This is a genomic window from Pseudomonas sp. S1(2024), from assembly GCF_046557535.1.
In genome coordinates this window covers 1-55250 of the sequence record NZ_JBKGFP010000002.1, presented here as the reverse complement: position 1 = coordinate 55250, position 55250 = coordinate 1, and the positions used below count along the sequence as shown (strand labels likewise).

The 55250-nt window shown below is 63.0% G+C and carries 55 protein-coding genes and 1 pseudogene (1 of these 56 running past the window's edge); 40 read left to right on the top strand and 16 right to left on the bottom strand.

The window, feature by feature from the left end; all coding sequences use genetic code 11:
• The 14 genes from ACLCGK_RS03475 to ispD all read left to right on the top strand — a co-directional run.
• A protein-coding gene (locus ACLCGK_RS03475; protein WP_015269197.1) for an OmpH family outer membrane protein crosses the window boundary here: on the top strand, positions 1 to 136 show its 3' end. Its footprint begins 368 nt before the window's first position; only the last 136 of its 504 coding nucleotides appear in the window; its start codon lies beyond the left edge, outside the window; its stop codon occupies positions 134 to 136.
• A gap of 1 nt (position 137) precedes the next feature.
• Entirely contained in the window at positions 138 to 1193 is a 1056-nt protein-coding gene (lpxD, locus tag ACLCGK_RS03470; protein ID WP_013971258.1) for a UDP-3-O-(3-hydroxymyristoyl)glucosamine N-acyltransferase, read from the top strand.
• Between the two features lie 114 nt (positions 1194 to 1307).
• The gene (gene fabZ, locus ACLCGK_RS03465) at positions 1308 to 1748 is read left to right on the top strand and encodes a 3-hydroxyacyl-ACP dehydratase FabZ (protein ID WP_004375427.1); all 441 of its coding nucleotides are present in this window, start codon (positions 1308 to 1310) and stop codon (positions 1746 to 1748) included.
• On the top strand, positions 1745 to 2521 hold the full coding sequence (lpxA, locus tag ACLCGK_RS03460) for an acyl-ACP--UDP-N-acetylglucosamine O-acyltransferase (protein ID WP_023661474.1): 777 nt from the start codon (positions 1745 to 1747) through the stop codon (positions 2519 to 2521). Before fabZ ends, lpxA begins: the two co-directional genes overlap by 4 nt.
• A gap of 1 nt (position 2522) precedes the next feature.
• On the top strand, positions 2523 to 3650 hold the full coding sequence (gene lpxB / locus ACLCGK_RS03455) for a lipid-A-disaccharide synthase (protein ID WP_410951286.1): 1128 nt from the start codon (positions 2523 to 2525) through the stop codon (positions 3648 to 3650).
• 1 nt (position 3651) lies between these two features.
• Complete coding sequence (gene rnhB / locus ACLCGK_RS03450) at positions 3652 to 4275, top strand: ribonuclease HII (RefSeq protein WP_061551306.1); 624 nt, start codon at positions 3652 to 3654, stop codon at positions 4273 to 4275.
• Positions 4276 to 4463: 188 nt separating this feature from the next.
• Positions 4464 to 7988 carry a DNA polymerase III subunit alpha gene (gene dnaE, locus ACLCGK_RS03445; protein ID WP_013971262.1) on the top strand — a complete coding sequence of 1175 codons (3525 nt, stop codon included), beginning with the start codon at positions 4464 to 4466 and terminating at the stop codon, positions 7986 to 7988.
• Between the two features lie 106 nt (positions 7989 to 8094).
• A complete protein-coding gene (gene accA / locus ACLCGK_RS03440) occupies positions 8095 to 9042 on the top strand; it encodes an acetyl-CoA carboxylase carboxyl transferase subunit alpha (protein ID WP_015269200.1) in 948 nt (315 codons plus the stop codon).
• Positions 9043 to 9182: 140 nt separating this feature from the next.
• Complete coding sequence (tilS, locus tag ACLCGK_RS03435; RefSeq protein ID WP_410951285.1) at positions 9183 to 10466, top strand: tRNA lysidine(34) synthetase TilS; 1284 nt, start codon at positions 9183 to 9185, stop codon at positions 10464 to 10466.
• 269 nt (positions 10467 to 10735) lie between these two features.
• Positions 10736 to 12364, top strand: coding sequence for a CTP synthase (locus tag ACLCGK_RS03430; RefSeq protein WP_004375437.1), 1629 nt, complete (start codon positions 10736 to 10738; stop codon positions 12362 to 12364).
• A gap of 3 nt (positions 12365 to 12367) precedes the next feature.
• Complete coding sequence (kdsA, locus tag ACLCGK_RS03425; protein ID WP_013971265.1) at positions 12368 to 13213, top strand: 3-deoxy-8-phosphooctulonate synthase; 846 nt, start codon at positions 12368 to 12370, stop codon at positions 13211 to 13213.
• A 153-nt stretch (positions 13214 to 13366) separates the two neighbouring features.
• Positions 13367 to 14656 (top strand): phosphopyruvate hydratase, encoded by a 1290-nt coding sequence (gene eno / locus ACLCGK_RS03420; protein ID WP_013971266.1) that lies wholly within the window; start codon positions 13367 to 13369, stop codon positions 14654 to 14656.
• 167 nt (positions 14657 to 14823) lie between these two features.
• Entirely contained in the window at positions 14824 to 15105 is a 282-nt protein-coding gene (gene ftsB, locus ACLCGK_RS03415) for a cell division protein FtsB (protein WP_004375443.1), read from the top strand.
• The gene (gene ispD, locus ACLCGK_RS03410; RefSeq protein ID WP_024086399.1) at positions 15102 to 15809 is read left to right on the top strand and encodes a 2-C-methyl-D-erythritol 4-phosphate cytidylyltransferase; all 708 of its coding nucleotides are present in this window, start codon (positions 15102 to 15104) and stop codon (positions 15807 to 15809) included. The genes ftsB and ispD overlap by 4 nt, the downstream gene beginning before the upstream one ends.
• Positions 15810 to 15939: 130 nt before the next feature.
• On the opposite strand, the gene ACLCGK_RS03405 is transcribed toward ispD, so the two are convergent.
• Positions 15940 to 16836: a LysR substrate-binding domain-containing protein gene (locus tag ACLCGK_RS03405; RefSeq protein WP_410951284.1), complete on the bottom strand. Its 897-nt coding sequence runs from the start codon at positions 16834 to 16836 to the stop codon at positions 15940 to 15942.
• 107 nt (positions 16837 to 16943) lie between these two features.
• Here ACLCGK_RS03405 and ACLCGK_RS03400 point away from each other — a divergent pair, with 107 nt between their 5' ends.
• The 8 genes from ACLCGK_RS03400 to rpoS all read left to right on the top strand — a co-directional run bounded on the left by ACLCGK_RS03400 (position 16944) and on the right by rpoS (position 24260).
• Positions 16944 to 18056, top strand: coding sequence for an S-(hydroxymethyl)glutathione dehydrogenase/class III alcohol dehydrogenase (locus ACLCGK_RS03400; protein WP_013971270.1), 1113 nt, complete (start codon positions 16944 to 16946; stop codon positions 18054 to 18056).
• Positions 18057 to 18064: 8 nt separating this feature from the next.
• On the top strand, positions 18065 to 18919 hold the full coding sequence (gene fghA, locus ACLCGK_RS03395; RefSeq protein ID WP_013971271.1) for an S-formylglutathione hydrolase: 855 nt from the start codon (positions 18065 to 18067) through the stop codon (positions 18917 to 18919).
• Positions 18920 to 19129: 210 nt separating this feature from the next.
• A complete protein-coding gene (gene ispF, locus ACLCGK_RS03390) occupies positions 19130 to 19603 on the top strand; it encodes a 2-C-methyl-D-erythritol 2,4-cyclodiphosphate synthase (protein ID WP_013971272.1) in 474 nt (157 codons plus the stop codon).
• Positions 19600 to 20658, top strand: a complete 1059-nt coding sequence (gene truD, locus ACLCGK_RS03385; RefSeq protein WP_410951283.1) for a tRNA pseudouridine(13) synthase TruD — start codon at positions 19600 to 19602, stop codon at positions 20656 to 20658. Before ispF ends, truD begins: the two co-directional genes overlap by 4 nt.
• Positions 20646 to 21395 carry a 5'/3'-nucleotidase SurE gene (surE, locus tag ACLCGK_RS03380; protein WP_013971274.1) on the top strand — a complete coding sequence of 250 codons (750 nt, stop codon included), beginning with the start codon at positions 20646 to 20648 and terminating at the stop codon, positions 21393 to 21395. Before truD ends, surE begins: the two co-directional genes overlap by 13 nt.
• Positions 21396 to 21430: 35 nt before the next feature.
• Complete coding sequence (locus ACLCGK_RS03375; protein WP_015269209.1) at positions 21431 to 22069, top strand: protein-L-isoaspartate(D-aspartate) O-methyltransferase; 639 nt, start codon at positions 21431 to 21433, stop codon at positions 22067 to 22069.
• A gap of 217 nt (positions 22070 to 22286) precedes the next feature.
• Positions 22287 to 23144, top strand: coding sequence for a peptidoglycan DD-metalloendopeptidase family protein (locus ACLCGK_RS03370; RefSeq protein WP_410951282.1), 858 nt, complete (start codon positions 22287 to 22289; stop codon positions 23142 to 23144).
• Between the two features lie 108 nt (positions 23145 to 23252).
• Complete coding sequence (gene rpoS, locus ACLCGK_RS03365) at positions 23253 to 24260, top strand: RNA polymerase sigma factor RpoS (RefSeq protein WP_013971277.1); 1008 nt, start codon at positions 23253 to 23255, stop codon at positions 24258 to 24260.
• Between the two features lie 512 nt (positions 24261 to 24772).
• Here the strand turns inward: rpoS and fdxA are convergent.
• The gene (fdxA, locus tag ACLCGK_RS03360) at positions 24773 to 25096 is read right to left on the bottom strand and encodes a ferredoxin FdxA (RefSeq protein WP_004375459.1); all 324 of its coding nucleotides are present in this window, start codon (positions 25094 to 25096) and stop codon (positions 24773 to 24775) included.
• A gap of 140 nt (positions 25097 to 25236) precedes the next feature.
• Positions 25237 to 27810 carry a DNA mismatch repair protein MutS gene (mutS, locus tag ACLCGK_RS03355; RefSeq protein WP_024086401.1) on the bottom strand — a complete coding sequence of 858 codons (2574 nt, stop codon included), beginning with the start codon at positions 27808 to 27810 and terminating at the stop codon, positions 25237 to 25239.
• 271 nt (positions 27811 to 28081) lie between these two features.
• Here mutS and ACLCGK_RS03350 point away from each other — a divergent pair, with 271 nt between their 5' ends.
• The 3 genes from ACLCGK_RS03350 (at position 28082) to recX (ending at position 30227) form a co-directional block, all read left to right on the top strand.
• On the top strand, positions 28082 to 28564 hold the full coding sequence (locus ACLCGK_RS03350) for a CinA family protein (RefSeq protein WP_013971338.1): 483 nt from the start codon (positions 28082 to 28084) through the stop codon (positions 28562 to 28564).
• Between the two features lie 103 nt (positions 28565 to 28667).
• Entirely contained in the window at positions 28668 to 29735 is a 1068-nt protein-coding gene (gene recA / locus ACLCGK_RS03345) for a recombinase RecA (protein WP_013971339.1), read from the top strand.
• A 21-nt stretch (positions 29736 to 29756) separates the two neighbouring features.
• Positions 29757 to 30227, top strand: coding sequence for a recombination regulator RecX (recX, locus tag ACLCGK_RS03340; RefSeq protein ID WP_015269215.1), 471 nt, complete (start codon positions 29757 to 29759; stop codon positions 30225 to 30227).
• 49 nt (positions 30228 to 30276) lie between these two features.
• Here the strand turns inward: recX and ACLCGK_RS03335 are convergent, their stop codons facing one another.
• Positions 30277 to 31395, bottom strand: a complete 1119-nt coding sequence (locus tag ACLCGK_RS03335; RefSeq protein WP_015269216.1) for an LOG family protein — start codon at positions 31393 to 31395, stop codon at positions 30277 to 30279.
• Positions 31396 to 31557: 162 nt separating this feature from the next.
• Between ACLCGK_RS03335 and ACLCGK_RS03330 the strand changes: the two genes are divergently transcribed.
• The gene (locus tag ACLCGK_RS03330; protein WP_004375471.1) at positions 31558 to 31767 is read left to right on the top strand and encodes a hypothetical protein; all 210 of its coding nucleotides are present in this window, start codon (positions 31558 to 31560) and stop codon (positions 31765 to 31767) included.
• Between the two features lie 14 nt (positions 31768 to 31781).
• Here ACLCGK_RS03330 and ACLCGK_RS03325 read toward each other — a convergent pair whose 3' ends face one another.
• A complete protein-coding gene (locus ACLCGK_RS03325; protein WP_013971343.1) occupies positions 31782 to 32201 on the bottom strand; it encodes a quorum-sensing-regulated virulence factor family protein in 420 nt (139 codons plus the stop codon).
• A 220-nt stretch (positions 32202 to 32421) separates the two neighbouring features.
• Here ACLCGK_RS03325 and ACLCGK_RS03320 point away from each other — a divergent pair, with 220 nt between their 5' ends.
• The 3 genes from ACLCGK_RS03320 to ACLCGK_RS03310 all read left to right on the top strand — a co-directional run bounded on the left by ACLCGK_RS03320 (position 32422) and on the right by ACLCGK_RS03310 (position 34300).
• Positions 32422 to 33132, top strand: coding sequence for a tRNA-uridine aminocarboxypropyltransferase (locus ACLCGK_RS03320; RefSeq protein WP_013971344.1), 711 nt, complete (start codon positions 32422 to 32424; stop codon positions 33130 to 33132).
• 78 nt (positions 33133 to 33210) lie between these two features.
• Entirely contained in the window at positions 33211 to 33861 is a 651-nt protein-coding gene (gene erdR / locus ACLCGK_RS03315; protein WP_410951281.1) for a response regulator transcription factor ErdR, read from the top strand.
• Positions 33862 to 33934: 73 nt separating this feature from the next.
• Positions 33935 to 34300: a diacylglycerol kinase gene (locus tag ACLCGK_RS03310; protein WP_046616644.1), complete on the top strand. Its 366-nt coding sequence runs from the start codon at positions 33935 to 33937 to the stop codon at positions 34298 to 34300.
• On the opposite strand, the gene finR is transcribed toward ACLCGK_RS03310, so the two are convergent.
• On the bottom strand, positions 34297 to 35223 hold the full coding sequence (finR, locus tag ACLCGK_RS03305; protein ID WP_004375481.1) for a LysR family transcriptional regulator FinR: 927 nt from the start codon (positions 35221 to 35223) through the stop codon (positions 34297 to 34299). The two genes, ACLCGK_RS03310 and finR, sit on opposite strands and share 4 nt — an antisense overlap.
• A 121-nt stretch (positions 35224 to 35344) precedes the next feature.
• Between finR and fpr the strand changes: the two genes are divergently transcribed.
• The gene (fpr, locus tag ACLCGK_RS03300) at positions 35345 to 36124 is read left to right on the top strand and encodes a ferredoxin-NADP reductase (protein ID WP_004375483.1); all 780 of its coding nucleotides are present in this window, start codon (positions 35345 to 35347) and stop codon (positions 36122 to 36124) included.
• Between the two features lie 188 nt (positions 36125 to 36312).
• Here fpr and ACLCGK_RS03295 read toward each other — a convergent pair whose 3' ends face one another.
• Together ACLCGK_RS03295 and ACLCGK_RS03290 are read right to left on the bottom strand one after the other, a co-directional pair.
• Positions 36313 to 36807 carry a SprT family zinc-dependent metalloprotease gene (locus ACLCGK_RS03295; RefSeq protein ID WP_013971347.1) on the bottom strand — a complete coding sequence of 165 codons (495 nt, stop codon included), beginning with the start codon at positions 36805 to 36807 and terminating at the stop codon, positions 36313 to 36315.
• A 132-nt stretch (positions 36808 to 36939) separates the two neighbouring features.
• The gene (locus tag ACLCGK_RS03290) at positions 36940 to 37539 is read right to left on the bottom strand and encodes a Yip1 family protein (protein WP_003252385.1); all 600 of its coding nucleotides are present in this window, start codon (positions 37537 to 37539) and stop codon (positions 36940 to 36942) included.
• Positions 37540 to 37801: 262 nt separating this feature from the next.
• On the opposite strand from ACLCGK_RS03290, the gene ttcA reads away from it, so the two are divergent.
• Both ttcA and ACLCGK_RS03280 read left to right on the top strand, forming a co-directional pair.
• A complete protein-coding gene (ttcA, locus tag ACLCGK_RS03285; protein WP_012270926.1) occupies positions 37802 to 38626 on the top strand; it encodes a tRNA 2-thiocytidine(32) synthetase TtcA in 825 nt (274 codons plus the stop codon).
• 4 nt (positions 38627 to 38630) lie between these two features.
• Positions 38631 to 39302, top strand: coding sequence for a DNA-3-methyladenine glycosylase I (locus ACLCGK_RS03280; RefSeq protein ID WP_410951280.1), 672 nt, complete (start codon positions 38631 to 38633; stop codon positions 39300 to 39302).
• Positions 39303 to 39404: 102 nt separating this feature from the next.
• Here the strand turns inward: ACLCGK_RS03280 and ACLCGK_RS03275 are convergent, their stop codons facing one another.
• The 3 genes from ACLCGK_RS03275 to arsC are packed head-to-tail and all read right to left on the bottom strand — an operon-like array spanning position 39405 to position 40766.
• Entirely contained in the window at positions 39405 to 39818 is a 414-nt protein-coding gene (locus tag ACLCGK_RS03275; RefSeq protein WP_015269221.1) for a DUF2069 domain-containing protein, read from the bottom strand.
• The gene (gene wrbA, locus ACLCGK_RS03270; protein ID WP_015269222.1) at positions 39811 to 40416 is read right to left on the bottom strand and encodes an NAD(P)H:quinone oxidoreductase; all 606 of its coding nucleotides are present in this window, start codon (positions 40414 to 40416) and stop codon (positions 39811 to 39813) included. The genes ACLCGK_RS03275 and wrbA overlap by 8 nt, the downstream gene beginning before the upstream one ends.
• Positions 40413 to 40766 carry an arsenate reductase (glutaredoxin) gene (gene arsC, locus ACLCGK_RS03265; protein WP_047594822.1) on the bottom strand — a complete coding sequence of 118 codons (354 nt, stop codon included), beginning with the start codon at positions 40764 to 40766 and terminating at the stop codon, positions 40413 to 40415. The genes wrbA and arsC overlap by 4 nt, the downstream gene beginning before the upstream one ends.
• Before the next feature lie 85 nt (positions 40767 to 40851).
• Between arsC and ACLCGK_RS03260 the strand changes: the two genes are divergently transcribed.
• Entirely contained in the window at positions 40852 to 41316 is a 465-nt protein-coding gene (locus tag ACLCGK_RS03260; RefSeq protein WP_015269224.1) for a TlpA disulfide reductase family protein, read from the top strand.
• A 164-nt stretch (positions 41317 to 41480) separates the two neighbouring features.
• On the opposite strand, the gene ACLCGK_RS03255 is transcribed toward ACLCGK_RS03260, so the two are convergent.
• From ACLCGK_RS03255 to ACLCGK_RS03240, 4 genes and pseudogenes are all read right to left on the bottom strand, one after another.
• Positions 41481 to 41885, bottom strand: a complete 405-nt coding sequence (locus ACLCGK_RS03255; protein ID WP_004375489.1) for an META domain-containing protein — start codon at positions 41883 to 41885, stop codon at positions 41481 to 41483.
• Positions 41882 to 42319 carry a hypothetical protein gene (locus ACLCGK_RS03250; protein ID WP_004375491.1) on the bottom strand — a complete coding sequence of 146 codons (438 nt, stop codon included), beginning with the start codon at positions 42317 to 42319 and terminating at the stop codon, positions 41882 to 41884. The genes ACLCGK_RS03255 and ACLCGK_RS03250 overlap by 4 nt, the downstream gene beginning before the upstream one ends.
• 31 nt (positions 42320 to 42350) lie before the next feature.
• The gene (locus ACLCGK_RS03245) at positions 42351 to 43340 is read right to left on the bottom strand and encodes a 2-hydroxyacid dehydrogenase (RefSeq protein WP_410951279.1); all 990 of its coding nucleotides are present in this window, start codon (positions 43338 to 43340) and stop codon (positions 42351 to 42353) included.
• Positions 43341 to 43493: 153 nt separating this feature from the next.
• Positions 43494 to 46236, bottom strand: a pseudogene (locus tag ACLCGK_RS03240) (response regulator).
• A 193-nt stretch (positions 46237 to 46429) separates the two neighbouring features.
• On the opposite strand from ACLCGK_RS03240, the gene ACLCGK_RS03235 reads away from it, so the two are divergent.
• The 7 genes from ACLCGK_RS03235 to ACLCGK_RS03205 all read left to right on the top strand — a co-directional run bounded on the left by ACLCGK_RS03235 (position 46430) and on the right by ACLCGK_RS03205 (position 54823).
• Positions 46430 to 47149, top strand: a complete 720-nt coding sequence (locus ACLCGK_RS03235; protein WP_367245320.1) for a response regulator transcription factor — start codon at positions 46430 to 46432, stop codon at positions 47147 to 47149.
• Between the two features lie 3 nt (positions 47150 to 47152).
• Positions 47153 to 48544 (top strand): histidine kinase sensor domain-containing protein, encoded by a 1392-nt coding sequence (locus ACLCGK_RS03230; RefSeq protein WP_410951278.1) that lies wholly within the window; start codon positions 47153 to 47155, stop codon positions 48542 to 48544.
• A 159-nt stretch (positions 48545 to 48703) separates the two neighbouring features.
• A complete protein-coding gene (gene cysM / locus ACLCGK_RS03225) occupies positions 48704 to 49603 on the top strand; it encodes a cysteine synthase CysM (protein ID WP_023662461.1) in 900 nt (299 codons plus the stop codon).
• Positions 49604 to 50962 carry a 23S rRNA (uracil(1939)-C(5))-methyltransferase RlmD gene (gene rlmD, locus ACLCGK_RS03220; RefSeq protein WP_410951277.1) on the top strand — a complete coding sequence of 453 codons (1359 nt, stop codon included), beginning with the start codon at positions 49604 to 49606 and terminating at the stop codon, positions 50960 to 50962.
• 96 nt (positions 50963 to 51058) lie between these two features.
• Entirely contained in the window at positions 51059 to 53299 is a 2241-nt protein-coding gene (relA, locus tag ACLCGK_RS03215; protein WP_015269231.1) for a GTP diphosphokinase, read from the top strand.
• A 124-nt stretch (positions 53300 to 53423) separates the two neighbouring features.
• Positions 53424 to 54257, top strand: coding sequence for a nucleoside triphosphate pyrophosphohydrolase (gene mazG, locus ACLCGK_RS03210; protein ID WP_013971361.1), 834 nt, complete (start codon positions 53424 to 53426; stop codon positions 54255 to 54257).
• 26 nt (positions 54258 to 54283) lie between these two features.
• Entirely contained in the window at positions 54284 to 54823 is a 540-nt protein-coding gene (locus tag ACLCGK_RS03205) for a DUF2058 domain-containing protein (protein WP_013971362.1), read from the top strand.
• A gap of 45 nt (positions 54824 to 54868) precedes the next feature.
• Here the strand turns inward: ACLCGK_RS03205 and ACLCGK_RS03200 are convergent, their stop codons facing one another.
• Positions 54869 to 55051: a hypothetical protein gene (locus tag ACLCGK_RS03200; protein ID WP_003257734.1), complete on the bottom strand. Its 183-nt coding sequence runs from the start codon at positions 55049 to 55051 to the stop codon at positions 54869 to 54871.
• Positions 55052 to 55250 lie beyond the last annotated feature (199 nt).

Genomic DNA, 55250 nt, shown 5'->3' with positions numbered 1-55250 from the left:
GTTGGATGGCGCTGTCGAGGAAGTGATCAAGAAAGGTGGTTACGACCTGGTCCTCGAGCGTGGCGCGGTCATCGATGTCAAGCCTCAGTACGACATCACCCGCCAGGTCATCGAGCGCATGAACCAAGCCCGTTGATATGACCGTGACCATGACGCTAGGCCAGTTGGCCGAGGCCCTCGGCGCCACTCTCAAGGGGCCCGAGGCGCTGCAGATTACCGGGCTGGCCACCTTGCAGGAGGCTGGCCCAGGTCAGTTGAGCTTCCTCGCCAACCCGCAGTACCGCAAGTTCCTGGATAGCAGCCAGGCGGCTGCGGTGCTGCTGAAGGCGGCGGATGCCGAAGGCTTTGCCGGCAATGCGCTGATCGTCGCCGACCCGTATCTGGCCTATGCGCGCATCTCCCACCTGTTCGACCCCAAACCCAAGGCTGTGGCGGGTATTCATCCCAGCGCCGTGGTGGCCGAGGACGCGCAGGTGGACGCCAGTGCCAGCATCGGGCCGTTCGCGGTCATCGAAAGCGGTGCGCGCATCGCGGCTAATGTCAGTGTGGGTGCACACTGTGTGGTCGGTGCCCGTTGCGTGATCGGTGAGGGCGGCTGGCTGGCCCCGAGGGTCACCCTGTACCATGATGTGACCATCGGCAAGCGTGTGGTCATCCAGTCAGGTGCCGTGATTGGCGGTGAAGGCTTCGGTTTTGCCAACGAGAAGGGCGTGTGGCGCAAAATTGCCCAGATCGGTGGCGTTACCATCGGCGACGACGTGGAAATCGGTGTCAACACTGCGGTCGATCGCGGTGCACTGTCGGATACGCGCATCGCTGATGGGGTCAAGCTCGACAACCAGATCCAGATCGCCCACAACGTGCAGATCGGTGAGCATACGGCCATGGCTGCATGCGTCGGGATTTCCGGCAGCACGCGCATCGGCAAGCATTGCACCATTGCCGGAGGTGTCGGCATGGTGGGTCATATCGATGTCTGTGATAACGTTTTCGTGTCCGGGATGACCATGGTGACCCGTTCGATCACCGAACCGGGTGCCTATTCTTCCGGCACTGCCATGCAGCCACTGGCTGAATGGCGCAAGAGCGCCGCGCGTATCCGCCACCTGGACGACATGGCCAAGCGTCTCCAGCAGCTGGAAAAACGCGTCGATACCGTGACCTCAGGTGGCCAGCCGACATCAGAAGGCTGATACCATTCCCTGAGCAAGAGTGAACAGTCGCTAGCTGGCTCCTCTTTGGACTGCAAAAGGAGCGTGTGGTCAGCACCTGCGCTCCCTATTCTTATTACAGGCTTCCCCCCCGAAATGATGGACATCAACGAGATTCGCGAATACCTGCCTCACCGTTACCCGTTCCTGTTGGTGGACCGCGTGACGGAGCTGGACTACGAGGCCCAGAGCATTCGTGCCTACAAGAATGTCAGCATCAACGAGCCGTTCTTCAACGGCCATTTCCCGGCGCACCCGATCATGCCGGGCGTCCTGATCATCGAAGCCATGGCACAGGCCGCGGGTATCCTCGGTTTCAAGATGCTCGACGCCAAACCGGCCGATGGCACCCTGTACTACTTCGTCGGCTCCGACAAGCTGCGTTTCCGTCAGCCGGTACTGCCGGGTGACCAGCTTGTGCTGGAGGCGAAGTTCCTCAGCCGCAAGAGCATGATCTGGAAATTCGAGTGCCGCGCCCTGGTCGACGGCAAGCCGGTTTGCTCGGCAGAAATCACCTGTGCGGAACGCTCCCTATGAATTCGATTGATCCTCGGGCCATTATCGACCCCTCGGCCAGGCTGGCCGATGGTGTCGAGGTCGGCCCCTGGTCGATCGTTGGCCCTGATGTGGAGATCGGGGAGGGCACCGTTATCGGCCCGCATGTTGTGCTCAAAGGGCCGACCCGCATCGGCAAGCACAACCGTATCTTTCAGTTTTCCTCGATCGGCGAAGACACCCCGGACCTCAAGTACAAGGGTGAGCCGACGCGCCTGGTGATCGGTGACCACAATGTGATCCGCGAAGGGGTGACCATCCACCGCGGTACCGTCCAGGACCGTTCGGAAACCACCGTCGGTGACCATAACCTGATCATGGCCTATGCCCACATCGGCCACGACAGCGTTATCGGCAACCACTGCATCCTGGTCAACAACACGGCCTTGGCCGGCCATGTGCACGTGGGGGATTGGGCGATCCTGTCCGGTTACACCCTGGTGCACCAGTACTGCCATATCGGTGCCCACGCGTTTTCCGGCATGGGCACGGCGATCGGCAAGGATGTCCCTGCCTTCGTCACCGTGTTCGGCAGCCCGGCCGAAGCCCGCAGCATGAACTTCGAAGGCATGCGCCGCCGGGGTTTCAGCGACGAGGTGATCCATGTGCTGCGCCGTTGCTACAAGATCGTCTATCGCCAGGGCCTGACCGTCGAAGACGCGCTCAAGGAGCTGGACGAACTGGCTGCGAAGCACCCTGAGGTCGATCTGTTCCGTCAGTCGATCGTGAACTCCGCCCGCGGCATCACCCGCTGACATGGCCCAGCTTTGCGTAGCCTTGGTCGCAGGTGAGGCCAGCGGCGATATTCTCGGTTCAGGCTTGATGCGTGCCATCAAGGCACGCCACCCCGATGTACGGTTCATCGGCGTTGGTGGTCCCTTGATGGAAGCCGAAGGCCTGCAATCCTATTTCCCCATGGAGCGCTTGGCCGTCATGGGCCTGGTCGAAGTGCTGGGGCGCCTGCGCGAGCTGCTCAAGCGGCGCAAGCTGCTGATCGAGACCCTGATCGGTGAAAAGCCCGATGTGTTCATCGGCATCGATGCCCCCGACTTCACCCTCAACATCGAACTGAAACTGCGTCAGGCCGGGATCAAGACCGTGCACTACGTCAGCCCGTCGGTATGGGCCTGGCGGCAGAAGCGTGTGCTGAAGATTCGCGAAGGCTGCGACCTGATGCTGACGCTGTTGCCATTCGAGGCGCGGTTCTATGAAGAGCAGGGCGTGTCAGTGCGCTTCGTTGGCCACCCGTTGGCCGATACCATCCCGCTAGAAGCCGACCGTCCTGCGGCGCGTGCCGCGCTGGGCTTGGGCGAAGGGCCGGTAGTGGCGTTGATGCCGGGCAGCCGGGGCGGCGAAGTAGGGCGCCTGGGGGCACTGTTCCTGGATGCTGCCGAAAGGCTGCGCCAGCAGGTACCGGGCGTGCGTTTCGTACTGCCCTGTGCCAATGCCGCGCGGCGCGCCCAGGTCGAGCAGATGCTCGAAGGGCGTAAGCTGCCGCTGACCCTGCTCGATGGCCAGTCGCACCAGGCCCTGGCGGCCTGTGACGCGGTGCTGATCGCCTCGGGTACTGCCACCCTCGAAGCGCTGCTGTACAAGCGGCCGATGGTTGTGGCCTATCGCCTGGCGCCCCTGACCTACTGGATCCTCAAACGCCTGGTAAAGAGCCCCTACGTTTCGTTGCCGAACCTGCTGGCCCAGCGTGCGCTGGTACCCGAGCTGCTGCAGGATGACGCCACCAGCGAAGCACTGGCCAATACCCTGGCGCCGCTGGTAGCCGATGGCAGCCGGCAGACCGAAAGTTTCGACGAAATTCACCGCACCCTTCGCCGTGACGCCTCCAACCAGGCGGCCGAGGCGGTACTGGCCTTGCTCAAGGACCGCTGACATGCAAATTGGACTGGACTTCAACCTGGTCGAGGACCTGGTCGCGGGCGTCGACGAAGTGGGCCGTGGCCCGCTGTGCGGTGCAGTCGTGACCGCGGCGGTGATCCTCGACCCGGCGCGCCCGATCCTCGGCCTGAACGATTCGAAGAAACTCACCGAAGCCAAGCGCGAAGCGTTGTTCGACGAGATCTGCGAAAAGGCCTTGAGCTTCTGCATCGCGCGTGCCGAGGTCGAGGAAATCGACCGCCTGAACATCCTGCATGCGACCATGCTGGCCATGCAGCGCGCGGTGGAAGGCCTGCACATTACACCGAAGCTGGCCCTGATCGACGGTAACCGCTGCCCGAAACTGGCCGTACCGGCGTCGCCGGTAGTCAAGGGCGATAGTCAGGTGCCGGCCATCGCGGCGGCGTCGATCCTGGCCAAGGTGACCCGTGACCGGGAGATGAGCGCATTCGAGCTGATCTACCCGGGTTATGGCATTGGTGGGCACAAGGGGTACCCGACCCCGGTGCACCTCGAGGCGCTGGCACGCTTGGGGCCTACACCTATTCATCGGCGCTCCTTTGCCCCGGTGCGGGCCGCGTGGGACGCGCGTGCCGGTGTTCTCGATTCCCTGATCTGAACCCCCGGGGCCGCTTTGCGGCCCATCGCCGGCAAGCCAGCTCCCACACGGATCGTACAATCCCTGACAGCTACGCGGTCCCTGTGGGAGCTGGCTTGCCGGCGATGGGCTGCGAAGCAGCCCCAAAAAACATCCCCATTTAAGCTACAATCCCGCCCTTGTCGTTCAGCACTGCTACAGGATCTTCCATGTCGGTTCCCTTCGTTCACCTGCGCGTCCACTCCGAATTCTCGCTGGTCGACGGCCTGGTGCGGATCAAGCCGCTGGCCAAGGCGCTGGCCGGGATGAACATGCCGGCGGTGGCGATCACCGACCAGAGCAACATGTGCTCGCTGGTAAAGTTCTACAAGACTGCCATGGGCGCGGGCATCAAGCCGATCTGCGGCGCCGACCTGTGGCTGGCCGCTGCCGACCCGGAAGCACCGCTGTCGCGTATCTGCTTCCTGGCCATGAACCCCAAGGGGTACCGCAACCTCACCGAGCTGATCTCGCGCGGCTGGACCGAGGGCCAGCGCAACGGCCTGGTGATCCTTCAGCGTGAATGGATCGCCCCGGCCAGCGAGGGCTTGATCGCCCTGTCCGCAGGCAAGGAAGGTGACATCGGCATGGCCTTGCTGGCGGGGCGGCAAGATGAAGCCGAGGCCCTGCTGCAGGACTGGATGGCGATGTTCCCCGAGCGCTTCTATGTCGAGGTGCAGCGCACCAACCGCGCCCGCGACGAGGAATATGTGCACGCCGCCGTGGCATTGGCCGACAGGTTCGGCGCTCCGCTGGTGGCAACCAACGATGTGCGTTTCATCAAGCAATCGGACTTCGATGCTCACGAAACCCGCGTATGCATCGGTGAGGGCTGGACCCTCGACGATCCGCGCCGGCCAAGGATGTACAGCGACCAGCAGTACCTGAAGTCGGCCGAAGAAATGACCGAACTGTTCAGCGACCTGCCCGACGCCATTGCCAACACCGTCGAGATTGCCAAGCGTTGCAACATCCAGGTGCAGCTGGGCAAGTACTTCCTGCCCGACTTCCCCACGCCCAATGGCATGGGCATCGATGACTACCTGCGGCATGTGTCCCACGAAGGCCTGGAAGAGCGCCTGGCAGTGCTGTGGCCGAAAGAGACCACGCCCAACTACGAAGAGAAGCGTCAGGTTTACCTGGACCGCCTGAAGTTCGAACTGGATATCATCATCCAGATGGGCTTCCCCGGTTACTTCCTGATCGTGATGGACTTCATCAAGTGGGCCAAGAACAACGGTGTGCCGGTCGGCCCGGGCCGGGGGTCGGGTGCTGGCTCGCTGGTGGCCTATGTACTGAAGATCACCGACCTCGACCCGCTGGCCTACGACCTGCTGTTCGAGCGCTTCCTCAACCCTGAACGTATTTCCATGCCCGACTTCGACGTCGACTTCTGCATGGATGGCCGTGACCGGGTGATCGACTATGTGGCCGAAGCCTATGGCCGCAACGCGGTCAGCCAGATCATCACCTTCGGTACCATGGCGGCAAAGGCGGTGGTGCGAGACGTGGCGCGGGTACAGGGCAAGTCCTACGGCCTGGCCGACCGCCTGTCGAAGATGATCCCGTTCGAAGTGGGCATGACCCTGGAAAAGGCCTACGAGCAGGAAGAGATCCTGCGCGACTTCCTCAAGGGTGACGAAGACGCCCGCGAAATCTGGGACATGGCCCTGAAGCTCGAGGGCGTGACACGCGGTACCGGCAAACACGCCGGTGGTGTGGTCATCGCCCCGACCAAGCTCACCGACTTCTCGCCGATCGCCTGTGATGAAGAGGGCGGCGGCCTGGTAACCCAGTTCGACAAGGATGACGTCGAGGCCGCCGGCCTGGTGAAGTTCGACTTCCTCGGCCTGCGGACCCTGACCATCATCAAGTGGGCGATGGAGATCATCAACCGCGAGCAGGCCAAGAAGAACCTGCCCGATGTAAACATCGACTTCATCCCACTGGACGACCGCAAGACCTACGAGCTGTTGCAGAAGGCCGAAACCACGGCGGTGTTCCAGCTTGAATCGCGGGGCATGAAAGAGCTGATCAAGAAGCTCAAGCCCGACTGCCTGGAAGACCTTATCGCACTGGTGGCGCTGTTCCGCCCAGGCCCGCTGCAGTCGGGCATGGTGGACGACTTCATCAACCGCAAGCACGGCCGCGCCGAGCTCGCCTACCCCCATCCGGACTACCAGTACGAAGGCCTGAAGCCGGTGCTGGCACCGACCTATGGCATCATCCTGTATCAGGAACAGGTGATGCAGATCGCCCAGGTGATGGCTGGCTATACTCTCGGCGGCGCCGACATGCTGCGCCGTGCGATGGGTAAGAAGAAGCCCGAGGAGATGGCCAAGCAGCGCGGTGGTTTCATTGAAGGTTGTGCCAACAACAATATTGATGCAGACCTGGCTGGTAACATCTTCGACCTGGTGGAAAAGTTCGCCGGTTACGGCTTCAACAAGTCCCACTCCGCCGCCTATGGCCTGGTTTCGTACCAGACCGCATGGCTGAAAACCCACCACCCGGCGCCGTTCATGGCTGCGGTGTTGTCGGCGGATATGCACAACACCGACAAGGTGGTGGTGCTGGTCGAGGAAGTGCGCAGCATGAAGCTGCGCCTCGACGCGCCCGATGTGAACTTCTCCGACTTCAAGTTCACCGTCAACAATGACGGGCGCATCGTCTACGGCCTGGGCGCCATCAAGGGCGTCGGCGAGGGCCCGGTGGAGGCGATCGTCGAGGCCCGCGCCCAGGGTGGCCCATTCAAGGACCTGTTCGACTTTTGTGAGCGCATCGACCTCAAACGGGTCAACAAGCGCACCCTCGACGCGCTGATCCGCAGTGGTGCGCTGGACCGCCTGGGCCCGCACTTCCATGACGAGATCAAGGCCTACCACGCCAATATCGACATCAACCGTGCAACCCTGCTCTCGGCGCTGGGCGAGGCCATCAAGGCTGCCGAGCAGGCCGCCCACACAGCTGACAGTGGCCACGTCGACCTGTTCGGCGGCATGTTCGAAGAGGCGGATGCCGACGTCTACGCCAACCACCGCAAGGTGCGCGAACTGACCCTCAAGGAACGCCTGAAGGGCGAAAAGGACACCCTTGGCCTGTACCTCACCGGCCACCCGATCGACGAGTACGAGACCGAGATCCGCCGCTTCGCCCGCCAGCGCATCATCGACCTCAAGCCGTCACGCGATACCCAGACTATCGCCGGCATGATCATTGCCCTGCGGGTGATGAAGAACAAGAAGGGCGACAAGATGGGCTTCGTCACCCTGGATGACCGCTCCGGCCGCATCGAAGCATCGCTGTTTGCCGACGCCTTCATGGCGGCACAGTCCTTGCTGCAGACCGATGCCATGGTGGTGGTCGAAGGCGAGGTCAGTAACGACGACTTCTCCGGTGGCCTGCGCCTGCGGGTGAAGCAGGTGATGACCATGGAGGATGCGCGCACCAAGCTGGCCGAGAGCCTGCGCCTGAAGGTGGCACACGAAGCGCTCAAGGGCGACCGGCTGAAGTGGCTGGGCGAGCTGATTACCCGCCATCGCGGCGCTTGCCCGATCACCCTCGAATACACCGGCAGCGACGCCAAGGCCATGTTGCAGTTCGGCGAGCAGTGGGCTATCGACCCGGCCGATGGGCTGATTCAGGCGCTGCGTGACCAGTTCGGGCGTGAGAACGTCTTCCTGCAATATCGTTGAACCGAAAAAAATTTAATCTCGACCTGAATGCGCCTGATCCCTTAAGGTAGGGCGCCAAACGGATCAACCGGCCGGCCGCCTGGCCGTAGACCCAAGACGGATGACTATGAACCCGAATTTTCTCGATTTCGAACAGCCGATTGCCGACCTGCAAGCCAAGATCGAAGGCCTGCGCCTGGTAGGCAACGACAACTCGCTGAACATCAGCGATGAAATTGCCCGTCTGCAAGACAAGAGCAACACCCTGACCGAAAGCATCTTCGGCAACCTGACCAGCTGGCAGATCGCCCGCCTGGCTCGTCATCCGCGTCGTCCTTACACCCTGGACTACCTGGAGCACATCTTCACCGAGTTCGAAGAACTGCACGGCGACCGTCATTTCTCGGACGACGCTGCCATCGTCGGCGGTACTGCGCGCCTGGACGGCAAGCCGGTCATGGTCATCGGTCACCAGAAGGGCCGCGAAGTGCGCGAGAAGGTACGCCGCAACTTCGGCATGCCGCGCCCTGAAGGCTACCGCAAGGCCTGCCGCCTGATGGAAATGGCCGAGCGCTTCAAGATGCCGATCCTGACCTTCATCGACACCCCGGGCGCCTACCCGGGCATCGACGCCGAAGAGCGCAACCAGAGCGAGGCCATCGCCTGGAACCTGCGCGTGATGGCGCGCCTGAAAACCCCGATCATCGCCACCGTGATCGGTGAGGGTGGTTCCGGCGGTGCGCTGGCCATCGGTGTGTGCGACCAGTTGAACATGCTGCAGTACTCCACCTACTCGGTGATCTCGCCGGAAGGCTGCGCCTCGATCCTGTGGAAGACTGCCGACAAGGCAGCCGACGCAGCCGAAGCCATGGGCATCACCGCCGAGCGCCTGAAGAGCCTGAACATCGTCGACAAGGTCATCCAGGAGCCGCTGGGCGGCGCCCACCGTGACCCGGCGAAGATGTCGGAAAGCATCCGTGCCGACCTGGTACAGCAGCTGGACATGCTCGGCAAGCTCGACCATGACGCGCTGCTGGCCCGCCGTTACGATCGCCTGATGAGCTACGGCCTCTGATAGCGAGATGAATGGCACCGGCTTCGCCGGTGTTCGCGGGCACGCCCGCTCCCACAGGTAATGCTTTGCCCTCGGGGCTAGCGCCATACTTGTGGGAGCGGGCGTGCCCGCGAATGCGTTCTTGAACCGAGCGAGGCTAGATGATCAACCTCACCCCCTGGCTCAACGCCCCCACCTGGTACATCGCCTTCTCCGGCGGCCTCGATTCCACCGTCCTCCTGCATCTGCTGGGCGACTACGCCCGCAATCACGCATCCCCTCCATTGCGCGCCATCCACGTCCACCACGGGCTGCAACCCGCCGCCGATGCCTGGCCCGCCCACTGCCAAGCCGTCTGCGACAATCTCGGCATCGAACTCCAGGTCATCCATGTCCAGGTCACCCCCGGCGCCAGCCTCGAACAGGCCGCCCGCGACGCCCGCTATGCTGCCTTCAGGCAAGCGCTCGGCCCAGGCGACATCCTGTTCACCGGCCAGCACCGCGACGACCAGGCCGAAACCCTGCTGTTCCGCCTGCTGCGCGGCGCAGGCCTGCGTGGCATGGCTGCAATGCCGGGGCAGCGGGCGCTAGGGCAGGGCAGCCTGGTCAGGCCATTGCTGGGCTGTTCCCGCCAGCAACTGCAGGACCACGCCCAGGCCAATGGGCTGGCCTGGATCGAAGATCCGTCAAATGTTGACACACAATTTGCCCGCAACTACCTGCGCAGCGAAGTGTTTCCGCTGCTTCAGCAACGTTGGCCGCAGGCCAGCCAGAACCTGGCCCGCGCCGCCGAGCACCTGAGCGAAGCGCAAGGCCTGCTGGACGAGCTGGCCCAGGACGACCTGGCGCTCGCCGGGGAGGGCGCGCCGGTGGCTTGGCCGGGGCTGGACTCCCTCGACCTGGCTTCCCTGGTGGCGCTGTCGCCTGCCCGTCAGCGCAATGCCCTGCAATACTGGCTGAGCCACCGTACCCGGCTGCCCGACACCCGACACTGGGCCGGCTGGGCGGACCTGCGCGATGCCGCCGCCGATGCCCGGCCCGCCTGGCAGCTTGCCGATGGGCAGTTGCTGCGCAGTCATGGCCGCATCTGGTGGTTGAGTGGTGACTGGCTGCAGCTGCCCGTCGGCGAACTGCCTTGGGCCGATCCCGCCAAGCCTTTGCTGTTGCCGGGTAACGGCAGGGTGCGTCTTGTTGGCGCAGCGCCGCTGGACGGCTTGCGCATTGCCTACCGCCAGGGCGGTGAAGTGCTGGATGTCCCCGGCCGCGGCCGACGCGACCTCAAGCGCCTGTTAAACGAACTGCAGGTGCCGCTTTTCCTGCGCCCGCGCCTGCCACTGCTGTACCGGGGCGAACGCTTGCTGGCGGTGGCCAACCTGCCCGGGCTGGTGCAGGCTGATTGCCAGCTGTCCTGGCAGTTGCCGACGAACGCGCAAGGTTTGAGCTGAAGGGTACATTCGGGTAGACTACCCTCCCTTCTTGATACAGCTTCTGTGGGTTCCGCGAAAACACAGGAGTTGCCGATTACCAAGCAGTTTTTTGCTGGGCTGATTCTGGAAATGACGAGCGAGCTCCATGCCGGGGATACCCCTGGTCTGTACAGACGCGGCAGTTTTTCGAGATGCACTGTGATTGACGCAGGTGATCGGGGGCTTCGGCCTTCCTTCGCTTTCTCCGGCGGCGCTGGCCGCCTTAACGCAGACTTCTAGGGTTTTTCATGACGCGCTACATATTCGTCACGGGCGGTGTTGTTTCTTCATTGGGGAAAGGCATTGCCTCGGCTTCCCTGGCGGCCATCCTGGAAGCGCGGGGCCTGAAGGTCACCATGCTCAAGCTGGATCCGTACATCAACGTCGATCCGGGCACCATGAGCCCGTTCCAGCACGGTGAAGTGTTCGTCACCCACGATGGCGCCGAGACCGACCTCGACCTGGGCCACTACGAGCGGTTCATCCGCACCACCATGACCCAGAACAACAACTTCACCACCGGCCGCATCTACGAGCACGTACTGCGCAAGGAACGTCGTGGTGACTATCTGGGCGCGACCATCCAGGTCATCCCGCACATCACCGATGAAATCAAGCGTCGCATCATCAAGGGCGCCGGCGATGCCGACGTGGCCCTGGTGGAAATCGGCGGTACCGTGGGTGACATCGAGTCGCAGCCGTTCCTCGAAGCCATCCGCCAGCTGCGCGTCGAAGTGGGCTCCAAGCGCGCCATGCTGATGCACCTGACCCTGGTCCCGTATATCGCCACCGCTGGCGAGACCAAGACCAAGCCGACCCAGCACTCGGTCAAGGAGCTGCGCTCCATCGGCCTGCAGCCTGACGTGCTGATCTGCCGCTCCGACCACCCGGTCGATGCCTCGTCGCGTCGCAAGATCGCGCTGTTCACCAACGTTGAAGAGCGTGCGGTGATTTCGCTGGAAGACGTCGACACCATCTACAAGATCCCGGGCGTGCTGCACGCACAGGGCCTGGACGATTTCGTCGTCGAGCGTTTCGGCCTGCAGTGCAATGGCGCCGACCTGTCCGAGTGGGACAAGGTGGTCGATGCCAAGCTCAACCCTGAGCACGAAGTGACCATCGCCATGGTCGGCAAGTACATGGAGCTGCTGGATGCGTACAAGTCGCTGATCGAAGCGATGAGCCACGCCGGCATCACCAACCGCACCAAGGTCAACCTGCGCTACATCGACTCGGAAGACATCGAGAACCAGGGCACCAGCCTGCTCGAAGGCGCCGATGCCATCCTGGTGCCGGGCGGTTTCGGCCTGCGCGGCGTGGAAGGCAAGATCACCGCGGTGCAATACGCCCGTGAGAACAAGGTGCCGTACCTGGGTATCTGCCTGGGCATGCAGGTGGCCGTGATCGAATTTGCCCGTAACGTGATGGGATGGAAGGATGCCAACTCCACCGAGTTCGACCGCAACAGCGGTCACCCGGTAGTCGGCCTGATCACCGAGTGGGCCGATGCCACCGGTGCCGTCGAAACCCGCAGCGAAGCCTCCGACCTGGGTGGCACCATGCGCCTGGGCGCACAGGACTGCCAGCTGGCGGCCGGTTCCAAGGTGCACGATTGCTACGGCAAGGACGTGATCACCGAGCGTCACCGCCATCGCTACGAAGTGAACAACAACCTGTTGCCGCAACTGATCGATGCCGGCCTGGTGGTTTCCGGCCGCTCTGAAGACGGCGCGCTGGTGGAAGTGGTCGAGTCCAAGGACCACCCATGGTTCGTCGCCTGCCAGTTCCACCCGGAATTCACCTCGACCCCGCGTGACGGCCACCCGCTGTTCAGCGGTTTCGTCAAGGCAGCCCTGGCTCAGAAGAACAAGGCCTGATCAATGACCCAGAAGATCATTCGCGTCGGTAACATCGAGATCGCCAACGACAAGCCGTTCGTCCTGTTCGGCGGCATGAACGTCCTGGAGTCCCGTGACCTGGCAATGAAGGTCTGCGAAGAGTACGTGCGGGTGACCGAGAAGCTTGGTATCCCGTACGTGTTCAAGGCCAGCTTCGACAAGGCCAACCGTTCGTCGGTAACTTCCTACCGTGGCCCGGGCATGGAAGAGGGGCTGAAGATCTTCGAAGAGATCAAGCGCACCTTCAACGTGCCGGTCATCACCGACGTACACGAGCCTTATCAGGCCGAGCCTGTAGCCAAGGTGTGCGACATCATCCAGCTGCCGGCATTCCTGTCGCGCCAGACCGATCTGGTGGTGGCCATGGCCAAGACCGGCGTAGTGATCAACATCAAGAAGGCCCAGTTTCTCGCGCCTCAGGAAATGAAACACATCCTGACCAAGTGCGAAGAAGCCGGTAACGACCAGTTGATTCTCTGCGAGCGTGGTTCGAGCTTCGGCTACAACAACCTGGTGGTGGACATGCTCGGCTTCGGCATCATGAAGCAGTTCGAGTACCCGGTGTTCTTCGACGTGACCCACGCCCTGCAGATGCCGGGTGGTCGCGCCGATTCCGCCGGTGGTCGCCGCGCCCAGGTCACCGACCTGGCCAAGGCCGGCATGAGCCAAGGCCTGGCCGGTCTGTTCCTCGAAGCCCACCCCGATCCGGACAACGCCAAGTGCGATGGCCCATGTGCCCTGCGCCTGGACAAACTGGAGCCATTCCTGGCCCAGCTCAAGCAACTGGACGACCTGGTGAAAAGTTTTCCGACGGTAGAAACCGCGTAAAGCTCGATTCTCGGGTAAAGTACCGCCCGATCCACCCCTGACCAGTCGGTCAGGGGTTCCCTTCACCCGGCCTGCCCACTGCAAGTCCGCCCGGTGAACGGCTGGAATTTCCTAAGCTAAGTTGTTTTCGTCAATTCTGGAGTGCTTACAACAATGGCAAAAATCGTCGACATCAAAGGTCGTGAAGTTCTCGATTCGCGTGGCAACCCCACCGTGGAAGCCGATGTACTGCTCGACAACGGCATCATCGGCAGCGCCTGCGCGCCGTCCGGTGCTTCCACTGGCTCGCGCGAAGCGCTGGAGCTGCGTGATGGCGACAAGAGCCGTTACCTGGGCAAGGGCGTGCTGAAGGCTGTTGCCAACATCAACGGCCCGATCCGTGACCTGCTGCTGGGCAAGGACCCTGCCGACCAGAAGGCCCTGGACCGCGCCATGATCGAGCTGGACGGTACCGAGAACAAGGCCAAGCTGGGCGCCAACGCCATCCTGGCCGTTTCCCTGGCTGCCGCCAAGGCCGCTGCCCAGGACCAGGACCTGCCGCTGTACGCGCACATCGCCAACCTGAACGGCACCCCTGGCCAGTACTCGATGCCGGTACCGATGATGAACATCATCAACGGTGGCGAGCACGCCGACAACAACGTCGACATCCAGGAGTTCATGGTACAGCCGGTTGGCGCCAAGACCTTCTCCGACGGCCTGCGCATGGGTACCGAAATCTTCCACCACCTCAAAGCCGTGCTCAAGGCCCGTGGTCTGAACACCGCCGTTGGTGACGAAGGTGGTTTCGCCCCTAACCTGGCTTCCAACGAAGACGCCTTGGGCGCCATCGCCGAAGCTGTCGAGAAAGCCGGCTACAAGCTGGGCACCGACGTGACCCTGGCCTTGGACTGCGCGGCTTCCGAGTTCTACGAAGACGGCAAGTACAACCTGTCCGGCGAAGGCAAGTCGTTCGACGCTGAAGGCTTTGCCGAGTACCTGAAAGGCCTGACCGAGCGCTTCCCGATCATTTCGATCGAAGACGGCCTGGACGAGTCCGACTGGGCTGGCTGGAAGATCCTCACCGACAAGATCGGTGCCAAGGTGCAGCTGGTTGGCGACGACCTGTTCGTGACCAACACCAAGATCCTCAAGGAAGGCATCGAGAAGGGCATCGGTAACTCGATCCTGATCAAGTTCAACCAGATCGGTTCGCTGACCGAAACCCTGGAAGCCATCCAGATGGCCAAGGCTGCTGGCTACACCGCAGTGATTTCGCACCGCTCCGGTGAAACCGAAGACTCGACCATTGCCGACCTGGCCGTGGGTACTGCTGCCGGCCAGATCAAGACTGGCTCGCTGTGCCGTTCCGACCGCGTTTCCAAGTACAACCAACTGCTGCGCATCGAAGAGCAACTGGGTGCCAAAGCGGTTTACCGCGGTCGTGCCGAGTTTCGCGGTTAAGCAAGAGATGGTAAAAAGACAGCAGCCGGAGTTGTGGGAACGTTCGTACTGAACTTTCCTACATTTCAACGGGTTTCTGTCGACGAAGCCTGGCCTCGGCCAGGCTTCGTGCTATTCGAGGCCCGGAAGTAAAAATACCCGGCAGCCTTTTTAACCTGGATAACGTGATGCGCAGTCCCTATTGGTTGTTCCTCGTCCTGCTCCTGCTGCTGGGTGGCCTGCAGTACCGCCTGTGGGTGGGTAATGGCAGCCTGGCGCAAGTGACCGAGCTGAAGCAGCAGATTGCTGAGCAGCATGCCGAAAACGAGCGCTTGCTCGAGCGCAATCGCGTGCTCGATGCCGAAGTGCTGGAGCTGAAAAAAGGCATGGAGACCGTTGAAGAGCGGGCTCGCCACGAATTGGGAATGGTCAAAGAGGGCGAAACCCTCTTCCAGTTGCCACAGAAATGATCGAAACGTTACCGGCCTTCTGGGCCGTGATTCCTGCTGCGGGCGTAGGTGCCCGCATGGCTGCCGACCGCCCCAAGCAGTACCTGGAGCTGGCCGGGCAAACCATTATCGAGCACAGCCTCGACTGTTTTCTTGGCCACCCGATGCTCAAGGGCGTGGTGGTCAGCATTGCCGAAGATGACCCGTACTGGCCTCGCCTGCGCTGCGCCAGCGACCCGCGCATCCAGCGTGCCGCGGGTGGTCGAGAGCGTGCCGACTCAGTGCTCAATGCCTTGCTGGTGCTGCATGCTCACGGGGCTGCGGACAGTGATTGGGTGCTGGTACACGATGCTGCACGACCGAACCTGGCGCGCAGCGATCTGGACAAGCTGTTGTCGGAGCTGGCGGACGACCCGGTGGGTGGCCTGCTGGCGGTGCCGGCGCGCGATACCCTCAAGCGGGCCGATGCTGATGGCCGGGTGGGCGCTACCGTAGACCGCAGTACCATCTGGCAGGCCTATACACCGCAGATGTTCCGCCTTGGGGCGTTGCATCAGGCGCTGGCCGAGTGCCTTGTGTCGGATGTGCTGGTGACCGACGAGTCCTCTGCCATCGAGTGGTCCGGCCAGGCGCCGCGGCTGGTCGAAGGGCGCAGCGACAACATCAAGGTGACCCGGCCGGAAGATCTGGAGTGGTTGCGCCAGCGTTGGGCAGGGCGCCGCTGAGGCTTTGACCAGTGCTGGTTTCTTCGCGGGCATGCCCACTCCCACAGGTACAGCGCCAGCCTGAAGGTATGCGCAGGACCTGTGGGAGCGGGCGAGCCCGCGAAGAGGCCAGACCAGCCAGCACAAGGTTTCAGTTCAAGCGATACTCCGGCAACCCCGCCAACCCTTCCTTCAGGTAATCCACCAGCCGACGCACCTTCGGCGAAAGGTGCCGCTGCTGCGGATACAGCGCCCACACCGCGGTGTTCGGTGGCTGGTGCGCCTCAAGCAACGACACCAGCGCACCACTGTTCAAGTGCTCCAGCACGTAGTAATCCGGCAACTGGCACAACCCCATCCCCTGCAGCGCCGCGTCCAGCACCGCCTGCCCGCTGTTGCAACGCCAGTTGCCTTGGACTCGTTGGCTGATCTCGCGGCCGTCCTGCTGCAGCGCCCACAGGTCCGAACTGCCTACCAGGCAGTTGTGCCGGGCCAGTTCCGAAAGGCTGTGCGGCCGACCATAACGTTCCAGGTAGTCCGGCGAAGCACACAGGTACATGCGCCTGGGCGCCAGGCGGGTTGCCACCAATCGCGAGTCGGCCAGCCGGCCCAGGCGGATGGCCAGGTCCATGCCTTCATGCACCAGGTCGAGGGTATGGTTGCTCAGTTCCACATCCACCCGCAGCTGCGGGTAACGCGCCATGAACCGCGTCACCAGCGGCACGATGAAACGCTCGCCGTAGGCCACCGCGCAGGTCATGCGCAGCAGCCCCTTGGGCTCGCTGGCCAGATCGCCCATGGCGCGTAGAGCTTCCTCGCGGCCATCCTGCAGGCGCTGGCAGTGCTGCAGGAATGTCTGCCCGGCCTCGCTCAGGGTCACCCGCCGGGTACTGCGGTACAGCAGGCGCGTCTGCAGCCGTTCCTCCAGCCGGGCGATCTGCCGGCTGATGTGCGACGAGGAAACCCCCAGGCGCTCGGCGGCCGTGGTGAACTGGCCCGACTCGGCCACGGCGACGAACTCGTCGATGCCTTCCCAGCGGCTGCTCATTGATTATCCCTGTATGGCAATAATGTTTTGTCTTTGGCCGGATTATTCATCAAAAGGCGGTGAATTACACTGCCAGACTGAATCGACACTCTGTCTGGAGACCTTTGATGATCAAGTCCCGTGCTGCCGTAGCTTTCGAAGCCAAGAAACCCCTGGAAATCGTCGAAGTCGACGTGGCCATGCCCAAGGCCGGTGAAGTGCTACTGCGGGTGGTCGCCAGCGGTGTCTGCCACACCGACGCCTACACCCTGTCGGGCGCCGACCCGGAGGGCATCTTCCCGTCGATCCTCGGTCACGAAGGTGGCGCGATCGTCGAGGCGGTAGGCGAGGGCGTCACCTCGGTCGCCGTCGGTGACCACGTCATTCCGCTGTACACCCCGGAATGCGGCAAGTGCAAGTTCTGCCTCTCGGGCAAGACCAACCTTTGCCAGGCCATCCGCGCCACCCAGGGCAAGGGCCTGATGCCGGACGGCACCACGCGCTTCTCCTACAAAGGCCAGCAACTGTTCCACTACATGGGTACCTCGACCTTCTCCGAGTACACCGTGCTGCCGGAAATTTCCGTGGCCAAGATCCAGAAAGAAGCGCCGCTGGAAAAGGTCTGCCTGCTGGGTTGCGGCGTCACCACCGGTATCGGCGCGGTGCTCAACACCGCCAAGGTCAAGGCGGGTGACACCGTGGCCATCTTCGGTCTGGGCGGCATCGGCCTGTCGGCAGTGATCGGTGCGGTCAAGGCCAAGGCGTCGCGCATCATTGCCATCGATATCAACCCGGCCAAGTTCGAGATCGCCCGTCAGCTGGGTGCTACCGACTGCATCAACCCGAAAGACTACGACCGCCCGATCCAGGAAGTGATCGTCGACCTCACCGACGGCGGCGTGGACTTCTCGTTCGAGTGCATCGGCAACGTGCAGCTGATGCGTGCTGCGCTGGAATGCTGCCACAAGGGCTGGGGTGAGTCGGTGATCATCGGCGTGGCCGGTGCCGGCCAGGAAATCGCCACCCGTCCGTTCCAGCTGGTCACCGGTCGCGTATGGCGTGGTTCGGCGTTCGGTGGCGTGCGTGGTCGCAGCGAGCTGCCGAGCTACGTGGAAATGTCCGAGAAGGGCGAGATCCCGCTGGATACCTTCATTACCCACACCATGGGCCTGGAAGACATCAACAAGGCCTTCGACCTGATGCATGAAGGCAAGAGCATCCGCAGTGTCATCCACTTCTGAGGTTTGCCATGAGCCTGGATAACATCTCCTGCCAGAAGAGCTTCGGCGGCTGGCACAAGCGTTACCGGCATCACTCCAAGGTGCTGGGTTGCGACATGGTGTTCGCCGTCTACCTGCCGCCGCAGGCCGAACAGGGCGAGAAGCTGCCGGTGCTGTACTGGCTCAGCGGCCTCACCTGCACCGACGAGAACTTCATGCAGAAAGCCGGCGCCCAGCGCTTGGCCGCGGAGCTTGGGTTGATCATCGTAGCCCCCGACACCAGCCCGCGTGGTGAGCAGGTGCCGAGCGACCCGGACGGTGCCTGGGACTTCGGCCTGGGTGCCGGGTTCTACCTCAATGCCACTCAGCAGCCCTGGGCCCAGCACTACCGCATGCACGACTATGTGGTGGAGGAATTGCCCGCGTTGATCGAGGCGCACTTCCCGGCTTCGGGCGAGCGCAGCATCAGTGGCCACTCCATGGGTGGGCATGGCGCGCTGGTGTGCGCCTTGCGCAACCCGGGGCGCTACCGCTCGGTGTCGGCGTTTTCGCCGATCAGCAACCCGATGGATTGCCCGTGGGGCGAGAAAGCCTTCAGCCGCTACCTGGGTGAAGACCGGGCGCGCTGGCGCGAGTGGGATGCCAGCGTGCTGCTGGCCGAGGCTCCGGCCGGCGAATGCCCGCCGTTGCTGGTGGACCAGGGCGACCGCGACGACTTCCTCGAGAAGCAGCTCAAGCCTGAAGCCCTGGAGCAGGCGGCACGCAAAGGTGGGCATGAACTGACCCTGCGCCTGCAGCCTGGCTATGACCACAGCTACTACTTCATCGCCAGCTTCATCGAGGAGCACCTGCGTCATCATGCGGTGGCCTTGGGGCGGGTGTAAGGCGTAGCTGTGGTGCTCGCTTCATCGCCTGTAGGAGCAGCCTTGTGCTGCGAATGGGCTGCGAAGCAGACCCTGGGTCTAACGCTATCGCCGATATTGCCGGGGCCGCTTTGCGGCCCATTCGCAGCACAAGGCTGCTCCTACAACGACGGCCCCAATACTGGCTAAAGCAGGTAGAATCACGCCCTGACTCATTCAGGGCGTTTTTCTATGCGTATTGGCCACGGCTACGATGTGCACCGTTTCTGCGACGGTGATTTCATTACCCTGGGCGGGGTGCGTATCCCCCACAAATACGGCCTCCTGGCCCACTCCGATGGCGACGTGCTGCTGCACGCCCTGAGCGATGCCTTGCTTGGCGCGGCGGCGCTGGGTGACATCGGCAAACATTTCCCCGACACCGATCCGCAGTTCAAGGGCGCCAACAGCCGTGTTCTGCTGCGCCATGTGGTCGGCATCGTCCAGGCCAAGGGCTGGAAGGTCGGCAACATCGACGCCACCATCGTCGCCCAGGCGCCGAAGATGGCACCGCACATCGAAACCATGCGCAAACTGATCGCCGAAGACCTGCAGGTCGAACTCGACCAGGTCAATGTCAAGGCTACCACCACCGAGAAGCTCGGCTTCACCGGCCGCGAGGAGGGCATCGCCGTGCATTCGGTAGCCCTGCTGCTGCCAGCATGACCGAACTGGAACTGCTGGGCCCGCGCGCATCGGGCGAACCACTGGGTACCGCCGTCCTCAAGGCGGTGGCCGAGGATTTCCAGGTCGACGAAGTACTGGACATCCCCCTCTCGGGCCAGGGCGAACACCTGTGGCTGTGGGTCGAGAAGCGTGACCTGAACACCGAGGAGGCGGCCCGCCGCCTGGCCCGTGCCGCTGGGGTGCCGGTGCGCACGATCAGCTACGCCGGCCTCAAGGACCGCCAGGCCCTGACCCGCCAGTGGTTCAGCCTGCACCTGCCCGGCAAGGCCGACCCGGACCTGTCGCGTGCCGAGGATGCCAGCCTGCGTGTGCTCAAGCAGGTGCGCCACCAGCGCAAGCTGCAGCGCGGTGCGCATTCGGCCAACGGCTTCACGCTGCGCCTGACTGCCCTGGCTGCCGATCACCAGGCGGTGGATGCACGCCTGGAACAGCTCAAGCAACACGGTGTGCCGAATTATTTCGGCACCCAGCGCTTCGGCCACGGTGGCGGCAACGTTCACGACGCTCTTGATTGGGCCGCACGCAAGGCCCTGCCCGAACAGCGCAACATGCGTTCGCGGTTGCTCTCGGCCGGGCGCAGCTACCTGTTCAACCAGGTGCTGGCAGCCCGTGTTGCCGACGGCAGCTGGGCGTGTGCGCAGGTGGGCGACCTGTTGGCGTTCACCACGAGTCGTAGCTTCTTTCCTGCTGGGGAGTCGGAATGTTCCGATCCTCGGCTGGCGATCCTTGACCTGCATCCGACCGGCCCGCTGTGGGGGGCAGGCGATTCGCCGGCTACGGGGAGTACTGCGCAACAAGAGGATGCGATCGCCGCACGGCAGCCGGCACTTTGCCAGTGGCTGGCCTTGGCGGGCATGGATCACGAACGACGCATTCTGCGGCTCCCTATTGGCGGTCTTACGTGGCATTATCCCGAGCCTGATATCCTGCAACTGGAATTCGTCCTTCCGGCCGGATGTTTCGCCACCGTGGTGGTGCGCGAAATCGTGGATCTGGTGTCGGCGGGGCAGACGGACAGCTCATGCGTATTCTGATTTCGAACGACGACGGTGTTACCGCACCCGGCATCGCCGCGCTGCATGCTGCGCTGGTGGATTACGCCGAGTGCGTGGTTATTGCCCCGGATCAAGACAAGAGCGGCGCCAGCAGTTCGCTGACGCTGGACCGGCCACTGCACCCGCAGACTTTGGCCAATGGCTTCATCAGCCTCAACGGCACGCCGACCGACTGCGTGCATCTGGGGCTCAATGGGCTGTTGCCACAGGCGCCGGACATGGTTGTGTCGGGGATCAACCTCGGTGCCAACCTGGGTGACGACGTGCTCTATTCGGGCACGGTCGCGGCCGCGTTGGAAGGCCGTTTCCTCGGCGGTACCTCGCTGGCGTTTTCGCTGTTGTCGCGCCAGCCGGACAACCTGCCCACCGCGGCCCACATCGCCCGCCGCCTGGTCGAGGCTCAGTCGCGCCTGGCCTTGCCACCGCGCACCGTGCTCAACGTCAATATCCCCAACCTGCCGCTGGAGCACATTCGTGGCATCCAGCTCACCCGCCTCGGTCACCGGGCGCGGGCGGCGGCGCCGACCAAGGTGGTCAACCCACGCGGCAAGGAAGGCTACTGGATCGCTGTCGCCGGGGATGCCGAGGACGGTGGCCCGGGGACCGACTTCCACGCGGTGATGCAAGGCTATGTATCGATCACTCCGCTGCAGCTCGACCGCACCTTCAGTGATGCCTTCGAGCAGCTCGACGGTTGGCTGGAGGGCCTGCTCTGATGCGCGAGGACGATATGCTGCGGCGTGGCATCGGCATGACCTCCCAGCGCACGCGGGAGCGGCTGATCCAGCGCCTGTGCGAGGAGGGCGTTTCGAACACCAAGGTGCTCGACGTCATCCGTCGTACCCCGCGCCACCTGTTCGTCGACGAGGCGCTGGCGCATCGCGCCTACGAAGACACCGCGCTGCCGATCGGCCACAACCAGACGATCTCGCAACCGTTCATGGTTGCCCACATGAGTGAACTGCTGCTCGAGGCCGGGCCGTTGGACAAGGTGCTGGAGATCGGCACCGGCTCGGGCTACCAGACGGCAATTCTGGCTCAGTTGGTCGAGCGGGTGTTCTCGGTGGAACGCATCAAGGTGTTGCAGGACCGGGCCAAGGAGCGCCTGGTGGAACTGAACCTGCGCAACGTGGTGTTCCGCTGGGGGGATGGTTGCGAAGGCTGGCCGGCGCTGGCGCCGTACAACGGCATCATCGTCACCGCCGTAGCGCCGGAAGTGCCGCAGGCACTGCTCGACCAGCTTGCGCCGGGTGGTCGTATGGTGATTCCGGTGGGCCCAGCCGGCGAAACCCAGCAGCTGATGCTGATCGTGCGCGAGGAGCATGGATTCTCCCGCCGCGTGCTGGGGGCCGTGCGCTTCGTACCGCTGCTCAACGGCCCGCTGGCCTGAACACTGCTGGTTCGAACCGCGCGATATTTTTGCGCCAGCACCGAATTCTTGCAGCAACGCCCTGTCTATCTGGCGGGGTGAAGCGCTATCGCACAGCGTGTTGCAAGGCTTTGCAGCAGTCTTTCACCAACCCTGCCAATGCGGGCGGGCTTGGTTATAATTGCAATAATATTGCATTTGTTGTCATTTCGTTTTCGGCACCATGAGGGGAGCGCGGGTGGGTCACACAGTCATTCGGCAGCGCAAGGACGGGTCGGGTTTCACGCTTCTGGTGATTGCACTGGCCATGGGCACGCTACTGGTAGGTTGCTCGAGCACCAGCAGCAACAGCGCGCGGGTGGTCGATCGCAACAACACCGTGCCCAAGCGCCCGGCAGTAACCACCGGGCAGTACATCGTCAAACCTGGCGATACGCTGTTCTCCATCGCCTTCCGTTATGGCTGGGACTACAAGGAGCTGGCTGCGCGCAACGGTATCGCGGCGCCTTACACCATTCGCCCGGGGCAAGCGATTCGTTTCAGCAGCGGCTCTACCGGCAGCACCATGGTGGTGTCCAGCCCGTCGTCGTCGAGCAAGACCACGGTCATCCGGCGGCCTGTGGGAAGCACCAGCACACCTCCTGGCAACACCAGCAAACCGGCCACGCCGGCAGCCTCCAGCAGCGCCCCGGTGGTCGCCACGGTGCCTGCCGCGGAGCGTGCGGTAGGTGGCTGGACCTGGCCTGCCAACGGCGTGCTGATTGGAAAATTCGCTTCAAACGGTAGTTTGAATAAAGGCATTGATATCGCCGGTGATTTGGGACAGCCTGTTTTTGCTGCGTCTGATGGTGCAGTGGTGTACGCCGGGAGTGGCTTGAGGGGCTACGGCGAACTGATCATCATCAAGCACAGCGATACCTACGTCAGTGCCTACGGCCATAACCGCAGGCTGTTGGTTCGGGAGGGGCAGCAGGTCAAGGCAGGGCAGTCGATTGCTGAAATGGGGTCCACGGGCACAGATCGGGTGAAGCTGCATTTCGAGATTCGCCGCCAGGGCAAACCCGTCGATCCGCTCCAGTTCCTGCCACGTCGTTGACCGTTGTACCCGGCCTGTTCCTGTGATGTAGAGGGGACAGGCTCCAGCGCTGCCAGGGAGATAGGTGCCGCTCGAGTCTGAGTTCGAACTCAGCAAAGGACTATAACAATGGCTCTCAGTAAAGAAGTGCCGGAGTTTGACATCGACGATGACCTGCTTCTGATGGAGACGGGAATCGTTTTGGAAACGGATGTGGTGTCAGACGAACCTGCTGTATCTTCGGTTCGGACGAGGGCCAAGTCGGGCTCTTCGCTCAAGCAACACAAGTACATCGATTACAGCCGGGCGCTCGATGCCACCCAGTTGTATCTCAACGAGATAGGATTCTCGCCTCTGCTTTCGCCGGAAGAGGAAGTGCACTTTGCGCGTCTGTCGCAAAAGGGCGACCCTGCCGGCCGCAAGCGCATGATCGAAAGCAACCTGCGCCTGGTTGTAAAAATTGCCCGTCGTTACGTGAACCGCGGCCTGTCGCTGCTCGACCTGATCGAGGAGGGCAACCTTGGGCTGATCCGTGCGGTCGAGAAGTTCGACCCGGAGCGTGGTTTCCGGTTCTCGACTTATGCGACCTGGTGGATTCGCCAGACCATCGAACGGGCGATCATGAACCAGACCCGCACCATTCGCCTGCCGATCCACGTGGTCAAGGAACTGAACGTCTACCTGCGCGCTGCGCGCGAGTTGACCCAGAAACTGGACCACGAACCCTCGCCAGAAGAAATAGCCACGCTGCTGGAGAAGCCGGTCGCCGAGGTCAAGCGCATGCTCGGCCTGAACGAGCGGGTGTCTTCGGTGGATGTGTCGCTCGGCCCAGACTCGGACAAGACCCTGCTCGATACCTTGACCGACGACCGCCCGACCGACCCATGCGAACTGCTGCAGGATGATGACCTGTCGCAGAGCATCGACCAGTGGCTGGGCGAGTTGACCGACAAGCAGCGTGAAGTGGTGGTGCGCCGCTTTGGCTTGCGCGGGCATGAAAGCAGCACCCTGGAAGATGTTGGACTGGAGATTGGCCTGACCCGCGAACGGGTGCGGCAGATCCAGGTCGAGGGGCTCAAGCGTTTGCGTGAGATTCTCGAGAAGAACGGCCTGTCCAGTGAGTCGTTGTTCCAGTAGCGGAAGCCTGTAACACAAAACGCCCCGATGATTTCGGGGCGTTTTTGTATGCCTGTTTGAAATTGCCGGGGCGCGCGCAGTGCAGCCCCAAAAGACAGATATCGTTTATGTACCGCGCTACCCCAATAACATTGCGTGTAAGCCTTTGCTTACTTGTTCTGTAAGCCTTCTATGTACGCTTCAGTAAATCATTGTCGTATCCAGATCCTGCGTTTTCCCAACTCATTGAAAATCCGGACTTATTCAGCTGTGAGGAGATGTGTCACCTGCAACACCCTGTGAGGTTTCGCGGTTGCCGGCCAGGCTCAAGTCGCTAGTATTCGAACTGTGCACAGGGACATGCACAGGCTTTCAGGAGGAAAGCCAGGGACATCGCAAGACGCGATTTCATCAGGATGATGTTTGGGACAAGCAGGGACTACGGAAAAAATGTGGGCGGGTCAAACCGCCCCTTTTTTTGCCCGCAGAAAACAAAAAAGGCCCCAAAGGGCCTTTTTAGTGTCCGGACGCTATCAGCGCTCCAGATCGGCAATCTTGCCAGTCTTGCCATCCCATTCCTCAGCGTCCGGCAAGGCGTCCTTACGCTCGGTGATGTTCGGCCAGATTTCTGCCAGTTCGGCGTTCAGCTCGATGAAGTTTTCCATGCCCGCAGGCACTTCGTCTTCCGAGAAGATGGCTTGCGCTGGGCATTCCGGCTCGCACAGGGCGCAGTCGATGCACTCGTCCGGGTGGATGACCAGGAAGTTCGGGCCTTCGTAGAAGCAGTCCACCGGACAGACTTCCACGCAGTCGGTGTATTTGCATTTGATGCAGTTGTCGGTGACGACGAAGGTCATTTCTAATTCTCTCCTCAGGCGACGGCGGCGGCTCTTCCTCTCAGGGCCGCGCGGTTTACGGGTATGTGGCTGCAGGCCAGGCTAATAACCTGCAGCACCAGCAAACCGCGGCGGATTCTACCAGCTTGTAGTGGGCGCCGTTATAACAGGTTCTTTAGTTGATATAGCATTTCGATAGCTTGACGCGGGGTCATTTCGTCCAGCTGCAGCTTGCCCAGCTTCTCTATGGCCGGGTGTGGCAGGCTGGCGAACAGGTCACTCTGGTGCGGGACCTGTGGCACGTCCTTGGCCTTTTGGGCCGTGGGTTGTTCATGCGGCAGGCTGGTGGTTTCCAGCCTCGCCAAGTGTTCACGGGCACGCTGGATGACGGCCGTCGGCACGCCGGCCAGCTGCGCCACGGCCAGGCCGTAGCTCTGGCTGGCAGGACCAGGCAGCACGTGGTGCAGGAATACGATGCGTTCGTTGTGTTCGGTGGCGTTCAGGTGCACGTTGGCCACCAGTGGCTCGCTTTCTGGCAGCACGGTGAGTTCGAAGTAGTGCGTGGCGAACAGCGTGTAGGCGCGCAGCTGGGCCAGGCGCTCTGCGGCGGCCCAGGCCAGCGACAGGCCGTCGAAGGTACTGGTGCCGCGGCCCACTTCGTCCATCAGCACCAGACTGCGGTCGGTGGCGTTGTGCAGGATGTTGGCGGTTTCGCTCATCTCGACCATGAAGGTCGAGCGGCCGCCGGCCAGGTCGTCGCTGGAGCCGATGCGGGTGAAGATGCGGTCGACCAGCGACAGCTCGCAGCTGGCAGCCGGCACGAAGCTGCCGATATGCGCCAGCAGCACGATCAGGGCGGTCTGGCGCATGTAGGTGGACTTACCGCCCATGTTCGGGCCGGTGATGATCAGCATGCGCGTGCTGTTGTCCAGGCCCAGGTCGTTGGCCACGAACGGTGTGGTCAGTACCTGTTCCACCACTGGGTGACGGCCCTGCTCGATGCGCAGGCACGGCTCGTCTACGAAGCGTGGGCAGTTCAGGTCGAGGTTCAGTGCTCGTTCGGCCAGGTTGCTGAGCACGTCCAGTTCGGCCAGGGCGGCGGCGCTGTCCTGCAGCGGTGCCAGGTGGCTGATCAGGGTTTCCAGCAGGGCATCGTAGAGCATCTTCTCGCGGGCTAGGGCGCGGCTCTTGGCCGACAGTGCCTTGTCCTCGAACGCCTTCAGCTCCGGGGTGATGAAGCGCTCGGCGCCCTTTAGGGTCTGACGGCGGATGTAGTCACCCGGGGCCTGCTCGGCCTGCTTGGTCGGTAGTTCGATGAAGTAGCCGTGCACCCGGTTGTAGCCGACCTTGAGGTTGGCAAGGCCAGTACGGGCCTTTTCCCGCGCTTCCAGATCGATCAGGAATTGGCCGGCGTTTTCGCTGATCGCCAGCAACTCGTCCAGTTCGTTGTCATAGCCGGCCTTGAGCACGCCGCCATCGCGGATCACCGCCGGCGGGTTGTCTATGATCGCCCGCTCCAGCAGGCTGGCCAGTTCGGGATAGGTGCCGGTAATGGCGGCCAGACGCGCCAGGTGCGGTGCCTCCAGCTCGGCCATGGCATTCTGCAACTCGGGCAGCGCCCCAAGTGCATCGCGCAGGCGTGCCAGATCGCGTGGGCGGGCGTTGCGCAGGCCGATACGGGCGAGAATCCGCTCGATATCGCCAATTTCCTTGAGCTGCGGCTGCAGCTTCTCGAAGCGGTAGCCGTCGAGCAGGCAGCGGATCGAGTCCTGGCGCGCCTGCAGCACCTTGAGATCGCGCAACGGGCGGTTCAACCAGCGGCTCAGCAAACGGCTGGCCATGGCGGTCTGGCAGCGGTCGATCACCGACTGCAGGGTGTTGTCTCGGCCGCCGGCCAGGTTGATGTCCAGCTCCAGGTTGCGGCGGCTGGCACCGTCGAGAATGACCGTGTCGTCCAGGCGTTCGTGGCGCAGGCTGCGCAGGTGTGGCAGGGCGGTGCGCTGGGTTTCCTTGGCATAGATCAGCAGGCAACCAGCGGCACCGATGGCCAGGGTCAGCTTGTCGCAGCCAAAGCCCTTGAGGTCCTTGGTCGCGAACTGCTGGCACAGGGCCTTGCGCGCCGAGTCGCGGTCGAAGTCCCATGGCGCACGGCGACGGGCGCCCGGTCGTTTCTCGGCCGGCAGGTCGCGTGGCCAGTCGTCGGGGATCAACAGCTCGACCGGGTTGAGGCGCTCGAGCTCGGCCAGCAGGTTTTCCCAGCCCTTGATCTCCTGCACGCTGAAGTTGCCACTGGTGATGTCCAGTACGGCCAGGCCGAACAGGCGCTCGTCCCCGAGCAGCGCGGCAATCAGGTTGTCGCGACGCTCGTCGAGCAGGGCCTCGTCGCTGACCGTACCCGGGGTGATGATGCGCACAACCTGACGTTCCACCGGGCCCTTGCTGGTGGCAGGGTCGCCAATCTGCTCGCAGATCACCACCGATTCGCCGAGCTTGACCAGCTTGGCCAGGTAGCCTTCCAGCGAATGGAACGGAATCCCGCACATGGGGATGGACTGGCCGGCCGACTGACCGCGCGCGGTCAGGGTGATGTCCAGCAGTTTTGCGGCTTTTTTCGCATCTTCGTAGAAGATCTCGTAGAAGTCGCCCATGCGGTAGAACATCAGCTGGTCCGGGTGCTGGTTCTTCAGCTTCCAGTACTGCTGCATCATTGGGGTGTGTGCGGAAAAATCGGAAATTGCTTTATTCATCAAGGGCTTAGAAAGTAGGTCTCAATATTGTGGGGCAAATTGGGGCGTTCTGTGTTGCATGCGCGACGCCGAGACCCACCGGATTTTCAAGCCGCATAGGTTAACACGGCTACCCGGCGGGCTGTACCTGCGATATTCCGCCCGGCGCCCCTGCCGTGGCCGGTAGTGGCCTGGAACAAGTGATGTGCGAGACCGAAGCGGGCGCCCATCCCACCTCACCAAGATGCTAGGGTAGAAGCCTGCCTCCAAGGAGCCCGACATGGACCCGATCACTACGCTTGCCACCCGCTTGGGTGAACACCTGCGCCGCTTCAACGCGCAGGTGACCACCGCCGAATCCTGCACCGGTGGCGGCATCGCCGAGGCCATCACCCGCGTGCCCGGCAGCTCGGCCTGGTTCGAGGCTGGGTACGTGACCTATTCCAACATCCAGAAAACCCGTCAGCTGGGAGTGCCCGCGGCGTTGTTCGGCCAGGTTGGCGCGGTCAGCCAGGAAGTGGTCGAAGCCATGGTCCGCGGCGCCCAGGCCGCCAGCGGCGCGCGCTTTGCCGTGGCGGTGAGCGGCGTGGCCGGGCCGGACGGTGGTTCGCCGGCCAAACCGGTGGGGACCGTGTGGCTGGCCTGGGCCGATGGCAACCATGTATTCAGCGAGCGGCGCCAGTTCGACGGCGACCGCGAGGCGGTGCGTCGACAGACGGTGATCGCCGCGTTAGACGGCTTGTTACAGCTTGGTGCCGAGTAAATCGACGACAGGGGTTTGCGCGGGCGCCTGCCTGTGGAATAATACTGGCTACTTATACAGGTATTCCGGCCGTCAGGGCCAAGTCGAACACGTGAGGATTTCAATGGACGACAACAAGAAGCGCGCCTTGGCTGCGGCCCTGGGTCAGATCGAACGCCAATTCGGCAAGGGCGCCGTCATGCGCATGGGCGACCACGAGCGCCAGGCTATCCCTGCCATCTCCACCGGCTCGCTGGGCCTGGACATCGCCCTGGGCATCGGCGGCCTGCCAAAAGGCCGTATCGTCGAGATCTACGGCCCGGAGTCGTCGGGTAAGACCACGCTGACCCTGTCGGTCATCGCCGAAGCCCAGAAAAACGGCGCCACCTGCGCCTTCGTCGACGCCGAACACGCCCTCGACCCCGAGTACGCCGGCAAGCTGGGCGTCAATGTCGACGACCTGCTGGTTTCGCAGCCGGACACCGGCGAACAGGCCCTGGAAATCACCGACATGCTGGTGCGTTCCAACGCCGTTGACGTGATCATCGTCGACTCCGTGGCTGCCCTGGTACCGAAGGCCGAGATCGAAGGCGAGATGGGTGACATGCACGTGGGTCTGCAGGCGCGCCTGATGTCCCAGGCGCTGCGCAAGATCACCGGTAACATCAAGAACGCCAACTGCCTGGTCATCTTCATCAACCAGATCCGTATGAAGATCGGTGTGATGTTCGGCAGCCCGGAAACCACCACCGGTGGTAACGCCCTGAAGTTCTACGCCTCGGTGCGTCTGGATATTCGCCGTACCGGTGCGGTCAAGGAAGGCGACGAGGTGGTCGGTAGCGAAACCCGCGTCAAGATCGTCAAGAACAAGGTTTCGCCGCCATTCCGTCAGGCTGAGTTCCAGATCCTCTACGGCAAGGGTATCTACCGTAACGGCGAGATCATTGATCTGGGTGTTTCCCAAGGCCTGGTCGAGAAATCCGGTGCCTGGTACGCCTACCAAGGCAACAAGATCGGTCAAGGCAAAGCAAACGCCGCGAAGTACCTTGCTGAGAACCCGGCTATTGGCGCCGAGATTGAGAAGCAGATTCGCGAGAAGCTGCTGACCGCTGGTGCTGTTGCGGCTGCTGGCAAGGCTGCTGCTGCCGAAGCCGATGCCGATGACATGGCCGACGCTGACGCCGGCTATTGATTGCGCGGTAGATAGCCGAACATGTCCGCCGTACTCGACACCCCCGTCGCCATCCGGCGGACAGCCATGGACCTGCTTGCGCGACGTGAGCACGGTCGCGTCGAGCTGACGCGCAAGTTGCGTCAGCGCGGCGCTTCGGACGAGTTGATTGGGCCTGAACTCGATCGGCTCGCCGAAGAAGGGTTGCTTAGCGAAGCCCGCTACCTCGAAAGTTTCATCCGGTACCGTTCAAGCTCCGGCTATGGCCCTGCGCGTATTCGCGAAGAGCTAGGCCAGCGCGGTTTGGCGCGTGCTGATATCGAGCAGGCGCTACGCGAGAGCGAGGTGGACTGGGGCGAGCGCATGCGTGACGTATGGCAGCGCAAGTTTGCCGGGCAGCGCCCGCAAGATCCCCGCGGCCGTGCCCAGCAGACCCGGTTTCTGGCTTACCGGGGTTTCCCCATGGACATGATCGGCCGGCTGCTCAGTGGGCGTGATCGCGACGATTACTGAGGGCTGGGGCCGTTTTGCAGTCCTTTGCGGGAGCGGACCTGTGTCACGATCAACTGACCTTCAACGCCTCCCTGGCCCGCTGCGTCGTATGCATGGGCTGCGGCTTGGCCCAGTTCTCCGGCAGGTTGATGAAATCCACCAGCTCGCGCAGCCTGCCCTGATCCCGGCCATTGAAGGCAAATGACAAGCGGGTCAGGTGGTTGAAGTTGCCCACTTCGTGCTCGGCGCTGCTGTCAGGTTGCTGGTGGTACTTGCCACTCAAACGCAAATCGGCAAAGCCTTCCTGGATATCATACAGCGCCGCTTCGCTGAGCGGGTGATGCATGCGGATCACGAACTGGCTCTTCAGCCAGCGGCTGGAGTGGTAGTTGCTGTAGAACTGGTTGATTTCCTCCACTGCCTCGTCAGCGCTGTGCACCAGGCGCAGCAGTTTCAGGTCGCTGGGCAAGATGTAGCGGTTTTCCTCCAGTTGGCGGCTGATGAAGTCCAGGCAGTCGCGCCAGAAGCTGCCACCTGGTGAGTCCAGCAGCACCACCGGTACCAGCGGGCTCTTGCCGGTCTGGATCAGGGTCAGCACCTCCAATGCTTCATCCAAAGTGCCGAAACCACCCGGGCACAGCACCAGGCCATCGGCCTCCTTGACGAAGAACAGCTTGCGGATGAAGAAGAAATGGAACGGCAGCAGCTTGTCGGTGCCATCTACCGTGGGGTTGGCGTGTTGTTCGAAGGGTAGGGTGATGTTGAATCCCAGGCTGTGGTCGCTGCCGGCGCCTTCGTGGGCGGCTGCCATGATGCCGCCGCCGGCACCGGTTATTACCATCAGGTCGGAGCGCGCCAGGGTTGCGCCCAGTTCGCGGGCCAGGGCGTACATCGGGTGTTCCAGCGGGGTGCGCGCCGAGCCGAACACGGTCACCTTGCGGCGGTCCTTGTAGCGTTCCAGGGTGCGGAACGAATGGTCCAGTTCGCGCAGGGCCTGCAGGGTGATCTTGGCGCTCCAGCGGTCGGTGTCGTCATGGGCCATGCGCAGGATGGTCAGCATCATGTCGCGGTACAGCGCCAGGTTGGGGCTGTTCGGTGCCACCAGTTGCAGTTGTGCGTCGATGTTGCTCAGGTCGATGTTGTTGTCGCGGAAATGGCTGAACAGCAGTTCACTCGATTGGTAAGGCATGCAACGTCTCCTTCTGCACCTATACCTCTGACCTCAATCTAGACCCTTGCGCTCAATCCTGCCGGGGGTGTTCGACACAGCCGCCCGTCGGCATGCAGCCACGGGGGATGCGGGTTTGGTTAACTGGGTAAAGCGAAACGTGTCGATGCAGGAGGTGGCGGTATGCATCGCTTGATCATCGAAGTTGACCGGCAGCTTTACCAGCAGCTGGAGAATGCGGCCCAGATGCATCACCTGAGCCTGGAGAACGAGTGCCGGCGCAGGCTGTCGGGGCTGGAATGCCAGTCGCGCTACCTGCAGGCGCTGCTGGCAGAGATGCGCGCTGATGCCGCTGAGGGGCGCTGGTGCGCCCGTGAAGACGAGAAGGCGTAGCGATCCGAGCTGGTTTACTTCTTCTTGTTGCCGGCCACGCAGCTGGCGTTGTCGAACGCCTGGTCCATGATCGGTTGATTGGTCTTGTATACCGTGAAGCGGTAGACCATCACCGCGCCTTTGGACATCAGGTTACGGAAACCGCTGTTGCGGCAGACGCTATCACCCAGCTGGCTGCGGACCTGTTCGGGGTTGGCCTGCATGCGCGCGGCATGGTCCTGGCGCACGCTCAGGTGGTTGACCAGTGCCTTGCCTTCCACCGTGTAACCTTGGTCGAGGATGTCCTCGTTGATGGCTCGCGGGGTGCCGACACTGCTCTCTTTGGCAACCTTCTGCAACATGTTGTTCAGGTCGTATTCCTGCTTGGAAGCCGCCTGGGCTGCCAGGGGCAGGGCGAGCAACAGGCTCAGGGCGGGGACGATACGGCGCAGCATGAATCTCTCCTGGTTCGATGACTGGCGCTTTGACATGCGCGGGTCGACGGCGTTCCCTGAAAATCGCGCAGGCGCGAGGCTGGGGTACGGTAAAGCAGCGATTATAAGGACCGCGTCGCCACCTGCACAGCAATTGCCCCCTGTTCTGGTAGACTGGTGCCCTTAGTTTTCTCCGAGTCATCCTTGTGTCCATTCCCAACCTGTCCAGAGGCCTGCCGGCATGAGCCATGCGGTAGCGCGCCTGCGCGCCGAACGCCTGGCTCGCAGCAACAAGCCCTTCATCGCCCGTGGTTCACGTGCCGAACGCTGCCCCGATTGCCGGGTCATTGCCACTCATTGCCTGTGCGCCTGGAAGCCCCGGGTGCAGGCCGAGTCCGGCGTGTGCCTGCTGATGCATGACACCGAGCCGCTCAAGCCCACCAATACCGGTTGGCTGATTGCCGACCTGATCGAGGACACCTCGGCTTTCGGCTGGCTGCGCACTTCGGTAGACGAACGCTTGCTGGCGTTGCTGGACGACCCGCGTTGGCAGCCCTACATCGTCTTCCCCGGCGAATTCGTTGCCCAGGAGCGAGTGGTCAGCGAGGTAGTGCGTGAGCCCGGCAAGCGTCCGCTGTTCATCCTACTGGATGCCACCTGGACCGAAGCGCGCAAGATGTTCCGCAAAAGCCCGTACCTTGATCGCTTCCCGGTGTTGAGCCTGCAGGCCGAGCAGATGTCCCGCTACCGCCTGCGCCGCTCCAAGCGCGATGATCACTTCTGTACCGCGGAAGTCGCGGCCATGTGCCTGGACCTTGCCGGCGATACCCAGGCCTCGCAGGCGCTGGACGCCTACCTGGATGTGTTCAGCCTGCATTACCTGAGCGGCAAGCGTCGCCTGCCGCTGGACGAGCAGGACGACACCCACCAGCGTTTGCATACCTTCCTATAGTCCAAGGGGCACAACCCCTGCTTTGGTTCATAATGACCCTTACCCGAGTGCCCGACACAGAACAGGATCCCCAGATCGATGGCCACTTACGAAATCCTGATTGCCGATGACCACCCGCTGTTCCGTGGCGCCTTGCGCCAGGCCGTTACCCTCGGCCTGGGCCCGGATGTACGCCTGGTAGAAGTTGCCAGCATTGCCGAACTGGAAACCCGTCTGAGCGAAAAAGACAACTGGGACCTGGTGTTGCTGGACTTGAACATGCCGGGTGCCTACGGTTTTTCCGGGCTGGTGCTGCTGCGCGGGCAATACCCGCAGATCCCCGTGGTGATGGTATCGGCGCAGGAAGAGGCTGCAGTGGTGGTCAAGTCCCGCGAATTTGGCGCCAGTGGCTTCATTCCCAAGTCCAGCACCCTGGAAGTGATCCAGGATGTGGTGCGCAAGGTGCTCGATGGTGAGGTCTGGTGGCCGCCGCAGGCGTTCGAAAGGGTCGATGTCTCGGCCGAAGCCAAGGCCGCCAGCGAAGGCCTTGCCAGCCTCACGCCGCAGCAGTTCCGGGTGCTGACCATGGTCTGCGAAGGGCTGCTGAACAAGCAGATTGCCTATGAGCTGAACGTGTCGGAAGCAACCATCAAGGCTCACGTGACGGCAATCTTCCGCAAGCTGGGTGTGCGTACCCGCACCCAGGCGGCGTTGTTGCTGCAACAACTTGAATCGGTTGCCAGCAGTTGAGTGGGCGTGGCTTCACGCTTTTTTTACCCGTGCCGGTCTAGTCTGCTGGCCTTTCCGCCGTGAAGTGACTCACATGACATCGCCATTCAAGGGCCAGACTGGCCTCAAACGTATCTTCAACGCCGCCGGATATTCGCTGGATGGGCTGCGCGCTGCCTTCAAGGGTGAGGCCGCGTTCCGCCAACTGGTGCTGCTCAACGTGCTGCTGGTCCCGATTACCTTCTGGCTGCCGGTCAGCCGTGCAGAGCGTGCAATCATGATCGCCGTTTGCCTGTTGGGCTTGATCGTCGAATTGTTCAACTCGGCGGTGGAGGCAGCCATCGATCGTATTTCGCTGGAGCGCCACCCACTGTCGAAAAACGCCAAGGACATGGGCAGCGCCGCGCAGCTGGTGGCACTGACCATGGTGGCGCTGGTGTGGGGTGTGATCCTGCTTTAAGCGATCGGTGGCAACACGATCTCGTCACTGCGTGTGAAACCCGCGGTGAAGTTGCGGCACAGTTCGAGAAATTCGCGCATGGCCGAGGTCTGGTACTTCTGTTTGTGCCAGATGAAGTAGAACTGGCGCATCAGGTCCAGCTCCGGGGTTTCCACCGCTACCAGGCTGCCGCGGCGGAAGGCGTCACGCAGGGCAAGGCGCGAGATGCAGCCGATGCCCAGGCCCGACTCCACCGCGCGCTTGATGGCTTCGGTGTGTTCCAGCTCCAGGCGGATGTTGAGGTTGGTGCGGTGGTGGCGCATGGCCTGGTCGAAAGTCAGGCGCGTGCCTGAGCCCTGTTCGCGCAGGATCCACGCCTCCTGGGACAAGGTCTGTACATCGGCGCGTCCCAGTTTGGCCAGCGGATGCTGTGGCGCGCAGAACACCACAAGTTCGTCCTCGACCCAGGGCTGCACTTCCAGGTCCGGGTGGTTGCAATCGCCTTCGATCAGACCCAGATCAATTTCGTAATGCGCCACCTGTTGCACGATATGCGCGGTGTTCTGCACATGCAGCTTCACCTGGCTTTCCGGGTGCACCTGCATGAAGCTGCCGATCAGCAGGGTGGCCAGGTAGTTGCCGATGGTCAGCGTGGCGCCGACTGCCAGCGAGCCGAAACCGGACTTGCCGTTGAGCAGGTCTTCGATTTCCTTGGCCTGGTCGAGCAGGGCCACTGCCTGCGGCAACAGTTGCTGGCCCAGGGCGTTGAGGCTCAGGCGCTTGCCGGCCCGGTCGAACAGCTGGCAGCTGGACTGTCGCTCAAGCTCGGTGATCGAGGTGCTGGCGGCCGACTGCGACAAGGCCAACACACTGGCGGCGCGGGAAACGCTCTGGTGCTGGGCCACGGCAACGAAGACTTGCAGTTGACGAAGTGTAAATCGCATATCGATATAACCGATAACACATATCTTGATAATCCAGTTAACAGATATTGTCGCTGCCCCTAAACTATCGCGCAACTGCGCGTCTTGCGCGCGCCGCGTCTTTCTTCAGGAGCCCCATTAAATGAGCAACATGAACCACGAACGTGTCCTCAGTGTGCACCACTGGAACGACACCCTGTTCAGCTTCAAGTGCACCCGCGACCCGGGCCTGCGCTTCGAGAACGGTCAGTTCGTGATGATCGGCCTGCAACAAGAAAGCGGCCGTCCGCTCATGCGCGCCTATTCCATCGCCTCGCCGAACTGGGAAGAGCACCTGGAGTTCTTCAGCATCAAGGTGCCGGACGGTCCGCTGACCTCGCAGCTGCAGCACCTGAAGGAAGGCGACGAGATCATCATCAGCAAGAAGCCTACCGGTACCCTGGTACTCGACGACCTGAACCCGGGCAAGCATTTGTACCTGCTGAGCACCGGCACTGGCCTGGCACCGTTCATGAGTGTCATCCAGGACCCGGAAACCTACGAGCGCTTCGAGAAAGTGATCCTGGTGCACGGCGTGCGCTACGTGAACGAAGTGGCCTACCGCGAGTTCATCACCGAGCACCTGCCGCAGAACGAGTTCTTCGGTGAGTCGGTTCGCGACAAGCTGATCTACTACCCGACCGTGACCCGTGAACCGTTCGAGAACCAGGGCCGCCTGACCGACCTGATGCGCAGCGGCAAGCTGTTCAGCGACATCGGCCTGCCACCGATCAACCCGCAGGACGACCGCGCGATGATCTGCGGCAGCCCGAGCATGCTCGACGAAACCAGCGAAGTGCTGGACAGCTTCGGTCTGAAGATCTCCCCGCGCATGCGCGAGCCGGGTGACTACCTGATCGAGCGAGCCTTCGTCGAGAAGTAAGGCGCAGGCTGATGCAAAAGAAGGCGACCCCCGGGTCGCCTTTCTTGTGCCTGTGATTCATATATCGCCTGTACCGGCCCTTTCGCGGGCTTGCCCGCTCCCACAGGGATATCACAAGGCCTGAGGTCAGTGGTACCCCTGTGGGAGCGGGCAAGCCCGCGAAGAGGCCGGAACAGGCAATACACAATCTATTCGACGCGCGTCTCGCCGCTATACACCAATATCTCCCGACACCGCTTGCACAGGTAGCGCCGCCCTTGGCGCACCAGCTTGTGCCGCTGCGCGGTAAACGGGAAGTCGCTCTGCGGGCAGGGGCAGCGGTAGATGTAGCGGGTCACCACGCGCCTTTGCACTTCGTAGTTGTGGCAACGGTTGGGCGGCAGTTCATACACCCCGCGCATGATCAGCTGCCACTCTTCGCCATGGGCCTGAATGCGGTCGCCGAACAGATGGTGTGCCACCAGGTGCGCCACCTCATGGGCCACGGTCTGGCGCAGGAAGTCTTCCTGGTTTTCGCGGTAAAGCTGCAGGTTGAAGCGCAGCAGGTTCTCGTGCAGGTGGGCGACGCCGGCTTTTTGCCCGCGCAGCTTGAAGCTGATTTCCGGGCGTGGGAAGGGGCGTTTGAAGAAGGTTTCAGCTTGCTGGTAACAGGTTTCGACGCGTTGTCTGAGCAGCTCGGGCATGGCGGGGTGGTTCTCCTGACCGGACATTATGCCGCAACCCCGGGCAACCTGCCGAGCCACCGGTCAGCGCACAGCCAGAGGCCGCCTTGCGGCGGCCCCAGGTTTGATGCCCCAGTGTTGGTCGAGTCTGTTCTAGTTGGTGTAGACGGGCCCCACGCCCAGTCCCCAGATGATCACCGTGGCGGCCATGATCGCCACCAGTACCACAAGGCCTACCGCCAGCACCGAGCTGGAGAACAGGAAGCCTTCGTCGGAGGGTATGTTCATGAACGTCGGCAAACCGACGTACAACAGGTACACCGTGTAGCAGATGGCGGCCGTGCCGATCAGCATGCCCAGCCACAGGTGCGGGTACAGCGCAGCCAGGCCGCCGATGAACAACGGTGTGGCGGTGTAGGTGGCAAAGGCGATGCACTGTGCCATGGACGGGTTGGCATCGTAGGTGCGGGCCATCCAGTGGATGAACGCCCCCATTACCGCCACCCCGGCAAGCATCGCCAGGTACGACATGATGCTCATCCAGATGGCGCTTTCCATGGTCAGCATCACCGCTGGCCGGTCGCCGATCACCCAGCCGACCTGGGTGGTACCGATGAACGCCGAAACGGCGGGGATCGCAGCCAGGATCAGGGTGTGCGTCAGGTACATGTGGCTGATGGTTTCTTCTTCGCCACGAATTTCCCGCCATTCCTGGTCGGGATGGGTAAACAGCCCCACAACGTGATGAATCATGCCGATCACTCCTCTCAATGTTGCCAAACGCCCCCCAGATGGAGCGCAAGCGGCCCTAGGCCCGAACACCGAAGCAAGCGGTAATGTGGCCTTATGTCGCAGTATAGGAAGCCGTTACCCGCATAAACCGTGCTTTTTAGAGCAAATTGCGCTGTAAGGCGCGCTGTTGATTACAATGAAGTCTTTATCGGAATGCCTACAGCGCCGCCGCGTTTGTGCGTAAAATAGCCGGCTTTTGTCACACCTCGCGGATCCAAGCGCTATGGGCACCCTCTCGGTCAACCAGAACAAACTGCAAAAACGCCTGCGTCGTCTCGCCGGCGAAGCCATCACCGACTACAACATGATCGAGGATGGCGACAAGGTCATGGTCTGCCTGTCCGGCGGCAAGGACAGCTACACCATGCTCGACGTTCTGTTGCACCTGCAGAAGGTGGCACCGATCAAGTTCGAGATCGTCGCGGTGAACATGGACCAGAAGCAGCCGGGGTTCCCCGAGCATGTGCTGCCGGCCTACCTGAAGGAACTGGGCGTCGAGTACCACATTGTCGAGAAGGACACCTATTCGGTGGTCAAGGAGCTTGTCCCCGAGGGCAAGACCACCTGCTCGCTGTGTTCGCGCCTGCGCCGTGGCACCCTGTACACCTTTGCCGACGAAATCGGCGCGACCAAGATGGCGCTGGGGCACCACCGCGACGATATCGTCGAAACCTTCTTCCTCAACATGTTCTTCAACGGTGCGCTCAAGGGCATGCCGCCGAAGCTGCGCGCCGACGATGGCCGCAACGTGGTGATCCGCCCGCTGGCCTACTGCAGCGAGAAGGATATCCAGGCCTACTCGGACATGAAGGAATTCCCGATCATCCCGTGCAACCTGTGCGGTTCGCAGGAAAACCTGCAGCGCCAGGTGGTCAAGGACATGCTGGTGGAGTGGGAGCGCAAGCACCCGGGGCGTACCGAGAGCATCTTCCGTGCCCTGCAGAACGTGGCACCGTCGCAGTTGGCCGACCGCAACCTGTTCGACTTCACCAGCCTGAAGATCGACGAGAACGCCACCCCACGTTTCCTTGACGTGCTGAACATCTGAGCCCATGCGCGATTACCAGTGGTTGCACGAGTACTGCCTGAACCGCTTCGGCTCGGCCCAGGCCCTGGAGGCCTTCCTGCCGCAGCCGCGCACACCCGCACAACTGCGTGATATCAGCGACGACCGCTACCTGTCGACCTTGGCCCTGCGCGTGTTCCGCGCCGGGCTCAAGCACAGCCTGGTGGATGCCAAGTGGCCGGCGTTCGAGCAGGTGTTCTTCGGCTTCGCCCCGGAGAAGGTGGTATTGATGGGCGCCGAGCACCTCGAGCGGCTGATGCACGACGAGCGCATCATCCGCCACCTGGGCAAGCTCAAGAGCGTGCCGCGCAATGCGCAGATGGTTCTTGACGTGGCCAAGGAGAAGGGCAGTTTCGGCGCCTTCATCGCCGACTGGCCGGTGACCGACATCGTCGGTTTGTGGAAATACCTGGCCAAGCACGGCAACCAGCTGGGCGGGTTGTCGGCACCGCGCTTCCTGCGAATGGTTGGCAAGGACACGTTCATCCCTACCGATGACATGGCTGCGGCGTTGATTGCGCAGAAGGTGGTCGACAAGCCGCCGACCAGCCAGCGGGACCTGGCCTTGGTGCAGCAGGCGTTCAACCAGTGGCATGCGGAGAGTGGGCGGCCGCTGTGCCAGTTGTCGGTGATGCTGGCGCATACCGTCAACCATTGAGAGTTGTGTTGGCCCCTTCGCGGGCATGCCCGCTCCCACAGGTACAGCGCCGACCTCAAGTGTGGCGCGAACCCTGTGGGAGCGGGCAAGCCCGCGAAGAATCTAACTGCCTTCGCCCGCCATGCGCCGCTCATGCTGGAATTTCCAGCGCACATACAGCAGCCCGGCAATGAACAGCCCCAGGCTCACCAGTACTTCAACCCAGCCAAATACCGCCCGCGCCGGGTCGAACGCCGCCAGCACGCCCTTGATGAAATAGATATTCACCACGAAGCAGGTCCAGGCATGTGCCCGGGCGCTGCCTGTCAGCATGCCCGGCAGCAACAGCAGCAACGGCACCAGTTCGATCGCCAGGATCACCTCGACCCGCGCCCCGTGCAGGTTGGCGAACCACAGGTTGTTCGCCACCAGCAGGGCGATCAGGCCGAAGAAGAATGCCAGGCTCAGCGCCCGCGTCAGGCGCAGGCGAGGCGCCAGCCACTCAAGCGGCGGCAATACCTTGGGCTTCTTAGCCACGTGCAGCCTCCAGGGCCTTTGCAGTGGTCGCCAGGCGTTGGCCAAGGGCGCGGCACAGGGCTATCTCGTGCTGGTCGAGCTCGCGCTTGCCATCGGCGCCAGCATGATGGCTGGCGCCATACGGGGTGCCGCCGCCACGGGTTTCGAGCAATGCCGATTCGCTGTACGGCAGGCCCATCACCAGCATGCCGTGGTGCATCAGCGGCAGCATCATCGACAGCAGAGTGGTTTCCTGCCCGCCGTGCAGGCTGGCGGTAGAGGTGAACACGCCTGCCGGCTTGCCGACCAGTTCACCGCCCAGCCACAGGCTGCTGGTGCCATCCAGGAAGTACTTGAGCGGCGCCGCCATGTTGCCGAAGCGGGTCGGGCTGCCCAGTACCAGGCCGGCGCAGTGGCGCAGGTCGTCCAGGGTGGCGTACAGCGCACCGTTGGCCGGGATGTCCGGGGCCACTGCTTCGCACTCGGTGGAAATCGCCGGTACCGTGCGCAGGCGGGCTTCCATGCCGGCCAGCTCGATGCCGCGGGCGATGTGCCGGGCCATCTCGCTGGTCGACCCATGGCGGCTGTAATACAGCACCAGGATGTAGGGCTCGCTCACGGCAGGATCTCCAGTACTTTCTCGGGTGGCCGGCCGACCACGGCCTTGTCGCCAGCGACGAGGATCGGCCGCTCGATCAGCTTGGGGTGCCGGGCCATGGCGTCGATCAGTTGCGCGTCGGTAAGCGACGGGTCGGCCAGGTTCAGCTCCTTGTACTCGTCCTCGCCGGTACGCAGCAGCTGGCGCGGGGCGATGCCCAGCTTGCCGAGCAGAGCCGTCAGGGTGGCCGCGTCGGGCGGGGTCTCGAGGTAGCGCACGATTGTCGGCGCCAGGCCGCGAGCTTCGAGCAGTTCCAGGGCGCCGCGGGATTTCGAGCAGCGCGGGTTATGATAGAGCGTGAGGTCGGTCATGTCGGGTCGCATCCAGCAGGGTGTGGCGGCTATTCTAACCGCAGCGACTGACCAATTTGCTTTAAAACTCAAGAAGGATTGACCCATGGCAAGGCGTCTGGCAGCAGTACTGGCCATCACCGCGAGCCTGTTGCTCGGTGGTTGCGGTGCCGATTATGGCGTGGACCAACACGGTAATACGGTTAAGGCCGAACAGATCGACGGGCACTGGCTGGTGCTCAACTACTGGGCCGAATGGTGCGGGCCGTGCCGTACCGAAATCCCTGAACTGAACGCGGCAGCCAAGCAGTGGGCGGCCGATGGTATCAAGGTGGTGGGGGTGAACTTCGATGGCTTGCAAGGGCAGGAGCTGAAGCAGGCTGCCGAAACCCTGGGCATCGCTTTCACCGTATTGGCGCAGGACCCGGCCGAGCGCTATGACCTGCCACGTAGCGAGGCATTGCCGGTGACCTACATCATCGATGACAAGGGCAAGGTGCGGGAGCAACTTATGGGCGAGCAGACCCTGGAAGGGCTGCAGGCCAAGATCAAGGCGCTGAAGGGCGCCTGATTCTTTGGGTTGCCACGCGGTCTTGTGGGAGCGGCCTTGTGTCGCGAAAGGGCTGCATGGCAGCCCCGGCAATTTCAGCGGCTAAGCTGATATCCGGGGCCGCTACGCGCCCCTTTCGCGACACAAGGCCGCTCCCACAGGCCGCAAAGCGGCCCCGGCAATATTCAGCCTTCCTCAGGCCAGAAGCGCAGTGGCTTGCCTTCGGCCGGCCAGAAACGCATCTGCTCGATAGGCGACACATCCCAGCGCTGCACTGTTTCCAGCGCCTGCAGGAAGCGCTTTTCCTGCTCCATCAACGCCGGCGCGCAGAGCTTGCGGGTCTTGCCGACCTTGCCGAAGCTGAGGTGCTCGCCGTCCAGTGTGTATGGCGCGAACCAGTGGTTGCAGCCGCCATTGCCATAGGCACGGCCATCGCTGGCCAAGGTCAGGGTCAGGTGGCTGTAGTCGATCAGCGGCCGTTCGCCAATCCACTCCAGCACATAGCTGCGCTCCTGCTGCAGCTTGGAAGGTTCTGCGGCGCAGCCGAGCAGGCCGGTGGCAATCAGCACGCCGGTCAGCAGATTTTTCACTCGGCGCTCTCCTGGCAACGCGGGCACAGGTGTTTTTCGCCACGGCTGGCCCAGCCCAGCTCGGCAACGCGCGCGCTGGCGGCAGGCTGGCGGGCTTTCTTGCCCAGCTTGGCGTCCACCGCGAACTCGAAGTCCAGCACGGCGTCGCAGCTGTCGCACGCGACCTGCCAGGTGAGGATTTCCAGCTCGTTGAACACCGGGCCGCTGGCCACGGCAACCCACTGGCCGCGCGGGTTGATCAGGTGGCGCACGCTCTCCACTGTCAGGCGCATGGACAAGTCCTTGCTGCCCTTGAGGGTGACCAGCAGGGTGTCGCCTTTGTGCATCGAGCCGCCGTTGCCGGTGACCTGGTAGCGGCCCGGCACCAGGGCGCGGCACTCGATCAGGGTATGTTGCGGGTTGAAAAGGGTGTAGCGGAAATCGTGCTCGACCATGGGTCCTCCAGAAATGCCGCGTATCCTAGCACTAACCCATCACCAGATTCTGTGGATTGCCTGCCGCCCAGCGGTTGATGTTGTCCAGCGTGGTCGCGGCGATGGCATCCAGTGCCTCGCGGGTAAGGAACGCCTGGTGGGCAGTGATGATCACGTTTGGGAAGGTCAGCAGACGGGCCAGCACGTCGTCCTGCAGCGGCAGGTCGGAGCGGTCCTCGAAGAACAGCTGGGCTTCTTCTTCGTATACGTCCAGGCCGAGGTAGCCGAGCTGACCGCTCTTCAGTGCGTCGATCAGCGCCGGGGTGTCGACCAGCGCGCCGCGGCCGGTGTTGATCAGCATGGCGCCGGGCTGCAGCTGGGCCAGGCTTTGTGCATTGATCAGGTGCCGGGTGTGCTCGGTCAGCGGGCAGTGCAGGCTGATGACGCGGGCTTCGCGCAGCAACTCGGGCAATGGCAGGTAGCGCGCGCCCAAGGCCAGCAACTCGGGGTTGGGGTAGGGGTCATAAGCCAGTAACTGGCAGCCGAAACCAGCCATGATGCGAGCAAAGGCTGTGCCGATCTGGCCGGTACCGACCACGCCGACGGTCTTGCCGTGCAGGTCGAAGCCGGTCAGCCCATGCAGGGTGAAGTCACCCTCGCGGGTGCGGTTGTAGGCCCGGTGCAGGCGCCGGTTCAGGGCCAGGATCAGCGCCACGGCGTGTTCGGCCACGGCGTGCGGCGAGTAGGCCGGCACTCGCACTACGGTCAGGCCCAGGCGCTGGGCGGCGGCCAGGTCGACATGGTTGTAGCCGGCCGAGCGCAGGGCGACCAGGCGCGTGCCGCCTGCGGCCAGGCGCTGCAGCACCTGGGCGTCGAGCTCGTCATTGATGAAGGCGCAGACCACCTCGTAGCCATTGGCCAGGGTAGCGGTGTCGAGGGTCAGGCGGGCGGGCTGGAAGTGCAGGTCCAGTGTGGTGCCGCTGGCGGCACGGGTGAAGCTTTCCTGGTCGTAGTGCTGGCTGCTGAACAACAGGGCGCGCATGGTGGGTTCCTTTTCCAGTGCAGGAGGTACAGCATACCTTGAATATGGCGCGGGCCACTGTGGGAGCGGGCGTGCCCGCGAAGAAGACTTCGCGGTGGATGGCACGGGCTTCGCCCATGTTCGCGGGCACGCCCGCTCCCACAGGGAACTGTGTCAGGCGCTCAATCTGGCCTGCGCCGCCAGGCGGTTGATCGCCGCATCCAGTTCGTCCAGTGCCAGTTGTGCCAGCGGGTTTTCCTGCTTGAGCAAGGTTTCGCTGCGCTGGCACGCGGCCCGCAACTGCGGGACGCCGCAATAACGTGAGGCGCCGTTCAGGCGGTGCACCTGTTCGATCAGGCGGTTGCGGTCGTCGGCCTCGCGGGCGGCGCGTATGGCTTCGCGGTCGGCTTCCAGCGAGCCCAGCAGCATGCTCAGCATATCGGCCGCCAGGTCCGCTTTGCCGGCGGCCAGGCGCAGGCCTTCCTCAGGGTCCAGCACCTTCAGGTCATCACCGTTGGCCAGTTGCTCGGCCAGGCGTTCCTGCTCTGGCGCACCCAGGCTCAGGCCGGTCCATTTCATTACCACCTGGGCCAGCTGCCGTTCGCTGATTGGCTTGGTCAGGTAGTCGTCCATGCCTCCATGCAGCAACGCGCGTTTCTCGTTGGCCATGGCGTGGGCGGTGAGGGCGACGATCGGCAACGGGTCGCCGCTTTGGGTGTTTTCCCACAGGCGGATCTGCTCGGTGCAGGCGCGGCCGTCCATGCCGGGCATCTGCACGTCCATCAGCACCAGGTCGAACGGTTCGTTCTGTACCGCCTGTACTGCCGCATAGCCGTTGTCGACGGCCAGCACCTCGGCGCCCAGGTCTTCGAGCAGGGTCTGCACCAGCAGTAGGTTGGCGGGGTTGTCGTCGACGCAGAGGATCTTCGGCTGGCGCTGGCCGTTGATGCTGTTCACCTCGCCCTGCGGGCGGCGCGGTTGCACCAGTTCCAGCAACAGGCGGCGCAGTTTGCGCGTGCAGGTCGGCTTGGACAGCAACTGGCCATGGCCGTTGGGAAGGTACGGGTGGTACAGCGCCTGCTCGGTGGTCGGGCACAGCACCACGCACTGGCAATGGTAGCGCTCGAGCTGCTGATGGTAATGGCCCAGCTGCTCGGGCGACAGGTTGCCAAGGTTGGCCCCGAGCACGGCGAACTCGAACGGCAGGCCGGCCTGGCTGGCGGCTTGCACGCCCTGCAGCAGTTGGTCGAAGGAGGCGAACAGGCTGACGCTGAGGCCGCAGTCTTCCAGCTGGTGCTCCAACGCCTGGCGCGCCAGTTCGTGGCCATCGACGATGGCTGCGCGGCGGCCCAGCAGCGGTTGCAGCGGCAGCTCCTCGACACCATCGTGGGCCTTGGGCAGGTTGAGGCTGATCCAGAACTGCGAACCCTCGCCCGGGGTGCTGTCGACGCCGATTTCTCCGCCCATCTGCTCGATCAGGCGCTTGGAAATCACCAGCCCCAGGCCGGTGCCGCCAGGCTGGCGGGCCAGCGAGTTGTCGGCCTGGCTGAAGGCCTGGAACAGCGTACGCACATCCTGCGGCGACAAGCCGATGCCGGTGTCCTGCACGCTGATGCGCAGCTGCGCACTGTCCTCGTGCTCATCTTCGAGCATGGCGCGTACGACGATGGTGCCCTCGCGGGTGAACTTGATTGCGTTGCTGACCAGGTTGGTAAGGATCTGCTTGAGCCGCAACGGGTCGCCGATCAACGACGACGGGGTATCGCGGTAGATCAGGCTGAGCAGTTCCAGCTGCTTGGCGTGGGCGGCCGGGGCGAGGATGGTCAGGGTGTCCTGGATCAGGTCGCGCAGGTTGAAGGGGATGCTGTCGAGCACCAGCTTGCCGGCCTCGATCTTGGAGAAGTCGAGGATCTCGTTGATGATCCCGAGCAGGTTGTCGGCAGACTTCTCGATGGTGCTCAGGTAGTCGAGCTGGCGCGGTGTCAGCTCGCTTTTTTGCAGCAGGTGGGTGAAACCGAGGATGCCGTTGAGCGGGGTGCGGATTTCGTGGCTCATGTTGGCCAGGAATTCCGACTTGATGCGGCTGGCCTCCAAGGCTTCCTTGCGCGCCATGTCCAGCTCGATGTTCTGGATCTCGATGGTTTCCAGGTTCTGGCGTACGTCCTCGGTGGCCTGGTCGATGCTGTGCTGCAGCTCTTCGTGGGCGTTGTGCAAGGTTTCGGCCATACGGTTGATGCCGCGCGCCAGCTCGTCAAGCTCGTGGCTGCCCATGGCCGGCAGGCGCTCCTCGAGGTGGCCGTCCTTGAGCTGGTTGACCGCATGCTTGATGCGCTTGATTGCGGCTCATGCGCAGTGCCAGCAGGCCGCTGAGCACCAGGCAGGCGAGAATCAGCAACAGGCTGGTGAACAGGTTGCGGTAGCCGCGCAGCAGGGTGCCGTCGTGGGACAGCTCGATCTCGACCCAGCCCAGCAGGCGTTCGGCTTCGGTCGGCACGGCATCGGTGGCCAGGTCGCGGTGGTGGCCGAACACTGGCATCAGATAGCGGGTGGCGTCATTGCCGCTGCGTTGCAGCAGCTGGGTGCCGGTGCCGCCGCTGGGCGGCTGGTTTAGCATGCTCGGGCCGGCATGTGCCAGGCGCGTGCGGTCCGGGGCCAGGAAGGCGACTGCGCGCACATCGGCCTGCTCCAGTGTTTGTGCGGCAATGCGCTCAAGTTGTGCCGGTGCCAGCTTGGCCATGGCGGGCGCGGCCAACGGCGCCAGTTGCTCGGCGATCATCTTGCCGCGTTGCAGCAGCTGGGTGCGCAGGTCGTTCTGTTGCAGCCAGGTGAAGTAGCTACCCAGCACCAATGCCATCAGGCCGGCCGGCAGCAGGGCCAGCAGCAGGACCCGGCTGCGAATTCCCAAGCGATCGAGCACACTCGCCTCCTGTCATGTGCCTGGACACCGTCAAGCGATGACGGCCAAGCCGGGAAGTTACTCCGCCTGCGGTGCTATTGCACCTCTTTAGTACGTGTTTTGTGCCCTTGCAGCGGCATTGGTCGCAGGGCGGTTGCCTGGCAGGCGCTGGATACTCAATAATCACGCAATTGAGAATGCATGGCAGTTGCCAATGAATCCTGTAGCTATTCACAACTCCAATATCCTCGCCATCGAGGATGATCCGGTCCTCGGTGCCTATCTGCACGAAGAGCTGCAGCGCGGCGGCTTCCAGGTGACCTGGTGCCGCAATGGCCTGGAGGGCCTTGAAACGGCGGGACGCCATGCTTTCGACGTGGTCCTCATGGACATCCTGCTGCCCGGGCTAAACGGCCTGGATGCCCTGGCGCAGTTGCGCAAGCGCAGCGCCACGCCGGTGATCCTGATGTCGGCGCTAGGTGCCGAAGCCGACCGCATCAGCGGCTTCCAGCGTGGTGCCGACGACTACCTGCCCAAGCCGTTCAGCATGGCAGAGCTGCGGGTGCGCATCGAGGCTATCCTGCGCCGTGTGGCCCTCGAGCGGCGCCATCAAGCCCCGCAGGTGCAGGAAGGCGGTGGCGAGTTGCAATATGACGAGGCGCTGTGCGACGTGCGCCTGGATGGCCGCCTGGCCGGCCTGACACCCAGCGAATACCGCCTGCTCGACATTCTCAACCGCAACCTCGACGAAGTCCTGAGCAAGCCGTTCCTTTACCAGCAAGTGCTACAGCGAGGCTATTCGCGGCATGACCGCAGCCTGGACATGCACGTCAGCCAGATACGCCGCAAGCTCAAGGGCATCGGCTATCACGAACGGCAGATCCGTACCGTGTGGGGCAAGGGCTACGTGCTCAGCGCAAGCGAGGCGGAGTAACCCATGCTCGACCGCCATTCGCTGTTCTGGAAGCTGGCGATCCTGCTGGTGGGCTTCTGCCTGCTGATGATCGGCCTCAGTTACACCTGGGGCCGGCACATGGAGACCCAGAACGCCTTCCTTTCGGAGCCGGCGCGGCAGGCTTTGCGTGGCTATGCCGCCGAGGCCGAGCAGGCATGGCGCAGTGGTGGGCGGGCAGGGCTGGACCGCTGGGTGGCGACGATGCACCAGCGCGAACGCGGCTGGGTCGGCGTGCTCGACCTGAACCTGCGGCCGCTCGACAGCGCCAGCCTCGACCCGCAGATCATGCAGCGGTTGACCCGCCTGCGCGGTGTCGACTGGCCGATGAGCCGGCGCAGCGTCGACCAGCCGTGGTTGCGCATACCGTTCCCGGGGGCACCGGAGCAGGGCATGTTGGTGATCGAACTGCCGCAGCGCTTCAACCCCGGCCAGTACCGGATGCTGTGGCGTATCATCACCAACGGCATCATCCCGGGTCTGTTCACCCTGCTGTTGTGCGTTGGCCTTTATCGCATGCTGATCGTGCCGTTGAACCAATTGCGCGAGCAGGCCAATGCCTGGCGCGCCGACCAGTTGTCGGCTCGCCTCGACTCACGCACCATCGCCCGGCATGACGAGCTGGGTGAACTGGCCCGTGCCTTCGACCAGATGGCCGAGCGGCTGCAGGGCACGGTAGCCATGCAGCAGCAGTTGCTGCGTGATCTGTCTCACGAAATGCGTACGCCACTCAGCCGGCTGCGGGTGGCCTGCGATGGTGAAACCGACCTGCAGCGCCTGCGTGAACGCCTGACACGGGAGGTGGACTGCATGCAGCAGCTGGTCGAGGATACCCTGCAACTGGCCTGGCAGGACGCCGAACGTGCGCCGATGAACCTTGAGCCGATCGAGGTGCAGGCGCTGTGGGAGCTGCTGGCCGAGAATGCCAGTTACGAAAGCGGCTGGGCACCGGCGCGGCTGCGCTGCGAAGTGCCGGCGGACTGCTGGGTGCAGGGCAACCTGAACTACCTGGCCCAGGCGCTGGAGAACCTTTTGCGCAATGCCATTCGTCACTCGCCGGCCGAGGGTGTGGTGCGCCTCGGTGGGCAGCGTGAAGGCGGGTATTGGCGGTTGTGGCTGGAAGACGAAGGCGGTGGCGTGGCTGAAGAAGACCTGGAGCGGATCTTTGCACCGTTCTCACGGCTGGACGGTTCGCGGCCCGGGGATGGTGGTTTCGGCCTGGGGCTGAGCATCGCCCGCAGTGCCATCCAGCGTCAGGGTGGCACCTTGTGGGCGCAGAATGGCAAGCATGGGCTGCGGCTGTGGATGAGATTGCCGTTACATGTGCCGGCCCCTTCGCGGGCACGCCCGGTCCCACAGGTACAGCATTTATCTTGAGTGCAGCGCAATCCCTGTGGGAGCGGGCGTGCCCGCGAAGAGGCCGGTACAGGCTATCGATATAGCTTGTAGCTATATTCATCACAGATTGCGTGATATGGCCGGGAAGGGTTTGCCGGTATGATAGGCACCCCTGCCGTCCGGATTGTGAAATACGCCATGACCTTGCAGTACCCAACCATCGCCGATTGCGTCGGCAATACGCCCCTGGTTCGCCTGCAGCGTATCGCTGGCGAAACCAGCAACACCCTCCTGCTCAAGCTCGAAGGTAACAATCCCGCCGGCTCGGTGAAGGACCGCCCGGCACTGTCGATGATCACCCGCGCCGAACTGCGCGGCCAGATCAAGCCCGGCGATACCCTGATCGAAGCCACCTCCGGCAACACCGGCATCGCCTTGGCGATGGCTGCGGCGATCAAGGGCTACAAGATGATCCTGATCATGCCCGACAACTCCACCGCCGAACGCAAGGCCGCCATGACCGCCTACGGCGCCGAGCTGATCCTGGTGACCAAGGAAGAGGGCATGGAGGGCGCCCGTGACCTGGCCGAGAAGCTGCAGGCCGAAGGCCGCGGCCTGGTGCTGGACCAGTTCGCCAACGGCGACAACCCCATCGCCCACTACAACAGCACCGGCCCCGAGATCTGGCAGCAGACCCAGGGCACCATCACCCATTTCGTCAGCTCCATGGGTACCACCGGTACCATCATGGGCTGCTCGCAGTACCTCAAGGAACAAAACCCGGCGGTGCAGATCATTGGCCTGCAACCAATGGAGGGCTCGGCAATTCCGGGCATCCGCCGCTGGCCCGAGGAATACCTGCCGAAAATCTTCGACGCCAGCCGTGTCGACCGCGTGGTCGACATGTCGCAGCAGGAAGCCGAGGAAACCACCCGCCGCCTTGCCCGTGAAGAGGGCATTTTCTGCGGCGTGTCTTCCGGTGGTGCAGTCGCGGCCATGCTGCGCCTGTCCCGCGAGGTGGAAAATGCCACGATGGTCGCGATCATCTGCGACCGCGGCGACCGTTACCTGTCCACCGGCCTGTTCGACCCGAGCTAAATGTCCAAGAAGAAAAGCAACAGCGGCCTGCGCTTCCAGCCGGCTGGCGGCAACCGCAGCCCCCAGGTCCCGGTGGGCAAGAAGCAGCGCCTGGAAATCGAGCGCCTGGCCGGTGATGGCCGGGGCATTGCCTTCCACGAAGGGCGCACCTGGTTCGTCAGCGGCGCCCTGGCCGGTGAGGCCGTCGAGGCGCGGGTGCTCAATGCCCGTGGCAAAGTGGTCGAGGCCCGCCTGGAGCGCCTGCTGCAGGCCAGCCCCGAACGCCGTCAGGCACCGTGCCGGTATTACGAACGTTGCGGAGGCTGCAACCTGCAGCACCTGCCGCACGAAGCGCAGCTGGCGCTCAAGCAGCGCACCCTGGCAGAGCAGCTTCAGCGGGTGGCCGGCGTGCAGCCCGAGGAATGGGCCGCACCGCTGAGTGGGCCGGAGTTCGGCTACCGGCGCCGCGCCCGCGTGGCCGTGCGCTGGGACGCCAAGGCGCGTCAGCTGGAGGTCGGCTTTCGTGCCGAAGCCAGCCAGGACATCATTGCCATCGACGATTGCGCGGTGCTGGTACAGCCCTTGCCGTCGATTCTGCGCCATTTACCGACCGTGCTGCGCTCGCTGAGCAAGCCGCAGGCGCTGGGCCATGTGGAACTGTTCAGCGGTACTGCCGAGGCGCTGCTGGTGCGCCATGTCGCGCCGTTGCCCGCCGAAGACCTGGCCAGGCTGCAGGCGTTCTGCGAACAGGCCAATGCCCAGTTGTGGCTGCAGGGCGAAGGGGAGCCGGCGCCAGTGGACCCGGCCGCGCAGCTGGGCTTTGCCTTGGCGCCCTGGCAGTTGGAACTGGCCTGGCGCCCAGGTGACTTCGTACAGGTGAATGCCCAGGTCAACACGGCAATGATAGAGCAGGCGCTGGCCTGGCTCGCACCGCAGGCCGACGAGCGCGTGCTGGACCTGTTCTGCGGCCTGGGCAACTTCGCCCTGCCACTGGCCCGGCAGGCGCGCGAGGTAGTGGCAGTGGAAGGAGTGCAGGCCATGGTCGATCGGGCCGCGGCCAATGCCCGGAACAACAATGTGCATAACGCACGGTTTTTTCAGGCCGATTTATCGCAGCCTTTGGCGGGTGCCGGATGGGCCGCCGAGGGCTTTTCTGCGGTACTCTTGGATCCACCGCGCGACGGTGCTTTCGAGGTGGTGCAAGGCATCGCCCGCCTCAAGGCCAGAAGGCTGGTCTATGTATCGTGCAACCCGGCCACGCTGGCGCGAGACGCGCAGGTGCTGGTCGGCCAGGGGTACCGGTTAAAAAGGGCCGGGATTCTCGACATGTTTCCTCAGACGGCGCATGTCGAGGCCATGGCGTTATTCGAAGCGGGCTAGCTGACTGGCCCCTTGGTGCGGCTTTCATGGAATGGTGGCCGCACGGTGATCGCCAGCGCACCCGTGTGGTGTGCTGTATGGAAAGGTAAAACAAAGATGGTACAGGTGAGAGTGCACCAGCCGGTCAACACCGACGGCAGTATCAATCTCGAAGCATGGTTGGACCATGTGGTAAGCGTCGATTCGGCACTGGATCGCGCAGCGCTGAAAGAGGCCTGCGAGTTTGCCCATGAAGTCGAGAAAAAGGGCAACCCGGCCAAGCATTCCTGGGCGGACGGTACGTCCAGCTTCCAGGCGGGCCTTGAAATCGCGGAAATCCTAGCCGACCTCAAGCTCGACCAGGATTCCCTGGTGGCGGCGGTCATCTACCGCTCGGTACGCGAGGGCAAGGTGACCCTGGCCGAGGTCAGCCAGCGCTTTGGCCCGGTAGTGTCCAAGCTGATCGACGGTGTGCTGCGCATGGCCGCCATCAGCGCCAGCCTCAGCCCGCGCCAATCGCTGGTGCTGGGCTCGCAGGCGCAGGTCGAGAACCTGCGCAAGATGCTCGTGGCCATGGTCGACGACGTGCGCGTGGCGCTGATCAAGCTGGCCGAGCGCACCTGCGCGATCCGTGCGGTCAAGGCCGCCGACGACGAGAAACGCCTGCGTGTCGCGCGCGAGGTGTTCGATATCTATGCGCCGCTGGCGCACCGCCTGGGTATCGGCCACATCAAGTGGGAGCTGGAAGACCTTTCCTTCCGCTACCTCGAACCCGACCAGTACAAACAGATCGCCAAGCTGCTGCACGAGCGCCGGCTGGACCGCGAGCGGTTCATCAGCGAGGTTATGAACCAGCTGCAGAACGAGCTGCTGGCCACTGGCGTCAAGGCCGACATCAGCGGCCGGGCGAAACATATCTATTCGATCTGGCGCAAGATGCAGCGCAAAGGCCTGGAATTCAGCCAGATCTACGACGTGCGCGCGGTACGCGTGCTGGTGCCGGAAATTCGCGACTGCTACACCGCGTTGGGCATCGTGCATACCCTGTGGCGGCATATCCCCAAGGAGTTTGACGATTACATCGCCAACCCCAAGGAGAACGGCTATCGCTCGCTGCACACCGCGGTGATCGGCCCCGAGGGCAAGGTGCTGGAAGTGCAGATCCGTACCCACGGCATGCACGAGGAAGCCGAGCTTGGGGTATGTGCCCACTGGCGCTACAAGGGCACCGACGTCAAGTCCAGTTCCAACCATTACGAAGAGAAGATCTCCTGGCTGCGCCAGGTGCTGGAGTGGCACGAAGAGCTGGGCGACATCGGTGGCCTGGCCGAGCAGCTGCGGGTCGACATCGAGCCGGACCGGGTCTATGTGTTCACCCCGGACGGCCACGCCATCGACTTGCCAAAGGGTGCCACGCCGCTGGACTTCGCCTACCGCGTGCACACCGAAATCGGCCACAACTGCCGCGGCGCCAAGATCAACGGGCGCATCGTGCCGCTCAACTACAGCCTGCAGACCGGCGAGCAGGTCGAGATCATTACCAGCAAGCACGGCAATCCCAGCCGTGACTGGTTGAACTCCAACCTGGGCTACGTCACTACCTCGCGGGCACGGGCCAAGATCGTGCACTGGTTCAAGCTGCAGGCACGCGATCAGAACGTCGCTGCCGGCAAGACCTTGCTCGAACGCGAGCTCAGCCGCCTGGGCCTGCCGCAGGTGGATTTCGAGCGCCTGGCCGAGAAGACCAACGTCAAGACCGCCGAGGACATGTTCGCCTCGCTCGGTGCCGGCGACCTGCGCCTGGCGCACCTGGTCAACGCCGCCCAGCAGCTGCTTGAGCCCGAGCGCATCGAGCAGATCGAACTGGTACCGCGCAAGCCCACCGGGCCGCGTACCGGCAAGCGTGGCGACATCCAGATCCAGGGTGTCGGCAACCTGCTGACGCAAATGGCCGGCTGCTGCCAGCCGCTGCCGGGCGACGCCATCGTCGGCTACATCACTCAGGGCCGCGGTGTGAGCATCCACCGCCAGGACTGCGCTTCGGTGCTGCAGTTGGCGGGCAAGGAACCGGAGCGCATGATCCAGGTAAGCTGGGGGCCGATCCCGGTGCAGACCTACCCGGTCGACATCGTCATCCGTGCCTACGACCGCCCGGGCTTGCTGCGCGATGTGTCGCAAGTGCTGCTGAACGAAAAGATCAACGTGCTGGCGGTGAACACCCGCTCGAACAAGGAAGACAACACCGCGCTGATGTCGCTGACCATCGAGATTCCAGGCCTGGATGCGCTGGGGCGCCTGCTGGGGCGGATCTCGCAGTTGCCCAACATCATCGAGACGCGGCGTAATCGTACACCTTGAGACCGCGGTGCCTGCTTCGCGGGCTTGCCCGCTCCCACAGGCAAGATGCAGATTTCGAAACCTGCATGCATCCTGTGGGAGCGGGCAAGCCCGCGAAGAAGCCACCACCGAAGGACCTGCCTGAATGACCTACACCCTCGAAGACCTGCTGCACCTCATGGCCCGCCTGCGCGACCCGCAGTACGGCTGCCCGTGGGACCTGAAGCAGAACTACGCGAGCATCGTCCCGCACACCATCGAAGAGGCCTACGAGGTTGCCGATACCATCGAGCGTGGCGACTTCGAGCACCTGCAAGGTGAGCTGGGCGACCTGCTGTTCCAGGTGGTCTACTACAGCCAGCTGGCCCGCGAGGAGGGGCGTTTCGAGTTCGACGGCGTGGTCGACAGCATCACCCGCAAGCTCATTCGCCGTCACCCGCATGTATTCCCCACCGGCGAGCTGTATGCGCCGGTGGACACCCCCAGCCTGAACGAGGCCCAGGTCAAGTCACGCTGGGAAGAAATCAAGGCTGAAGAGCGCGCGGAAAAGAGCCAGCCCGAACAGCTGTCGTTGCTCGACGACGTACCAGCGGCATTGCCGGCGTTGTCGCGGGCAGCCAAACTGCAAAAGCGCGCGGCCACGGTCGGTTTCGACTGGCCTGCGGCATTGCCGGTGCTGGACAAGGTGCGCGAAGAGCTGGACGAAGTGCTGCAGGCCATGGCCGACGGCGATGCCGATGCGCTCGAGGATGAAATCGGCGACCTGTTGTTTGCCGCCGTCAACCTGGCCCGCCACCTCAAGCATGACCCGGAACACGCCCTGCGCCGTGCCAATCGCAAGTTCGAGCGGCGTTTCCGCTTCATCGAACAGGCATTGCGCGACAGTGGCCGCCCCATCGAAGATTGTAACCTTGATGAACTGGATGCCCTTTGGGGTGAAGCCAAACGTCAGGAAAAGAACCTGCCCAGCTGCGGCTGAGCTGTTGCATAAGTGAGTGAACATTCATGAGCCTTTCCCTTCGCGACCAACTGCTCAAAGCCGGTCTGGTCAACCAGAAACAGGTTTCCCAGGCCAACAAGGCCGAGAAGAAACAGAAACGCCTGGAGCACAAAGGCCAGGTCGAGGTGGACGACAGCCAGCAGCGCATGGCCAAGGAAGCCATGGCCGAGAAGGCCAAGCGTGACCAGGAACTGAACCGCCAGCAGCAGGAAAAAGCCGAGCAGAAGGCCCGCGCCGCGCAGATCAAGCAGTTGATCGAAGCGACTCGCCTGCCGAAGCTGAGCACCGAGGATTACTACAACTTCGTCGACGACAAGAAGGTCAAGCGCATTGCCGTCAATGCCCTGATGCGGACCAAGCTGAGTAATGGTGCGTTGGCCGTGGTGTCGTTTGCCGGCGGCTATGAGGTGATCCCTCGGGAGGCGGCATTGAAGATCCAGGAGCGCGACCCTGGCCGTGTCCTGCTGCTGAACACCCATGTCGAGGAAGCGGACGAGGACGACCCGTACGCAGCCTACAAGATCCCTGATGATCTGATGTGGTAACCACGAAAAACCCCGCCTTGGCGGGGTTTTTCATTTGAAGATGGGTCATTGCGTGGCGCGCTGGTTTTCCAGGTTTTCCAGCTCTGTACGGTACTGATGCGCTTCATGTTCGTTGTGGAACATCCCCACCAGTTGGCCCTGTTGGTGCACATCCCAGATCCGCACACCAGCGGCCAGGCCTTCGTGGGACATTTTCGATTCGTCGCGTTCGGTTACTTGGACTGTCATCGTTAAACTCCACTGCTTCAGTTGGCTGCGACACTATGTCGCACAACCTCTTTATAGAGTTTGTTAGCAGGCTAAGTAAATAAAACAGGCATGAAACAAGTTTCATGATCAGCCTTTGGGCCGGCAGGTGCACTTTTGTAGGAGCGGGGGGGGGGGGGGGGGGGGGGGGGGGGGGGGGGGGGGGGGGGGGGGGGGGGGG

Excerpts from the sequence above, each read along its gene's own strand:
- lpxD (WP_013971258.1), top strand. The coding sequence starts at position 138 with ATGACCGTGACCATGACGCTAGGCCAGTTGGCCGAGGCCCTCGGCGCC.
- fabZ (WP_004375427.1), top strand. The coding sequence starts at position 1,308 with ATGATGGACATCAACGAGATTCGCGAATACCTGCCTCACCGTTACCCG.
- lpxA (WP_023661474.1), top strand. The coding sequence starts at position 1,745 with ATGAATTCGATTGATCCTCGGGCCATTATCGACCCCTCGGCCAGGCTG.
- lpxB (WP_410951286.1), top strand. The coding sequence starts at position 2,523 with ATGGCCCAGCTTTGCGTAGCCTTGGTCGCAGGTGAGGCCAGCGGCGAT.
- rnhB (WP_061551306.1), top strand. The coding sequence starts at position 3,652 with ATGCAAATTGGACTGGACTTCAACCTGGTCGAGGACCTGGTCGCGGGC.
- dnaE (WP_013971262.1), top strand. The coding sequence starts at position 4,464 with ATGTCGGTTCCCTTCGTTCACCTGCGCGTCCACTCCGAATTCTCGCTG.
- accA (WP_015269200.1), top strand. The coding sequence starts at position 8,095 with ATGAACCCGAATTTTCTCGATTTCGAACAGCCGATTGCCGACCTGCAA.
- tilS (WP_410951285.1), top strand. The coding sequence starts at position 9,183 with ATGATCAACCTCACCCCCTGGCTCAACGCCCCCACCTGGTACATCGCC.
- ACLCGK_RS03430 (WP_004375437.1), top strand. The coding sequence starts at position 10,736 with ATGACGCGCTACATATTCGTCACGGGCGGTGTTGTTTCTTCATTGGGG.
- kdsA (WP_013971265.1), top strand. The coding sequence starts at position 12,368 with ATGACCCAGAAGATCATTCGCGTCGGTAACATCGAGATCGCCAACGAC.
- eno (WP_013971266.1), top strand. The coding sequence starts at position 13,367 with ATGGCAAAAATCGTCGACATCAAAGGTCGTGAAGTTCTCGATTCGCGT.
- ftsB (WP_004375443.1), top strand. The coding sequence starts at position 14,824 with ATGCGCAGTCCCTATTGGTTGTTCCTCGTCCTGCTCCTGCTGCTGGGT.
- ispD (WP_024086399.1), top strand. The coding sequence starts at position 15,102 with ATGATCGAAACGTTACCGGCCTTCTGGGCCGTGATTCCTGCTGCGGGC.
- ACLCGK_RS03405 (WP_410951284.1), bottom strand. The coding sequence starts at position 16,836 with ATGAGCAGCCGCTGGGAAGGCATCGACGAGTTCGTCGCCGTGGCCGAG.
- ACLCGK_RS03400 (WP_013971270.1), top strand. The coding sequence starts at position 16,944 with ATGATCAAGTCCCGTGCTGCCGTAGCTTTCGAAGCCAAGAAACCCCTG.
- fghA (WP_013971271.1), top strand. The coding sequence starts at position 18,065 with ATGAGCCTGGATAACATCTCCTGCCAGAAGAGCTTCGGCGGCTGGCAC.
- ispF (WP_013971272.1), top strand. The coding sequence starts at position 19,130 with ATGCGTATTGGCCACGGCTACGATGTGCACCGTTTCTGCGACGGTGAT.
- truD (WP_410951283.1), top strand. The coding sequence starts at position 19,600 with ATGACCGAACTGGAACTGCTGGGCCCGCGCGCATCGGGCGAACCACTG.
- surE (WP_013971274.1), top strand. The coding sequence starts at position 20,646 with ATGCGTATTCTGATTTCGAACGACGACGGTGTTACCGCACCCGGCATC.
- ACLCGK_RS03375 (WP_015269209.1), top strand. The coding sequence starts at position 21,431 with ATGACCTCCCAGCGCACGCGGGAGCGGCTGATCCAGCGCCTGTGCGAG.
- rpoS (WP_013971277.1), top strand. The coding sequence starts at position 23,253 with ATGGCTCTCAGTAAAGAAGTGCCGGAGTTTGACATCGACGATGACCTG.
- fdxA (WP_004375459.1), bottom strand. The coding sequence starts at position 25,096 with ATGACCTTCGTCGTCACCGACAACTGCATCAAATGCAAATACACCGAC.
- ACLCGK_RS03350 (WP_013971338.1), top strand. The coding sequence starts at position 28,082 with ATGGACCCGATCACTACGCTTGCCACCCGCTTGGGTGAACACCTGCGC.
- recA (WP_013971339.1), top strand. The coding sequence starts at position 28,668 with ATGGACGACAACAAGAAGCGCGCCTTGGCTGCGGCCCTGGGTCAGATC.
- recX (WP_015269215.1), top strand. The coding sequence starts at position 29,757 with ATGTCCGCCGTACTCGACACCCCCGTCGCCATCCGGCGGACAGCCATG.
- ACLCGK_RS03335 (WP_015269216.1), bottom strand. The coding sequence starts at position 31,395 with ATGCCTTACCAATCGAGTGAACTGCTGTTCAGCCATTTCCGCGACAAC.
- ACLCGK_RS03330 (WP_004375471.1), top strand. The coding sequence starts at position 31,558 with ATGCATCGCTTGATCATCGAAGTTGACCGGCAGCTTTACCAGCAGCTG.
- ACLCGK_RS03325 (WP_013971343.1), bottom strand. The coding sequence starts at position 32,201 with ATGCTGCGCCGTATCGTCCCCGCCCTGAGCCTGTTGCTCGCCCTGCCC.
- ACLCGK_RS03320 (WP_013971344.1), top strand. The coding sequence starts at position 32,422 with ATGAGCCATGCGGTAGCGCGCCTGCGCGCCGAACGCCTGGCTCGCAGC.
- erdR (WP_410951281.1), top strand. The coding sequence starts at position 33,211 with ATGGCCACTTACGAAATCCTGATTGCCGATGACCACCCGCTGTTCCGT.
- ACLCGK_RS03310 (WP_046616644.1), top strand. The coding sequence starts at position 33,935 with ATGACATCGCCATTCAAGGGCCAGACTGGCCTCAAACGTATCTTCAAC.
- finR (WP_004375481.1), bottom strand. The coding sequence starts at position 35,223 with ATGCGATTTACACTTCGTCAACTGCAAGTCTTCGTTGCCGTGGCCCAG.
- fpr (WP_004375483.1), top strand. The coding sequence starts at position 35,345 with ATGAGCAACATGAACCACGAACGTGTCCTCAGTGTGCACCACTGGAAC.
- ACLCGK_RS03295 (WP_013971347.1), bottom strand. The coding sequence starts at position 36,807 with ATGCCCGAGCTGCTCAGACAACGCGTCGAAACCTGTTACCAGCAAGCT.
- ACLCGK_RS03290 (WP_003252385.1), bottom strand. The coding sequence starts at position 37,539 with ATGATTCATCACGTTGTGGGGCTGTTTACCCATCCCGACCAGGAATGG.
- ttcA (WP_012270926.1), top strand. The coding sequence starts at position 37,802 with ATGGGCACCCTCTCGGTCAACCAGAACAAACTGCAAAAACGCCTGCGT.
- ACLCGK_RS03280 (WP_410951280.1), top strand. The coding sequence starts at position 38,631 with ATGCGCGATTACCAGTGGTTGCACGAGTACTGCCTGAACCGCTTCGGC.
- arsC (WP_047594822.1), bottom strand. The coding sequence starts at position 40,766 with ATGACCGACCTCACGCTCTATCATAACCCGCGCTGCTCGAAATCCCGC.
- ACLCGK_RS03260 (WP_015269224.1), top strand. The coding sequence starts at position 40,852 with ATGGCAAGGCGTCTGGCAGCAGTACTGGCCATCACCGCGAGCCTGTTG.
- ACLCGK_RS03250 (WP_004375491.1), bottom strand. The coding sequence starts at position 42,319 with ATGGTCGAGCACGATTTCCGCTACACCCTTTTCAACCCGCAACATACC.
- ACLCGK_RS03245 (WP_410951279.1), bottom strand. The coding sequence starts at position 43,340 with ATGCGCGCCCTGTTGTTCAGCAGCCAGCACTACGACCAGGAAAGCTTC.
- ACLCGK_RS03235 (WP_367245320.1), top strand. The coding sequence starts at position 46,430 with ATGAATCCTGTAGCTATTCACAACTCCAATATCCTCGCCATCGAGGAT.
- ACLCGK_RS03230 (WP_410951278.1), top strand. The coding sequence starts at position 47,153 with ATGCTCGACCGCCATTCGCTGTTCTGGAAGCTGGCGATCCTGCTGGTG.
- cysM (WP_023662461.1), top strand. The coding sequence starts at position 48,704 with ATGACCTTGCAGTACCCAACCATCGCCGATTGCGTCGGCAATACGCCC.
- rlmD (WP_410951277.1), top strand. The coding sequence starts at position 49,604 with ATGTCCAAGAAGAAAAGCAACAGCGGCCTGCGCTTCCAGCCGGCTGGC.
- relA (WP_015269231.1), top strand. The coding sequence starts at position 51,059 with ATGGTACAGGTGAGAGTGCACCAGCCGGTCAACACCGACGGCAGTATC.
- mazG (WP_013971361.1), top strand. The coding sequence starts at position 53,424 with ATGACCTACACCCTCGAAGACCTGCTGCACCTCATGGCCCGCCTGCGC.
- ACLCGK_RS03205 (WP_013971362.1), top strand. The coding sequence starts at position 54,284 with ATGAGCCTTTCCCTTCGCGACCAACTGCTCAAAGCCGGTCTGGTCAAC.
- ACLCGK_RS03200 (WP_003257734.1), bottom strand. The coding sequence starts at position 55,051 with ATGACAGTCCAAGTAACCGAACGCGACGAATCGAAAATGTCCCACGAA.